General features: G+C 31.7%; 50 protein-coding genes (1 of these 50 running past the window's edge). 6 read left to right on the top strand and 44 right to left on the bottom strand.

Annotated features, from left to right (window positions below; all coding sequences use genetic code 11):
* Positions 1–81 precede the first annotated feature (81 nt).
* The 3 genes from RYO54_RS09925 to RYO54_RS09935 all read right to left on the bottom strand — a co-directional run bounded on the left by RYO54_RS09925 (position 82) and on the right by RYO54_RS09935 (position 3,972).
* Entirely contained in the window at positions 82–1,314 is a 1,233-nt protein-coding gene (locus RYO54_RS09925) for a hypothetical protein (RefSeq protein ID WP_315118187.1), read from the bottom strand.
* An 86-nt stretch (positions 1,315–1,400) separates the two neighbouring features.
* The gene (locus RYO54_RS09930; RefSeq protein WP_315118189.1) at positions 1,401–2,327 is read right to left on the bottom strand and encodes a carbon-nitrogen hydrolase family protein; all 927 of its coding nucleotides are present in this window, start codon (positions 2,325–2,327) and stop codon (positions 1,401–1,403) included.
* Positions 2,328–2,529: 202 nt separating this feature from the next.
* A complete protein-coding gene (locus RYO54_RS09935) occupies positions 2,530–3,972 on the bottom strand; it encodes a multicopper oxidase domain-containing protein (RefSeq protein WP_315118191.1) in 1,443 nt (480 codons plus the stop codon).
* 241 nt (positions 3,973–4,213) lie between these two features.
* On the opposite strand from RYO54_RS09935, the gene RYO54_RS09940 reads away from it, so the two are divergent.
* Positions 4,214–5,221 carry an alpha/beta hydrolase gene (locus RYO54_RS09940; protein ID WP_315118193.1) on the top strand — a complete coding sequence of 336 codons (1,008 nt, stop codon included), beginning with the start codon at positions 4,214–4,216 and terminating at the stop codon, positions 5,219–5,221.
* Between the two features lie 145 nt (positions 5,222–5,366).
* Here RYO54_RS09940 and RYO54_RS09945 read toward each other — a convergent pair whose 3' ends face one another.
* The 5 genes from RYO54_RS09945 to fdrA all read right to left on the bottom strand — a co-directional run bounded on the left by RYO54_RS09945 (position 5,367) and on the right by fdrA (position 12,749).
* The gene (locus tag RYO54_RS09945) at positions 5,367–6,587 is read right to left on the bottom strand and encodes a dicarboxylate/amino acid:cation symporter (RefSeq protein ID WP_315118194.1); all 1,221 of its coding nucleotides are present in this window, start codon (positions 6,585–6,587) and stop codon (positions 5,367–5,369) included.
* Positions 6,588–6,657: 70 nt separating this feature from the next.
* Positions 6,658–7,599 (bottom strand): carbamate kinase, encoded by a 942-nt coding sequence (gene arcC, locus RYO54_RS09950; RefSeq protein ID WP_315118195.1) that lies wholly within the window; start codon positions 7,597–7,599, stop codon positions 6,658–6,660.
* 14 nt (positions 7,600–7,613) lie between these two features.
* Positions 7,614–8,888: an MFS transporter gene (locus RYO54_RS09955; RefSeq protein ID WP_315118197.1), complete on the bottom strand. Its 1,275-nt coding sequence runs from the start codon at positions 8,886–8,888 to the stop codon at positions 7,614–7,616.
* Between the two features lie 10 nt (positions 8,889–8,898).
* Complete coding sequence (locus RYO54_RS09960; protein ID WP_315118199.1) at positions 8,899–9,747, bottom strand: DUF2877 domain-containing protein; 849 nt, start codon at positions 9,745–9,747, stop codon at positions 8,899–8,901.
* Between the two features lie 5 nt (positions 9,748–9,752).
* Positions 9,753–12,749, bottom strand: a complete 2,997-nt coding sequence (gene fdrA / locus RYO54_RS09965; RefSeq protein ID WP_315118201.1) for an acyl-CoA synthetase FdrA — start codon at positions 12,747–12,749, stop codon at positions 9,753–9,755.
* 247 nt (positions 12,750–12,996) lie between these two features.
* Here fdrA and RYO54_RS09970 point away from each other — a divergent pair, with 247 nt between their 5' ends.
* Both RYO54_RS09970 and RYO54_RS09975 read left to right on the top strand, forming a co-directional pair.
* Positions 12,997–14,622, top strand: coding sequence for a PucR family transcriptional regulator (locus RYO54_RS09970; protein WP_315118202.1), 1,626 nt, complete (start codon positions 12,997–12,999; stop codon positions 14,620–14,622).
* Positions 14,619–15,485 carry an alpha/beta hydrolase gene (locus RYO54_RS09975; RefSeq protein ID WP_315118204.1) on the top strand — a complete coding sequence of 289 codons (867 nt, stop codon included), beginning with the start codon at positions 14,619–14,621 and terminating at the stop codon, positions 15,483–15,485. The genes RYO54_RS09970 and RYO54_RS09975 overlap by 4 nt, the downstream gene beginning before the upstream one ends.
* Positions 15,486–15,583: 98 nt before the next feature.
* Here the strand turns inward: RYO54_RS09975 and RYO54_RS09980 are convergent, their stop codons facing one another.
* The 7 genes from RYO54_RS09980 to RYO54_RS10010 form a co-directional block, all read right to left on the bottom strand.
* Positions 15,584–15,826: a hypothetical protein gene (locus RYO54_RS09980; RefSeq protein ID WP_315118206.1), complete on the bottom strand. Its 243-nt coding sequence runs from the start codon at positions 15,824–15,826 to the stop codon at positions 15,584–15,586.
* A 13-nt stretch (positions 15,827–15,839) separates the two neighbouring features.
* Positions 15,840–16,070 carry a hypothetical protein gene (locus RYO54_RS09985; RefSeq protein WP_315118208.1) on the bottom strand — a complete coding sequence of 77 codons (231 nt, stop codon included), beginning with the start codon at positions 16,068–16,070 and terminating at the stop codon, positions 15,840–15,842.
* 35 nt (positions 16,071–16,105) lie between these two features.
* Positions 16,106–16,789, bottom strand: coding sequence for a bacitracin ABC transporter permease (locus RYO54_RS09990; protein ID WP_315118209.1), 684 nt, complete (start codon positions 16,787–16,789; stop codon positions 16,106–16,108).
* Entirely contained in the window at positions 16,789–17,517 is a 729-nt protein-coding gene (locus RYO54_RS09995) for an ATP-binding cassette domain-containing protein (RefSeq protein WP_315118211.1), read from the bottom strand. The genes RYO54_RS09990 and RYO54_RS09995 overlap by 1 nt, the downstream gene beginning before the upstream one ends.
* A 66-nt stretch (positions 17,518–17,583) precedes the next feature.
* Positions 17,584–18,171 (bottom strand): TetR/AcrR family transcriptional regulator, encoded by a 588-nt coding sequence (locus tag RYO54_RS10000; RefSeq protein ID WP_315118212.1) that lies wholly within the window; start codon positions 18,169–18,171, stop codon positions 17,584–17,586.
* Between the two features lie 269 nt (positions 18,172–18,440).
* Positions 18,441–18,968, bottom strand: a complete 528-nt coding sequence (locus tag RYO54_RS10005; protein WP_315118214.1) for an HD family phosphohydrolase — start codon at positions 18,966–18,968, stop codon at positions 18,441–18,443.
* 79 nt (positions 18,969–19,047) lie between these two features.
* A complete protein-coding gene (locus RYO54_RS10010) occupies positions 19,048–20,172 on the bottom strand; it encodes a DUF2974 domain-containing protein (protein WP_315118216.1) in 1,125 nt (374 codons plus the stop codon).
* A gap of 187 nt (positions 20,173–20,359) precedes the next feature.
* On the opposite strand from RYO54_RS10010, the gene RYO54_RS10015 reads away from it, so the two are divergent.
* Positions 20,360–21,331 (top strand): DapH/DapD/GlmU-related protein, encoded by a 972-nt coding sequence (locus RYO54_RS10015; RefSeq protein WP_315118217.1) that lies wholly within the window; start codon positions 20,360–20,362, stop codon positions 21,329–21,331.
* Between the two features lie 150 nt (positions 21,332–21,481).
* Here the strand turns inward: RYO54_RS10015 and RYO54_RS10020 are convergent, their stop codons facing one another.
* From RYO54_RS10020 to serS, 17 genes are all read right to left on the bottom strand, one after another.
* Positions 21,482–22,366, bottom strand: a complete 885-nt coding sequence (locus RYO54_RS10020; RefSeq protein ID WP_315118219.1) for a DegV family protein — start codon at positions 22,364–22,366, stop codon at positions 21,482–21,484.
* A gap of 182 nt (positions 22,367–22,548) precedes the next feature.
* A complete protein-coding gene (locus tag RYO54_RS10025; protein WP_315118220.1) occupies positions 22,549–22,932 on the bottom strand; it encodes a hypothetical protein in 384 nt (127 codons plus the stop codon).
* Between the two features lie 2 nt (positions 22,933–22,934).
* Positions 22,935–23,624 carry an ABC transporter ATP-binding protein gene (locus RYO54_RS10030; protein WP_315118319.1) on the bottom strand — a complete coding sequence of 230 codons (690 nt, stop codon included), beginning with the start codon at positions 23,622–23,624 and terminating at the stop codon, positions 22,935–22,937.
* A 9-nt stretch (positions 23,625–23,633) separates the two neighbouring features.
* Complete coding sequence (locus RYO54_RS10035) at positions 23,634–25,058, bottom strand: ABC transporter permease (protein ID WP_399549328.1); 1,425 nt, start codon at positions 25,056–25,058, stop codon at positions 23,634–23,636.
* A 184-nt stretch (positions 25,059–25,242) separates the two neighbouring features.
* Positions 25,243–26,541 carry a HAMP domain-containing sensor histidine kinase gene (locus tag RYO54_RS10040; RefSeq protein ID WP_315118224.1) on the bottom strand — a complete coding sequence of 433 codons (1,299 nt, stop codon included), beginning with the start codon at positions 26,539–26,541 and terminating at the stop codon, positions 25,243–25,245.
* Positions 26,534–27,229, bottom strand: coding sequence for a response regulator transcription factor (locus tag RYO54_RS10045; protein ID WP_315118321.1), 696 nt, complete (start codon positions 27,227–27,229; stop codon positions 26,534–26,536). The genes RYO54_RS10040 and RYO54_RS10045 overlap by 8 nt, the downstream gene beginning before the upstream one ends.
* Before the next feature lie 354 nt (positions 27,230–27,583).
* Positions 27,584–29,959, bottom strand: coding sequence for a glycogen/starch/alpha-glucan phosphorylase (locus RYO54_RS10050; protein WP_315118323.1), 2,376 nt, complete (start codon positions 29,957–29,959; stop codon positions 27,584–27,586).
* A 7-nt stretch (positions 29,960–29,966) separates the two neighbouring features.
* Positions 29,967–31,445 (bottom strand): 4-alpha-glucanotransferase, encoded by a 1,479-nt coding sequence (gene malQ / locus RYO54_RS10055; protein ID WP_315118225.1) that lies wholly within the window; start codon positions 31,443–31,445, stop codon positions 29,967–29,969.
* Positions 31,446–31,463: 18 nt separating this feature from the next.
* Positions 31,464–33,614 carry a TIM-barrel domain-containing protein gene (locus RYO54_RS10060; RefSeq protein WP_315118227.1) on the bottom strand — a complete coding sequence of 717 codons (2,151 nt, stop codon included), beginning with the start codon at positions 33,612–33,614 and terminating at the stop codon, positions 31,464–31,466.
* An 85-nt stretch (positions 33,615–33,699) separates the two neighbouring features.
* Positions 33,700–34,530 carry a carbohydrate ABC transporter permease gene (locus RYO54_RS10065; RefSeq protein ID WP_315118228.1) on the bottom strand — a complete coding sequence of 277 codons (831 nt, stop codon included), beginning with the start codon at positions 34,528–34,530 and terminating at the stop codon, positions 33,700–33,702.
* Complete coding sequence (locus tag RYO54_RS10070; RefSeq protein WP_315118230.1) at positions 34,527–35,393, bottom strand: sugar ABC transporter permease; 867 nt, start codon at positions 35,391–35,393, stop codon at positions 34,527–34,529. The genes RYO54_RS10065 and RYO54_RS10070 overlap by 4 nt, the downstream gene beginning before the upstream one ends.
* Positions 35,394–35,458: 65 nt before the next feature.
* Positions 35,459–36,820 carry an ABC transporter substrate-binding protein gene (locus RYO54_RS10075; RefSeq protein ID WP_315118232.1) on the bottom strand — a complete coding sequence of 454 codons (1,362 nt, stop codon included), beginning with the start codon at positions 36,818–36,820 and terminating at the stop codon, positions 35,459–35,461.
* A 23-nt stretch (positions 36,821–36,843) separates the two neighbouring features.
* Positions 36,844–37,941: a sn-glycerol-3-phosphate ABC transporter ATP-binding protein UgpC gene (locus RYO54_RS10080; protein ID WP_315118234.1), complete on the bottom strand. Its 1,098-nt coding sequence runs from the start codon at positions 37,939–37,941 to the stop codon at positions 36,844–36,846.
* Between the two features lie 3 nt (positions 37,942–37,944).
* The gene (locus RYO54_RS10085; RefSeq protein WP_315118236.1) at positions 37,945–38,970 is read right to left on the bottom strand and encodes a LacI family DNA-binding transcriptional regulator; all 1,026 of its coding nucleotides are present in this window, start codon (positions 38,968–38,970) and stop codon (positions 37,945–37,947) included.
* Between the two features lie 407 nt (positions 38,971–39,377).
* On the bottom strand, positions 39,378–40,253 hold the full coding sequence (locus RYO54_RS10090) for an AraC family transcriptional regulator (protein ID WP_315118238.1): 876 nt from the start codon (positions 40,251–40,253) through the stop codon (positions 39,378–39,380).
* A 109-nt stretch (positions 40,254–40,362) separates the two neighbouring features.
* Positions 40,363–41,256 (bottom strand): methyltransferase domain-containing protein, encoded by an 894-nt coding sequence (locus RYO54_RS10095; RefSeq protein ID WP_315118241.1) that lies wholly within the window; start codon positions 41,254–41,256, stop codon positions 40,363–40,365.
* 536 nt (positions 41,257–41,792) lie between these two features.
* Positions 41,793–43,070: a serine--tRNA ligase gene (serS, locus tag RYO54_RS10100; protein ID WP_315118325.1), complete on the bottom strand. Its 1,278-nt coding sequence runs from the start codon at positions 43,068–43,070 to the stop codon at positions 41,793–41,795.
* A 550-nt stretch (positions 43,071–43,620) separates the two neighbouring features.
* On the opposite strand from serS, the gene RYO54_RS10105 reads away from it, so the two are divergent.
* A complete protein-coding gene (locus tag RYO54_RS10105) occupies positions 43,621–44,115 on the top strand; it encodes a hypothetical protein (RefSeq protein ID WP_315118243.1) in 495 nt (164 codons plus the stop codon).
* Between the two features lie 67 nt (positions 44,116–44,182).
* Here the strand turns inward: RYO54_RS10105 and RYO54_RS10110 are convergent, their stop codons facing one another.
* The 11 genes from RYO54_RS10110 to RYO54_RS10160 form a co-directional block, all read right to left on the bottom strand.
* Positions 44,183–45,253 (bottom strand): FAD-binding protein, encoded by a 1,071-nt coding sequence (locus tag RYO54_RS10110; protein WP_315118327.1) that lies wholly within the window; start codon positions 45,251–45,253, stop codon positions 44,183–44,185.
* Positions 45,254–45,267: 14 nt separating this feature from the next.
* Positions 45,268–45,492: a helix-turn-helix transcriptional regulator gene (locus RYO54_RS10115; protein WP_315118245.1), complete on the bottom strand. Its 225-nt coding sequence runs from the start codon at positions 45,490–45,492 to the stop codon at positions 45,268–45,270.
* 17 nt (positions 45,493–45,509) lie between these two features.
* Entirely contained in the window at positions 45,510–46,001 is a 492-nt protein-coding gene (locus RYO54_RS10120; RefSeq protein ID WP_315118246.1) for a DUF2975 domain-containing protein, read from the bottom strand.
* 528 nt (positions 46,002–46,529) lie between these two features.
* Positions 46,530–47,927, bottom strand: coding sequence for an alginate O-acetyltransferase AlgX-related protein (locus tag RYO54_RS10125; protein ID WP_315118248.1), 1,398 nt, complete (start codon positions 47,925–47,927; stop codon positions 46,530–46,532).
* 14 nt (positions 47,928–47,941) lie between these two features.
* Entirely contained in the window at positions 47,942–49,357 is a 1,416-nt protein-coding gene (locus tag RYO54_RS10130) for an MBOAT family O-acyltransferase (RefSeq protein ID WP_315118249.1), read from the bottom strand.
* 285 nt (positions 49,358–49,642) lie between these two features.
* Positions 49,643–50,398 carry an ABC transporter permease gene (locus RYO54_RS10135; protein WP_315118251.1) on the bottom strand — a complete coding sequence of 252 codons (756 nt, stop codon included), beginning with the start codon at positions 50,396–50,398 and terminating at the stop codon, positions 49,643–49,645.
* 4 nt (positions 50,399–50,402) lie between these two features.
* Positions 50,403–51,344 (bottom strand): ABC transporter ATP-binding protein, encoded by a 942-nt coding sequence (locus tag RYO54_RS10140; RefSeq protein WP_315118253.1) that lies wholly within the window; start codon positions 51,342–51,344, stop codon positions 50,403–50,405.
* Position 51,345: 1 nt separating this feature from the next.
* Positions 51,346–51,804 (bottom strand): GyrI-like domain-containing protein, encoded by a 459-nt coding sequence (locus RYO54_RS10145; protein ID WP_315118255.1) that lies wholly within the window; start codon positions 51,802–51,804, stop codon positions 51,346–51,348.
* A 2-nt stretch (positions 51,805–51,806) separates the two neighbouring features.
* The gene (locus RYO54_RS10150; protein ID WP_315118257.1) at positions 51,807–52,676 is read right to left on the bottom strand and encodes an AraC family transcriptional regulator; all 870 of its coding nucleotides are present in this window, start codon (positions 52,674–52,676) and stop codon (positions 51,807–51,809) included.
* Between the two features lie 321 nt (positions 52,677–52,997).
* Positions 52,998–54,422, bottom strand: coding sequence for a sodium:alanine symporter family protein (locus RYO54_RS10155; protein ID WP_315118259.1), 1,425 nt, complete (start codon positions 54,420–54,422; stop codon positions 52,998–53,000).
* Positions 54,423–54,492: 70 nt separating this feature from the next.
* On the bottom strand, positions 54,493–55,662 hold the full coding sequence (locus RYO54_RS10160; RefSeq protein WP_315118261.1) for a YgeY family selenium metabolism-linked hydrolase: 1,170 nt from the start codon (positions 55,660–55,662) through the stop codon (positions 54,493–54,495).
* 375 nt (positions 55,663–56,037) lie between these two features.
* Here RYO54_RS10160 and RYO54_RS10165 point away from each other — a divergent pair, with 375 nt between their 5' ends.
* Positions 56,038–56,946: an AraC family transcriptional regulator gene (locus RYO54_RS10165; protein ID WP_315118262.1), complete on the top strand. Its 909-nt coding sequence runs from the start codon at positions 56,038–56,040 to the stop codon at positions 56,944–56,946.
* A gap of 152 nt (positions 56,947–57,098) precedes the next feature.
* Here the strand turns inward: RYO54_RS10165 and RYO54_RS10170 are convergent, their stop codons facing one another.
* A protein-coding gene (locus RYO54_RS10170; RefSeq protein WP_315118263.1) for a PGN_0703 family putative restriction endonuclease crosses the window boundary here: on the bottom strand, positions 57,099–57,671 show its final stretch. It continues 762 nt past the right edge of the window; only the last 573 of its 1,335 coding nucleotides appear in the window; its start codon lies off the right edge, out of view; its stop codon occupies positions 57,099–57,101.

A 57,671-nucleotide genomic window follows, 5' to 3' on the forward strand; every position in this document is an offset into this window, starting at 1 on the left:
TAAGTGCATAATATTTTAATTAAATAATCTGTCTACTTGACAAGGGTCAGTTCAATTTGCGCGGCTCAGTTAATTAATTTATTATGCTGTACATATTTCCCCATTTGACTTCACATAAAATTGCAATGGCAGAGGATGGCTTGCAAACAATACTGGTGTCAATGAATAGGAGTAACTTCCAGCTTTTGATACTACTAATATATCACCAATATCAGCCTTTGGCAGCATTATATCTTTCACCATTATATCAGCTGATGTACACAAATTTCCCACAATGCTTACCTTTTCAAGAAAGGACTTTTCTCTTTTAAGAATAGTAAATTCAAAGGCATCTTTAGTTGTAAATAATGGTTCACACCCCTGCAATTTACTTCCTTCAGGTGTATAAGCAGTTAAAAGTTCTGCAATAGAAGGTCTTAGAAAACCATTAAGTCCATTTTCTACTACTAAGTATTTTGTTCCTCTAGATTCTTTTATATCTACAATATGAGTAACATATTTACCGGCTTCACACACTACAAACCTACCTGTTTCTATAATAAGTCTTGCATCAATTTTATGCCTAAATTTTTGAAATAATTTTTCACATCCATCACTAAGTAACCCAATATCAAGAGGGCTATCATTTAATAATGAATATACTATACCTAGACCTCCCCCAAAATTAATAAATTCCAGTTCCCAGCCCATAGTCTCTTTGCAAAATAAGGATAATTCAAAGATTTTCTCATAATATCCATAGAGTATATTGTGATCAAGAACCTGGGAGCGCAGATGGACGTGAATACCAATGATTCTTATATTAGTCAAACTATCAAAAAAATCTTTTTGCTCAATAAGCGTTTCTTCATCAACACCAAATTTACTGCTTCCTCCCTTTCCACTATCCATAGTATAATCAGGATTTATTCTCAATCCTACCTTAACATGTAGTTTTTTCTGTTTTGCAACCTCATTAATCAAGATTAATTCATTATAACTATCCGCTATTATAATCGACTTATCCAAAGCTTTTTCAATATCTTTGCGTGTTTTTCCTGGACATGAGTATAATATTTTCTCATTGGATAAACCTGCTTTCTGTGCTATAGTTACCTCCTCTTCAGAAGCTGCATCTGCACCAAATCCCTTTGATACAATAAAATCTACCATAGGCTTATATGGATTAGTCTTTATTGAATATAAAAACTCAAACTGTGGAAATTTTTCTAAAAGAATTTCAATTTTATTAGAAATAATACTTTCCTCGTATATATAAAAGGGTCTGTCATATTCCCTCATTAATTTTTCAATGACACTTGAATTACTCTCCATTAAATAACTCCTCCTATATTAATAATTTAAAATTTTTCTATTTTTAATCTTCTTAAATTAATATAGTTTCTTATTTATGCTTTAGTCTACTCTTCTACAGTGAACTTAAATACATCTGGTCTTGAATAATGACCCACTACGTCAAAATCTATTCTACTTTGTATAATTTGGTCTAATTCCAAATCAGCAATTAAAATTTCTTCCTTATTAAAAACTGGTTCAACAACATATTTTCCAAAAGGGTCCACTATGCAACTACCGCCGGGGCACATGATTTCCGGTTGAGATTCCAGTTCATAATAATAATTAAGATCTGCAGGATACATACTTTTTTCAACATATTGATTGCATCCAATCACAAAACATCTTCCTTCTAATGCAATATGTCTCATAGTACATTGCCATTCTTCCCTAGAGTCTGCCGTAGGAGCTATATATATCTTTACTCCTTTTGCATACATAGCCATACGCGCCAATGGCATATAGTTTTCCCAACATATTAGCGAACCCATCTTGCCATAAGGAGTATCTACTACAGTAAGGGTACTTCCATCACCTTCTCCCCAAATGCAACGTTCTGTACCAGTGGGTTTTAACTTTCTATGTTTACCTAATAGTTGTCCATTAGGACCAAAGAATAAATTTGTGCAATAAAGTGTAGTATTTAATTCCCTATCATCTTTTTCTGTAACTCCTATGGACAAGTATATTTGAGCTTCTTCAGCCGCTTTTCCTAAAATATCTGTTATGGTACTTGGTACTGCTACAGAATTTTCGTAGTATCGCTGCCAATCTTTACGCCCTTCCATTGTTCTGCTTCCAACGACAAATCCAAAGGAAAGTCCCCTTGGGTAAGCAGGAATAAAAGATTCAGGAAAAACAACTATATTAGCTCCCATTTTCTTAGCTTTCTTAATTAGAATTAATGTTTTCTCAACAGTAGCATTAAGATCCATAATCACAGGGGATGCTTGAACTACTGCTACCCTTACAGTTTTAATTGTATCAGTCATATTAACAACTCCTCATTTCAAATAAAAATTGATTATACCTTCATAGTATTATAGTATTATTTAGATATCAAGTGAAAAATAGCCATTTAACCTGGTATAAAATTAAAATGATTTATTCATAGATAACAAATTAATATATTAATGAAGAAGCCTGCATCATAAGTAGATACAGGCTCTTTTCTATACAATACTAAATTTCTTATTACATTAGTTTATCTGGTGCGTCTGTTTGAATCATTGTTAACTGACCACCTGGATATATTCCATTGTTGGTAACTTTGTAGTCGTCATGATTGTGCATTGGATAAAATTGTGGGAAGAACTGGTCATTTGGATCACCACAAGGCTGATTACAAATTTCTACATAGTTTACCAGTTGTGGATTAGTACAGTGTACTGGTTCCGTTGGAATATCAAAGATGGCAGTAGGATCAATTTTCTGTATTTCTTTAATTTGCTTACAAAGAGAAGGAAAACCATCCTGCCCCATTACAATATACTTTCTGTACAATCCTCTCTTATCATCTGCAGTAATAATTAAATCGTAGGTTTCTCCAGATCCAATAGTTTCTGTAAATCCCATTTCTGTAAGTTCATGATCAAGGCATCCACAATCTTCAGCAATCTTCAAGAAAGGACTTAGATGACTATCTTTTCCCACCACCATAAAGTGCCAACCGTGAATGTGCCACGGAACTACTTGATAGCCCATATTAATCATTCGAAGTAGGAATCTTTCATTAGTCTTTACATGAACATAGGATTCGTAGTTAATTTGAGTAAGATTTGGATCACTACCCTCTATTGGAGTTAAATGATGTGGAAGAAGGGTATCTGGAAATGCTCTTCCATTCACTAGCCAAAAGTCTGGTTTAAAATTTACTGCGTTAAAAGGAATATTTTCACGAACGCTTTCATGCCACGTTGAATCAATATCGGATAAAAGCATTACATATTCTTTATCAAAATAACTGTGGATATTATTATAAGCAAAATTTCTATTTGTAGCAGTTTTAGGAATATGATGTTGTATTCTATCATTTAACTTCCAACATCCACATTTATTACATTTTGTAATTCCGTTTTCAGCTAAACTTTTCATAGAAGGATATATAACCAATGCTCCATACATGCCCATTTGAACATGTTCAGAAGCTTCTACATGGCAATGGTATATTAGTGTTCCGGGATTTTCCGGATGAAAGAAATAGGTTGCATTAGGTGGTGGAGTAAGTGGATTGGTTTCCTCCCACATTGGAACACCAAAAGAACTTTCAGGGAAGCCATCTAACTGCGTGGCAACGTGAGCACCATGCATGTGCACAGTATGAAAGTCCATCAAATCTGGGCGATACTTCATACCAATATTAATAAGTGTGACATATATATGGTCACCTACTTCTCCCCAAATCATAGGAGAAGGAATAGTAGCTGTACCTTTTTTACTTAAGAGTATCTCCCAATTATTTGGGTTTTTATAATCTAAATATTCATTTCCTTTTATTTTCACTCCATCTACTTCTAAAAGTCCACCTGTAAATCCGAAAATATAAACCTCTTTTCTGTTTTCAGTACATAAATCTCCATCTAAAGGTAATTTAATCAATCCATCTGTAGCTAATAAAACATAATGTCTGTTACTCATTTTATCACCCCCTATTTTGTTTGGTACTTCATTATATGATGCAGAAAATAAAATGCAATATTGCTACATAAATAAATGATAGATTTGTAGTTTATTCATTCCATGTTTTTACATCATTTAAATAATTGTAAATTTTATTATCAATTGATACAATGTGTTTAGTAATTTTATTTAACATGCTGATTCAATGGTGTCATAGCTTTTATATACCATGAAATTTATCTGATTAGGAGGAGCTAATTTGAAAAGAAAATCAAAAAAAATCCTTTCAACAATTGCTATATTTTTATGTATTTTAGTGGTAGTCCCAGTTATAATTGTGAATATAACACCAAATTTTACAGCTCTAATTGTTAGAAAAATGTTCGAAACCCCAATTGCTACAAAACCCGCAAATTATGAGGAATACAAAGGTAAAGTTTCAACAGTTAAAGATTTGACCTATGAATCAGAATATAATCTAAACAAATATGATATTTATATTCCTAATGATGGTAAAAAAGATAAATATCCAACAATCATATGGGTTCATGGCGGTGCATTTGTTGGTGGTGACAAAGATCAGATTGAGATATATTCCACAACACTTGCAAGCAAAGGTTATCTGGTTCTTTCAATAAACTATGGTTTAGCTCCTGAAGCAAAATATCCTGTTCCACTAACTCAATTAGGAGAATTTTGTAAACACCTTTCTACGATTAAGGATAAGTATCCAATTGACGAAACGCAATTATTTTTTGCAGGTGATTCTGCTGGAGCGCAGATAGTTAGTCAATTTGTTATAACTCAAACAAATGAAAATTTTGCGAAGAAAATGAACACACAGCAAATAATTCCTAAAGAGTCCATAAAGGGAGCTTTATTATATTGTGGCCCTTATAATTTTAGTGAAGAAAATTTATCCATTATTAGTTTTCCTATGAGATTTATTCTATCTCAAGTAGCTTGGAGTTATATGGGAAGTAGAGATTTTAAAAACAATGAAGCACTAACCGATATGACTATTATAAATAATTTAACGAAAGATTTTCCACCTTGTTTCATAACAGATGGAAATACCGGTTCTTTTGAAAGTCATGGAAGAGAACTGTCTGAAAAATTAAATGAAAAAAATGTTAAAAACACTACTCTATTTTTCTCTAAAGAAGATTTTATAACAGAACATGAATATCAATTTAAAATGGATACTGAACCAGGTAGACAAGCTTGGAATGAAACAATTAAGTTTTTAAGTGAACATACTGATTAAAAGCTTATATTTTTATAGAAAAAGCAAAAAGACCCCGGACTTAAGAGGTCATTTTGAACTTATAAACTTATGAATTCAAAAGGGGTCTTTTCAACTATTTTAATATATAAACTAAATGATTTAGATATTTTCAAAATTAATACTACTATTTATATATATCATAATCTATTTCATTTTCGCTCTTTGCAACTATTAACGCGGTTAAGGTATCTGAATCAACATTTAAAATTGTTCTTAACATTCCAACAAACCATTCAACGCCTGCAAATAAAGCTATTGACTCTATTGGCAATCCCATTTGCGGAACAATTATTGCAAGTGAAACTAGGCCTGCTCCTGGAACAACTGCGTTTGCTAAAGATACTAAGGTTGCAAGTATTCCTATATAAAGATATTGCCTTGGTGAATACATAACACCATAGATTTGTGATATTGTAATAATAGTAAGTGCCATATGCATTGCTGATCCATTGCTATTTAAAGACATTCCAAGTGGTAAAACTAGCTTATTAATCTTTTCACTAATTCCTAATTTTTCTTTTGCATCCTTCATTTCTACTGGTAAAGTTACTGCCGATGATGTGGTTGCTAGTGCCATTACTGACATGCCAACCATCCCCCTAATAAGTTTAAAAATATTGATTCTACAGTAAGAAGCGCTTATACTTAAAAATATTAATAGATATATTATTGTTGCTAATGCATAAACTCCTATATATTTTGAAAGAGGTAATATTACTTCTATTCCACTTTTCCCAACTGTAGATGCAATTAATGAAAAAATTCCTATTGGAGCAACTTTCATTATAATTGAAATCATTTTTAATATTACTTTATTAAATTCTGATATTACTGCGATTAATTTACTATCTTTATTCTCAGTTCTATAACAGCTTAATGCTAAACCGAATAATAATGAAAACACTATAACTTGCACAATAATCCCATCAGCCATAGATTTTATTATGTTACTTGAAAAAAATCCAAGAAGCACCTCTGAAAGTGTTCCAATGTTAGCTTTTTCTACTATTTCTCCAGCTGTTATTGAACTTAATTGTAACCCTATGCCTGGTTTAAAAATTATTCCAAAGACTATTCCTACCATTGCTGCTAAAAATGAGGTTATAAAAAAAATTCCTATTACCTTTACTCCTTGTTTCCCTAATTCCTTAGGATTTAACTCTCCCACAGCTTCTATTATTTGTCCCATCACTAAGAATATAATTGACATTTGTATCAATCTTAAAAAAACATCACCTATTACTTTTATTCCATCTACATTTTCTTTACCTATTGCTCCAACTATTACTCCTAGTATCATAGCAATCATTACTTGGGTAGTCATATTTACTTTTTTTAATTTCATAATCATTCCTCCTTATGAAATTTAGATATGGGATTATAAAAACCCCATATCATTGTAAATCATGAGATATTTAGTCTCTTGTTATAACAGTTCCTGCCCCTTCATTAATTTCTCCTAATTTATCAAGAGATGTTATTATTGCAACTCCTGATTTAGAGCTTTCTACAAAAGCTATTGCAGCTTCAATCTTAGGAAGCATACTTCCTTTTGGAAATTGCCCTTCTTCTATATATTCTTTTAATTTACTTACAGTAATCTTTGTAAGTTTTTCTTCATTTTCTTTATTATAATTTATATATACATTATCAACGCCTGTTAATATAATTAGTTCATCTGCATCAACTAATTCTGCAAGCTTTTCTGAGGCTAAATCCTTATCTATAACAGCTTCTACACCAGTGTATCCATTCTTATCTAATACAACAGGTACACCACCCCCACCACAGGATATTATAATATTACCATTTTCTATAAGTTTTATAATTGATTCATATTCAACTATTCCAATTGGTTTTGGAGATGGTACTACCTTTCTATATCCACGACCTGAATCTTCCTTGTATATACAAGAATCCTTTTTACTTGCTATTTCTCCTTCTTCCTTAGTTAAAAATGGTCCTATTGGTTTAGTTGGATTTTTAAAAGCTTCATCTTTTTCATCTACATAAACTTGAGTTATAATAGAAACTACTTGTCTTTTTATTCCTTTTTCATATAAAGCATTACTCATTTCATTTTGCATCCAATATCCAATACTTCCTTGAGTCATAGCAACACAAGTATCTAAAGGCATTGCTGGATTTTTCTCATTATTAGCTGCTTCTTGTTGTAAAAGTAAATTTCCAACTTGAGGACCATTTCCATGAGATATAATTAATTCATTCCCTTCTGACGTTAACTTTATAAGTTTTTCACAAGTTGATTTAATTGCCCTTCTTTGCGCTTTTTCTGAAGGGTCATCTGATAAAATTGCATTTCCTCCAAGGGCAACTACTATTCTTTTCTTTTTCATTTCTAACACCCCATCTATACTGTTATTTCTTCTTTATTTTCTTTTGTAAAGCTGAATACTATCATACCAACTAATAGTAAAGCTGCTGCTAGGTAGAATCCTATCTTCATTGATCCTAATGTATCTGCTATCCATCCAGTTATATAAGGCGCAATTATTGAACCTGACATTCCAATAAAGTTATATACACTTAATGTTGTTGATAGAGATGCTTTAGGGGCATTTTTAGTTACAAATGCAACTAATATTGGATCTAAAGCTAATTTTCCTGTTAGTCCATATATTATTAAAAAGGCTATTAGTAATGATTTATTAGTAATAAAAGCTATTCCAAATACAGATATTAATGATACTGGCACAAGGAAAAATACGAATTTTTTTGTAACCTTAAATTTATCAGATAAATTTGCAAATAGTAACGCTCCAGGAATTGATGCCCATGGAACTAAAGATGCAATAAATCCAACACTAGTACCTTCAAACCCTCTTTCTACTTGAAGGAATCTTGGAAGCCAAGTGATAATTACAAAGTTCGCATAAATTGAGAAGAAACATAAAATAAATGTGCATACTAAATTTTTATTTGAGAATATTGATTTTAAAGAAACCTTTTGCTTTTCTTTTGCTTCTTTAGTTACTTCTTTACCTACTACTTGATCTTCTGGTCTAATAACTCTTTCTTTTAATAGAACAAAAATCAAAATCCCTATAACAACAGTTGGAATAGACATTATTAGAAAAGGTTTACTCCAATGCTCACCATTTTCAAGAACTAATTTACTTGATAATAAATATCCGCCTGAAATACCAAATGCCATACCGCTATTTATTATTGCAGTTCCCAAAGTTAATTTTTTTGTTGGTATTGATTCAGTTGCCATAGCATAAGCTGGTCCATAGTAAGCTCCTTCTCCAGCTCCTGTTAAAGCTCTATAAATCATAAATACTCCAAAAGCTGAGGCTACACCACTTAAATAAGTTGTTATACCAAAAATAACGAACCCTACTGCTATAATCATCTTTCTTCCATACTTATCTCCTACAATACCAAATGGTATTTGAGTAATTGCATAAGTTAAAAAGAATATGCTGTTAACTAAACCTAATTGAGAATTACTTAAATTAAATTCTTCTGCTATTTGTCCCATTACAGGGTTTAAAATAGTTCTGTCTGCATACATTAAAATCCATCCAAAGAAGAATAGTGCTACTACCTTCCACCAATATTTTTCAGATACAGGCATCGCTTTATATTTTTCACTTATTGTAGCTCTTTTTTTATTTTCCATTATAACCCTCCTAATTCTTTACTAAAAATTTTAATCCCAAGAAAAATCCAAATAAAGTATCATTTCCGGAAGTATGACCAAAGGTTTGAACCTTTTTCACTGTTTCATAAATAATCTTATTTTCTTTACAGTCCATAGATTTTATTAGTTCTATAAAATGTTCACTTAAATATCCTTTAGTTAAGGCTTTAAGATAAGATACACTTATAATGGTGGTTAAATTTTCATTCATCATGATATTAATATCTTTTATCCAATTATTAAGATCGCCATTATTATCAAAAGTCATTAAGGCCATTGTGAATCCTATTAAAATATCATCCCCACTTGGTGTCAATCCTTTACCTCTTCCAATAAAAAATTTAATTATCTTTTTGTTTATATCTGGATTTGTTTTATCCGAATTTAAAAGCAAATCCACATATTCATAAGTTTTATCATCTAAATCAATTCCGATTAAATTTTCAAATTCATATTCTTCTAAAAAATTGTATAAAGCATTAGTTGTAATTTGTTTTTTATCACACTTTATTCTAGGAAGTTTTAAATTGAGTTTTGTTATATTTTTTAATGAAACAATTGTATTTTCATAAATACTATAAAAAATTAATTTGTTATCTTTGAAGACAACAGTATCATCTATACTTACACTATTAATAATTTTTAATAGCTTTTCTTTTTCAACATTTATTCCAAATGCTGATAATGGAGCTCCTACATAACTTATATAAACTAAAACATCTTCAAATTGAATATTTATTCCACTTTTGAACTTACTATGAACCTTTCCTAATCTTTTGTTTTTTAAGTAGAGAGGTAGTAGATTACTCTCTACCTCTCTACTTTTATTTAAATACATTTTTCTTAAACTTCTATTCCTAATTTTTTTGCATAAGCAATTATTGCTTTTTCAAAGCAAGCAAGTGGAGCTCTTACTGTACCTGCACCAACTTGTCCTACACCAGCTTTTTTATGAGCTATTCCTGTATTAATAAGTGGTGTTATACCAGTAGCTACTACCTTCCTGGCATCTATTCCAAGGCAAGCTCCTTTAAAGTCCCAAGTTGGAATACTCCAATTTGAATTGTTTGAAATTGAAATTTCATTCATTTCATTTGATACTCTAAGAGCATCATCAAACCCACCGGCTCCTACAAATCTTGTAACCCCAGGTGCTGCTACCATTGCCATTCCACCAACACCTACTGTTTCTGTTATTGCACTATCACCAATGTCAGGGTTTGCATCATCTTCAGAGAACCCTGTGAAATATAATCCATTTGGAGTGTTAACTGGAGCTGTAAACCATTCATCTCCCATTCCACTTATTCTAACTCCAAAATCACGGCCATTTCTTGTCATTGTTGTAACTACTGTTCCACTAGTTACTTTTCTTGCACACTCTACTATTGATTTTCCTGTTGCCATCATTATATTTAAGAAGAATTGGTCAGTATCTGCTAAGAATTTAATAACACTATATTTTTCTTTTTCATCTATATCCAGTTCTACTATTAAAGGTGTAATTTCCTTTAAGAAGTTAAGTGAAGCTGCTATATTTCTTTGGTGGAATTCATCACCCATTGTAATAGCTTTTGCAATTATAACATTTAAGTTTAATCCACCATCTTTTAATTTTAATGCTTTAGATAATACTGGACCTAAAACATCTCTCATCCATCTTAATCTATTTACAACCTCTTCAGAGTAAGCTCCAAATCTTAATACCTTACCAATTCCTTCATTCATTATGCAATATGCAACTGACCCATCTAATTTATTTTCAACAACAAGCACTGGCATATTTCCTGATGTAATTCCTCCCATTGGTCCAACTGCATTCACATGATGGCATGGTGAGAATTTTACTTCTCCATTTTCAAGTAAAGCTTTTGCTCCTTCTTCATCCTCTGCCCATCCTTCAAATAATACAGCTCCTATACATGAACCTTGCATTGGGCCTGTCATATTTTTATATTCTATTGGTGGTCCTGCATGAAGTAAAACTTTATCATTTAATATATCTATTACTGATTTTGCAGGTACAACATCCATTAAGAATGGTTGAGAAGATTTCATCTTATCAATTACTTCATTATTAGCTTTTTCAATTTCTTCTATTTTTGATAAAGCATTTAGTATTCTTATAAGCTTTTTATTTCCTCCAGCTACTGGTTTCCAATTATATTGAACTGCTTTTCCACCATATTCAACAATTGATTCAGTAAAGCTTTCAACACCTATATTAATTATGCGTGGCTTTGAATTTAATAGTTCTTTTATACTTTCACTAACCTGTGGTAAAGCTCTTTTAGTAACATTTGTTTCAACTACTTTTTTATCAACCTCTTCAAATTCTATTTCTTTTAATTTAAGAGCAAGTCTTACAGCTTTAGCATTGCTGTCTTCTACTAAAACTCCAGCCTCCTTTAGTGTTCTTACTGATTCATCATAACTTTGAGGATCTTGATCTGTACCACAAACTGTTCCAACAAAATATAAATCCCTTCCATTATCCTTTGCCTTTTCAATTGAATCTTTTATTACATCCTTTAATGCTCCAGCCATATCTTTATGTGATCCATATCCTAAAACACAGTCTAATAGAATAACACCTGTATTTTCATCCTCTGCATATTCTTTTATTTTATTAATTCTAACTTCAGGATCTATCATTGGATGAGGTTTTCCTTGAGTGTACATATCATCCCCTAAATCGATTACTTCATATCCATGTGATTTTAAGATATAACCTTCTTTTTTAATTAATTCACCTAATCCTAAAGCTTCAGAAATTAACATTCCAGCTTCTGCTGCAAGAGTTCCTCCTGAATAAAGTCCTTTTACAGTTTTTTCTTGAGATAAAGGAGTTTTAACATCATAATCTATTTCTTCTAAATAGTTTTCTCTTACAGGTAAGTTATTTGCAAGATCAACTGCTATTCTAGCTGTTTCTTCAAGGGTATGAGCTAAGTAAACATTACCTTCATGATGATCTGGCTTTTCTCCTAAGAAAATTGCAACTACTGGTTTAGATACATTTTGTAATAATTCTACTATTTCATCTCTAACTCTTTTAGCTGGTGGTTTTGAAATTACTACAATGACATCTGTTGGGTCATGGTTTTCGAGACCTAAAATAGCATCTCTTACAGTTATTGCATTAACAGCTTCATTTAAATCTCTTCCACCGGTTCCTATAGCATGTACAACTCCTCCACCAAGTCTATTTATTATAGTTGTTACCTCTTGTATCCCAGTACCTGAAGCTCCTACAATACCGATATTCCCTGGTCTTACTACATTAGTAAATGCTAAAGGAATACTTGATATAATTCCAGTACCACAGTCAGGTCCCATTAATAAAAGTCCTTTTTCATGTGCTTTCTTCTTAAGTCTAACCTCATCTTCAAGAGAGATATTATCGCTAAATGAAAAAACATTTAAATTTTTATCTAAAGCTTTTTCTATTTCATCAGCTGCATACTCTCCTGGTATTGAGAATAAAGCTAAGTTTGCATCAGGCATTTCTTCTAATGCTTCATCTAATGTGTTTACGTTTTCTGTGTTGTTTTTAGTTTTTTTAACAGCTAAATCACTTAAGAATTTATCTGCTTCCACTAAGACTTTTTCTATAATCTTTTCATCTTCTGTTTCAACAACAATTATCATATCACTTGCCGCTGCCGCCTCTGCTTCCTTTGTAAGAAGGCCACTATTTCTAAATATATCCTTATTAGCTTCAGTTCCCATCATTATAGAACACTTTGTAACACCATCTAATGTATTAATTGAATTAGTTAGCAACATAAGATTTATAGAATCTTGATAGCTATTCTTTTTAATTACTGTGTATAACATTTAAATTTCCTCCCTTATCTTCTTAATCTATAAAATATAAATCATCTTGAAATATGAATTAAAACTAGCTAAATATTATTTCTAGTTAAGCAATAAATTTTTCACTTCTTTTATCTAAAGAATGCTTGCTTGAAATATTTATTTCTTATGTTAATATAAATATATCACTGTTTGTTTTCGTTTTCATTTACATAAAGTTCTATATTATAGGGAAATTTTTATCCCTAAAGGATAAAGGAGTGATATTTTGAATATAGAAGAAATGCTTAAGATACCATCACTAAAAAGCTCAATTTTATTAGCAGGTAAAAATGGAATAGATAATCCTATTAATAGCGTAAATGTCTTAGAAGCCCTTGACATTGAAAATTGGGGACGCTTTGGCGAGGTTATATTAACCAGCTTTTTTGCATTACAAAACTTAAAGGATGATGAGCTAGATTTATTTTTTAATAAACTTAAAAACATAGGAATTAGTGCACTTATAATTAAAATTGATAGACTTGTTACAAAAATTCCTGAAAAAATAATTTTACTTTGTGATAAACATTCAATACCATTAGTTAAGATAAGTAAAGATGTAAAATATGAATCAATAATATTAGAAATCTTAGGTCCAATTATAAATAGAAATGTATATTTACTAAACAAATATTATGATGTTCATGGTGAACTTACAAATCTTGCTATGACTGTTCCTTCAATTGAAGGCATACTTCTTAAATTTAAAAATATGATAAATCGTGATGTAAGCCTTATTAATACTGCAAGAAACACTGAAGTTACTACAAATTCTAAGCTTTCAGATATTACTATACTTAATACAAAAGAAGTGTTAAATGAAACTTACATGTATTTTAAATATGAGCGTAAGAAAGTTATATATAATTTAACAAACCCTAAGATTACTGGAAGCCAAATAAGAGTACCTATTCCTCACCTTGGATTTAATGAATATGAATTGATTATTCATGAACTGGAACGAGAAATAAACTCTGAAGATTTTATGGTTTTAGAAAATGCAGTAAAATTTTTACAAATGGAGCTTTTAAAAAAATACTCCATATCTCAAAGCCTTTTTCAACAAAAGAATAATATAATAGGTGATTTGTTGAATAATAGGATATATGAAAGAAAAGATATAGATGAGGTTTTAGAGTCTTTTAACCTAGATAAATATAATAATTATGAAATTGTTCTAATTAAGTTATATCAAAAGGATAAAAGTAATAACTTAAATAAAAATCTTATGCTTCCAATTCTTATGCAAATAAGAAATAGATTCAAATTAGCCTTTGATCCAATAGCTTTTCTTGAAAGATCTGATAGAATTGTTTTTATATTTAACTTTAATAATAATCAAAATGGAATTAATTTAAAACATATAGAAAAGATTATGGATTCTCTTGTAGTTAATAATGTTCTTAAGGATTTTTATTATAGAATAAGCATTAGTTCTAAAGTTGAAAAATATGATATTCCAAAAGCTAATAAAGAAGTTTTAGATGTTCAAAAGGTTTTAAATTTATTCCATAATTCTAACAAAATCTTACCTTATGAAGAGCTTGGAATATATAAGATGTTTTTAGAAACTGATAATTTAGGAAATCTCGAAAAATTTATATCTCCAAGAATTAATAAATTTAGACAGGATTATCCTCAGTTATTTGAAACCCTTGAGGTTTTCTTAAACTCAAATCAAAGCTATATAGCTACATCTGAAAAACTTTTTCTTCATCCTAAAACCGTTAGATATAGAATTGATAAGATAAAAGATATATTAAACACAGAACTAACAGATCAAGAAGAAATCTTACAAATTCAAGTTTCTTCTAGATTATTTAAACTAAAAGATCAGGAGGAAATTAAATGATTGAAGAAAAAATTATATCATTTAAAACAACAAATCAAATAGGTCTTAATATGAACTTATATAAATCAAATATAAACAAAAAAGATATTACAATACTTTACCTCCATGGCGGCGGATTATTATATGGGGTTAGAGATGACCTACCTAGAATTTATATAGATAAATTTTTAGATGCAGGTTATGATATTTTAGCTTTAGATTATCCGCTAGCTCCAGAATCAAAGTTAGACACAATTTTATCTTCAACTTATGAAGGGATTACTTATTACTTAAATAATTATAAACAAGTATTTAACTTAAATAGCAATAAATTTATCTTGTTTGGAAGATCCGCTGGCTCTTACTTAGCATTTATGATGTGCAATATGTTAATTAAAAATAATAACCTATTACCACTTTCAATAATAAGCTTATATGGATATACAAGGCTTGATGAGGTTGAATTTAATACTCCAAGTAAATATTATAATAAGCTACCAAAAGTTACAGATGAAAGTATAAATAGAATTATATCAAATGAACCAGTTACATATGGTCCAATGAATGAAAGATTTTCACTATATATTAAAGCAAGACAAGAAGGAAATTGGATAGAAGCTCTTTGCAACAAGGAAAATATTCTGAATTACTCAATAGATGATGAAGCTTTAAAAAGCTTTCCACCAACAATTTTAGCTGCTGCTACTTCTGACCCTGATGTTCCTTATAGAATCTCAAAAAAGATAAGTAGGATAATTCCCAATTCAACACTTATAACTATTTACGAAGAAGAACATGACTTTGATAGAGATATAAAAAATAACTCTGGTAAAGAAGCATATGATAAAATAATTAGCTGGTTAAACTCAAAAATAATTAAATAAAAATAGTTAAGGAACAGAGCTGTCTGTATTCCATTGATAACAGGCAGCTCTGTTCCTCTTGACAGTATATGTTTTGCTTAATTTCACTAGTATTCTTTCTACTTTTTATTAGATTCTTTTAATGAAGATAAGTGAATCAGATTACCTAAAACTACTGCAGCTCCAAATCCAGTAACCCATTTATACTTTGTTACAACTCCTGTCCCAACAATACCCAATCCTAGCAAACCGCTGATAATTGTGTTAACACGGAGAGCTTCTTTGCTTGGATTTGGGAGTTTAATGGATACCCCCAAACGCTTATTTACTTGTTCACAAACTTTGTTCATTTGTTCTACCATAATTTCTTCCTCCTTATGAAACTATTCTTATTATAATTTGGACAATATGATTGATAATTATTAATGCACCTATACTTATGCAAACCCATGCCACTTTACTTTTTCCTGATGTTTTTCTCCCTTTAATTAAGCCATATATAATAAGACACAATCCAATAACAATAGCAACAATGGATGTGATAAACAATAAGTTAGGATTTAGTATAGGAACGGGTAAAAATTTATTAAATAATGTAATAGACATATTTTCCTCCTTAAAATTAAATTGACAAATATAACTTACAAATCGCTTGTAGTAATATTCTTAATAGCTATTCCTGCAAAGATTAACCCTATTAAACCAAAAACAACTGCCACAATCGGTATGGAAATAAGACCAGCCGTACTTCCTTGTGAATTTGCAGCTATAGTTACAACAGCTAATGAAGATAGTATGGTTGCAATAGTAGATTTGCGTATCATACCGATATACATTGGCAGCAGCCCAAGTAAAATAGCAGATATTACTGTAATTGTCACATTGAATAAATCAGCATAGTAAAAATGGAAAGTGACAATAGAAAAAATTCGACTTAAAATATATATACTAATGTACTGAAAAATCTCGGAAAAAATAATGAATGCCAATGTAACACTACAAATCAAGAATAATTTTGTAGCAATTAATTCTTTCCGATTCACAGGGTAGGTGTAAAGTAAAGAAATTGTTTTGCTGCGAAATTCTTCTATTATAATTATCGCTATCAATACAGCCTCCCAAACAATAAATGTTGCTATTACCAGCATTTTAGCAATGTCGATTGTTTCTAGCCTAAAAGAAGGTAGTCCCGGTACAACAAGCTGGGATGATGAAAAAGAGGTTGTAACACTCAACGCCAGTATAATAAAATTCGCGATAACAACACCCTGTACATGGGACCGCAAAGAAAAACGTTTTAATTCTAGTCGAATTAAATTAGACATTACACTCTCACCCCCTCTAGTAGTTTTAAATAATATGCCTCTAAGTCTATACCTTTTTCTAAAATTTCTGTCATGGATACTTCTGCTAGCAAAACACCTTTATCGATAATTCCGATTGTATCTGCCATTTTGGCAATTTCACTTAAAATATGGCTAGAAATAAAAATTGTTGTACCATTCTCTTGATTTATTTTCAAAAGCATTTCTCGAATTTCCATTATACCTTTTGGATCTAGCCCATTAATTGGTTCATCTAAAATCAAAATTTCTGGTTCAGTAAGAATTGCACGTGCCAATGCAAGACGCTGTTTCATACCAAGTGAGAAGTTTTTTACAGGTTTTTCGCCTGTATCACCTATACCTGTCAATGCCAAAACTTTTTCAATATTTTTCTTGTATTGTGTTCCCATATAGTCACAGTGTAATTCTAGATTTTTATAAGCAGAAAACTTTTCATAAAAAATAGGTGTTTCAATAATACTTCCCATTTTTTTAAAAACACTATACTCATTATTAGATATTTCTTTGCCCAAAATTATAATGGAGCCAGAATCTGGATTAAGCATTCTATACAAGGCTTTCATCAAAGTTGTTTTCCCTGCACCATTTGCCCCTAGAAAACCGTAAATCTCACCTTTTTTTACTCCCAGCGTAACTTTTGAAAGTATGGTGTGTCCATCAATTATTTTAGTCAGATTTTCTACTTCAATTGCATAGTCATTTTTCATTTTTCTCACACCTTTGCAACACATTTTTCTAAACGGCTAATATACTACAGCTATGTAGCTTTCTCCTTATTCAAACAAATCATCCATAATTCCATCTATGATAAAATCAAAGACTTCTGCATGGTCATATCGCAAATTTTCTTTTGCACTTACGGTGTATAATAAGGCGCTGAATACTGCATATGCTTTTTCTTCTTCAACCTTTAAAATGAGTTTAGCGTAACAGATAGCGTCATTAAAAAAACCTAAATTATCAAATTCTAACTTTTCAACTTTATCTCTTGGTAATTTATTAATAAAAGATAAAAAGTCAGGGTTACTCACATCATACAAAAATGGTGTACTATCATACTCCCTAAAAAGGCTTTTTAGCGATAGCGCAAACCCCTCTTTTGTTGGATTTTTCCTAATAATTCCATTCATCATATCCCTTAGTCTACATTGCACTCTTTCTAAAGTTTCGCAAAACAAATCTTCTTTTGATGAATATAAAAGATAAAATGCACCTGTGGATATTCCTATCTTAGATGCCATTTCTCCAACACTGGTTTTTTTGTACCCATGCAATGCCCAGCTTCGCTCACACTCTGTGCAGAGTTTATTTCGTAATTCCTGCTTCTCCTCATTTGAAAAGCCTTTTGGTCCTTTTACCATTCCCGTCGCCTCCATATACTATGAATATTTTTATTATTCTATTCATAGTATAATCATATCTTACTTATATAGTCTTGTCAAGATAACTTGACGTAAATCCATATGCTTATTACTACCAATGGCGAGACTATGTAAAAGGGTGGCTTTTGAAAACAAAGCCACCCTTGATAATTATTTTTATTATTGGTGATTATTCTTAAACCACTCCTCAAAACTTTCCTCATTGGCCCCCTCTTCCAATGTTCTTTGCGAACTATGTTTGAAATTAGTTACGTAATTATTAGTCTCTGCAATCTTTTAATGTTATCTCGCCTTCCTAAATTGCAAGATTCCATCAAAGCACAATATTTATCTATAAACACAATAATATAAGATTCTTTATATAGAGGCAGGCTAAGGGTCAAAGGCCACATATGCTTATAGATAATGTCCTGTTCAATATCATTTATATTAAAATAGCTTTTGGCATTGCATAAAGCTATTTTAGGATGTGTAAAACCATGCCACCTCTTTCTATTTTCTCTGTCTTTTTTATGCCAGTCATATAGAAAAAAGTCATGCAATAGTCCACCTCTAGCTGCAGCCCTCCAGTCAAATCCGAACTTTTTGCAGATAAGGTAACTATAATAAGATACATACAGACAATGTTCTAAACAATCAGTTTGCTTATGCTGTATATAATTTTTCATAGATATAACTTCTTCATTGGCAACAAGGTCACGAATACATTCTAAATACTCTAGTTCTATTTGTGAGTTATGTTTAACTTCTAATTTTTCAATAATCCAATTTATCATTTTTTGCGCCTCCGAATTAAATTTTACACTAATATTAGGTTTACTACGTAATCAACTGAGTATGAATACATTATTTTATCTAAGACCGAAGGTTTCTAACTGCCATTATAATAAGAGAATGTATCGTATGCAAAACAAAACTCCTAGTTTCTTCATCAATACTGCGAATGGCGTGCAATGCCGCGAGAGCTTTATCCCACCAATCCTCTGTAAGATCATAAAAGGTTTTTGCCCCAGTTGCTTTAATGATACTATATAAGGTATCAACGAATAGTTCTCGCTTTTCATCATCCAAAGATTCTAACCATGTTTGAATTGTTTTATTTGCAAATACCGCCATATCATCTATATCTTCTTGATATTGAAAATCATCGCCTTCTACCAGCCATGAAAATGGATCATGCTGCATAACACCTATACGTTTGCTCTTCACTACAACGTACTTCTCATGATGCTCTAGAAGCATTCCAATAAGTGCAGACTGAGGCATGAATTGATGTATACGATCTTTTATACGCTGGTATTCCATACTTGAGAATACTTCTTCTCTAAAGCCCGGACCATCATGGCTAAAAATATCAGTAATCCGATTCTGTATATGTGGCTTACATTTCATTGCAGCGTAAACAGCAAGATTACCTCCTTTAGAATGTCCACCTATCTTTAAATCCCCAGATGCCAATTTACCTACCTCATCAAGATAAATAACACTTTCCTCCTGAGAAGGAATAGTAGTAGAAAATGCCATATTGAAATCCTCTTTCCATCCCACAAAAGTAGAATCAGTGCCCCTAAAAGCAATGTAAGTGGTTGCGTCACTTAAGTGAAAAGTTACAGCAGAAAATTGTTTTTCCTTAGCATAATCCAATTTATTTACATAATAATTTATCCCAATTTCACGAAATCTTGGGCTATCCATAAGACTCATTAGAAGTTTTTTCTTCTTTAGTTTATCTACAGTATAATTATACAATTCTTCAGTATCTACTTTTGATGCCATATCTGCTACGGTAACAGGAGCAGCTCTGTCAGCTATATTCGGGACAAATCCATCAAAATATAGGTAAGAAAGCTGTGACAATACTAAACTATCTATGCCACGAAATGCTTTGTTTGAAAAAGATGCCTTTTCCTCTTTTACATAATCAATAATATTTTTCATGTTGTTTCCTCCAGAATCAACTGAATAGTATTTATTGGTCAATTTATTTTTCTGTCATATTAATTGAATTTATTTTCTCCATATTTTTGCTTGTATATTTTATTCTTTCTTTTAATTTTTCCTTATATTATAATAATATAAAAAACAATATTTGGCAAAAGTATGTACAATTAGTTTAAAATTTATCCATTTTAAATAATTGTAATAAATTAAGATATGGAGGTGTGTTATGCCAAATTTAAGAATTGACGATTCCGTAAGGTTAATAGGTAAATTAAGACTTGGAAACAATGTTTATATTGCACAAGGTTCAGTTCTTCGTTCAATTGATGACTCCATAACTATTGAAAATTCATCTTGGGTTCTTGAAAATTCTGTCCTTATTGGAACGCCTGAACACCCATTAAAAGTTGGTAGCAAAACTATTTTTGGTCACAAATGTATTGCCATTGGAGCAGAAATAGGTGATTTATGCGAAATAGGAAATGGTGTTATTTTTCTTCCAGGCTCAAAAATAGGAAATATGTGCATATTTGGGGAAGGAACAATAATTCCTGAAGGGCGCGTTATTCCTGATGGATCTGTGGTTGTAGGAAGACCAGGTAGAATAATAAGAAAGCTGACCACAGAAGATAAAAATATGATAACAAGAATGAGAGGCAACGATATTTCATTGAGCTCATATGTAGAAAATATAATCGATAATGAACCAAAGGAAGGTGAAAAAATGGGAAAATTATATGAATATGGTGTTAAGTATCCTGTGGTTGCTGAATCTGCTTTTATATACGATTCAGTTGAAATTACAGGTGATGTTACAATAGGAAACAATTCAGTAATCGGTTCAGGTGTAAGAATAGTAGGAAATTCACACGGTCCTGTAAAAATCGGTAACAACGTTCAAATACTAGAAAACTCCGTATTACATTTATTGCCTGACAATGAACTTGTTATTGATGACAATGTAATTATTGGTCCTAGCTGTATAATTCATGGCACAAATATTGGCTCAAACACCATAATAGAATCCGGTTCAATAGTTTGTGATTACAGCAAATTAGGTAAAAATACTTTAGTTAAATCCGGCAGCTTAGTTAAACAAAGAAGTGTTTTTGAGGATAACCAAATCGTAGAAGGCTTCCCTGCTAAGATTGTGGGCGAAAATACAGAAATACAGAAAAAACCTGCCTGGGCATTATAATATATACAGCATTTTATCATTGGTACATAATATTTCTGCACTATATAGTTTATTTTAAAGCAGTAATATGAGCATGTAAATAATTTTATGTAAAGCTATTTATTTATATTTGGGATTGTAGCTAGATAAGTTACAATCCTATTTTATATTTTATTCTCTCTTATCCCCGAAAAAGAAAAGTGCTACCGTTCCAGGTCCCGTATGGGAACCAATTACAGTCCCAATATTATTTATCATCACAGGGCCATTTAGTAAAGTAAATTTTTTCTCGATTAAATCCGCTACCTTACGTGCATCCTCATAGCATGCTGAATTAGATATAAAGCATTTCCCAGAATAATTTACACCAGCCTCCCCATGAGATTCCATCATATGTACAATCTCCTCCATTACACGTTTTTTACCGCGAATCTTTTTACATGGAGTAAGCTTTCCATCATGATTAACATTTAATAACGGACAAATATTAAGGAGACTTCCCACAGTGGCAGATGTAGCTGAAATACGTCCACCTCGTTTATAGTGGGTAAGATCCGTAGAGAAAAACCAATGATGTATATTAAGTTTCTTCTCCTCTATGAAAGTATATACCTCTTCGATGTTATCTCCGTTATCTCGCATATCCGCTGCCATATCTACAAGTAATCCATAGCCTAAAGATGCTCCCAATGAATCTACTATGAAGATTTTTCTATCTGGGTACTTTGATAAAAGTTCCTCTCTTGCAATAGTGGCAGAATTATAAGTTCCTGATAAACCAGAAGAAAAAGAAATATGGAGAATATCTTTTTTCTCTTTTAAAAATGGTTCAAAAAAGTCTATATACTGTCCCACATTCACCTGCGAAGTTGTAGGCATTGCTCCTGCTGCAATTCTACTATAAAATTCTTCAAAAGACATGGTTTGCCCCAGGTCATCCAGGTATTCTTTTCCATCTAAAATATAATGGAAGGAAACAAATGGAATATCCCTTTTACTAAAATAGTCATAGGGCATATCTGCTGTTGAACAACAAGTTAGAACATAATTAAGCATATTCAATCCTCCCTTACACTCTGTTAATTTATTTATATTACTCAAAATTCTATTATATAATATGATTATTGCCAATTATTTAGAAATTACGCACACTTGAAATCCAATAAATAGCTAAAACTTGTATTTTTATTTAAAAAGGCGGCTTTTGAAAACAAAGCCGCCCTTGATAATTATTTTTATTATTGGTTATTATTCTTAAACCACTCCTCAAAACCTTCCTCAAAATTTTCCTCATTTGCCCCCTCTTCCAACGTATGAACAGATGCATGAACAGGTGAAGGTAATTGATTATCCGTCTGCTGCTCTCTTTTAAAACAGAATAGATTTTTTTGTATTATCCACCCTAATGTAAATATTATAATGGCAAACAATACATACTGAGAGCAATTGGACATATAGAAATTTACAATATCATATTCATTTCCAGCAAATGTCAGCTGCTGTGCTGCCATCATTTGAGAAATATACTCATAGCAATTTATGATTACCCAAATGGAATACACTGCAAGCAAACCGGCAAGTGCATATAAAATAATACTAAAAATATGAATTTTTTTCTTCACGCTTAATTTCCCTGCCTTTCTATATTACTATTAACCTGTATCAACTTGCCCTCACTTATACCAAAAACCACATCGGCAACAGAAGTGACCTTTTTGGAGTGGGTAACGATGATAACACATTTATTGGTCTCATGAGCAAGGGATGTAAAAATTTTGAGGATTTCTATTTCCGTATCCTTATCCAAGTTACCAGTGGGTTCGTCCGCAATGATAATATCAGGGTTATGAGACAAAGCTCTTGCTATACCCACACGCTGTTGTTCTCCTCCCGAAAGTCGCAATATTTTTCGGTCTGCAGTATCCCTGTCAATGCCCACCTTTTCTAAAAGCTCATAGGCAAAGGTCTCTTTATTCTTTTCTGTACTGCCGCTGATATTCATGGACAAGACAATATTTTCTACGGCGGTCGCATTTGTTAAAAGGTTGAAACTCTGGAACACTACACCGATATCCTTTGCCCTGTATTTGTCGCGATCAAGGGCTTTAAGGTCCTTTTGTCCATGCAGTATCTCGCCGTCAGTGCAGACGTCAAGCCCTGATATAAGGGATAACATAGTGGATTTACCTGATCCAGATCTTCCTACAATAGTATAAACTTTTCCTGCTTCAAATTCAGCGCTTACACCCTTTAAAACCGTCTTTTTCGCGCCTTCATATTTATAGGTTACATTTTTCAATGTCAATACACTCATATCTTTCACCTAATTCCTTTCCATAAGTATTTTGATAGGTTCGTATTTTGTAATTTTACCGATGGAAACAATACCTGATACGGAAGCAAGAAGTAAGGAAATAGCGATAATTTGCCCTATTGTATCAATTCCAAGAGAAACCTCTATATTATCAAGTGGCTTCACATTTGTAGTTCCCGACGGTTTTCCACCTACTATGACCATTTTAGGTCCTCCTGTGTTTGCATTGGCTTCTGCTTCCTCTGCCGCCACAATTTGATCACTAAGAAGTACGTTGGCTACAGGTTGTGCTACAAGTGTGCCTGAGCCTATTCCAACTACTAAGCAAAGGCAGGTGATAATAAGCATTTCCGCCCAAAGTCCCAAAGCTACTTTTCCTTTTTTCATACCCATAGCTCTTAAAACTCCAATCTCATATTTCCTTTCACGAATGGAAATTGAAGAAAGAAGTGCAAGAATGATACCACCAAGAACCAAAACAATAATCATAAAGGTAAGAGAAATACTCTTTAAGCCTTCAACAGGGCCCACAATTTTATTGTAGCTTGCTTCATCTGTTGTAACATCATATACTTCGTTTAATCCCTTTGCGTATACTTCCTCTCTGAAATCTGCAAGCATATCAGGGTTTTTCAAAGAATAGGTAGCGGTAATCTCAATACCTCTTTGTCCTGACTCCATTGGATCTAAAACCGTATCAAAATCAGCTAAAATTTCATTACGTCTGTTCATATAAGGATTTTTGAACATTGAGTTAGAATATTCTTCTGTTGTATCATAAAAAATACCTACAACAGTCAATTCATATGTAGTATCCTGGGTATTCTCCTCTTCGTCGCTAAGCATACCCTCTAAAGTAATTTTATCTCCCACAGAAATATCATTAAGCTCGGCAAGGTCGGTGCTTATAATACATTCCTCTTTATTTTCTACCATCCTACCCTCTGCAATTTCACGATTTCCATCATTAAAATCATCCCAAAAGTTTCCGTAAAGGCGCATCTCCGGTTGAAAGTTACCTATTCCTCCCTGTTTTATCATAGTAGACCCGCCTGTCTCAGCCCCTTCATCTATAGGGGTAATATTTTCGCTTGTAACACCGGCAGCCGCCGTATAAGCACTGTTTAAAATATATTCTGAATCTCCGAAGTCAAGATATTGCTCCGGTGATATAGGTGGACGCTGCATTCTAATAGCGGTCTTGCCGTCTTCCATCTGGGTTTGCGCCTGCTCCCTCATCTTTTCCATATTCGGAGTAATGGTAACCTCCGAGCCGAAACGAGATTTATAATCGTCAATAATTCCGCTGGCGGTATTGTTAATAATCAATGCAACTACTGTTGTAACAATAATGGCAAAAATAATAATACCCATCAAAATATTTCTGCCACGATTTCTCACTATGTTTTTCAGTGAGTTTTGAAAAATATACATACTGATTTTTCCTCCTTTTAACTCCTTGTATTTGCAAATAACTAATCTACATTTACCATTATAATTACTCAACCTTTAACGAACCTTAAACATAAGTGTAACTTTAAAACATGAAAAAAACCCTCCGATAGTGAAATAACTATCGAAAGGTTATGATCAACTTTAACAGGTTATATTGATTACATTATAATCCAAGTGTGAAAGTAAATGTGGTGCCCTCATTCTCCTGGCTGTGAGCGTAAATTTTACCGTGGAGTCTGTCTATAATAGCTTTGGCTATAGGCAACCCCAAGCCATAGCCACCGTTCTCCTGTGTTCTTGCAGGGTCAGCCCTGTAAAAACGGTCAAACAACTTTGGCAAATTTTCCTTTGGTATACCTTTGCCGCTGTTTTTTATTGAAAAGACAAGCTGGTTCCTTGTTTTTTTCAGTGTAATATCTATACGACCTTTTTCATCCGTATACTTTATCGCATTATCCAACAGGATAGTAATCACTTGTTTGATTTTTTCACAATCGCTTTTTATAATGATATTCGCTTCCACCTCTTGCAAAAGTGTAATGTCCTTTTCAAAGGTCACAGCCTCCATTGATAATATAACGTCACTGACCACCTCGCTGATATCAAAAGGGACATAAAACATTTTACTATTTGTATCCTCTGCCTTAGCCAAATATAGAAGATCGTTTACAAGCTTTCCCATTCTGTCCGTTTGGCTTTTTATATAATCAACCCACTTTTTCTGGCTTTTGATGGTTTCTTCCTGGTTCACAAGAAGAGCGTCAGAATTAGCATTTATAATGGCAAGGGGTGTTTTTAGTTCATGTGAAGCATCAGCAATGAATTGTTTTTGCTTCTCCCAAGCCTCGGCAATAGGCTCAATGGACCGACTAGCAAAGAAAAGACTAATTGCAAATATTACGCAAAGCATAATAATTCCTACAAAAAATAATGTAGTAAAAAGCTCCATCAATGTTTTGTTAGAATCCGTAACATCTAAAAAAGTAATCTGATAATTGTCTCCACTGGAATTTATTATGTTAGGTCTTGGGCCTTCACGAATAACAATAGTGCCATTGACAGGCAAAATTTTGTATTGCCACTGCTTATTTTCAAGGGATATGACGCTATTCTCCTTCTTCCTACTCAAGGCAATCTCCGCTGCTTTAAAATATGTTTCCTCCGGCACATCAATATGTGAGGTTATTTTAAGAACCTTGCCATCTGAATTCACAAGTACATTGAAAGAAAGGGAAGAGTCCGAAGGGGGCATGCTAATGATTATCTTCTCCATCCTTGTATCATATGGTAAGCCAATGGAAGTTACATTTGGTTTTGAAGACAATAACTCCAATTGGTTCTGGTTTTTCGTTTGTATGTTGTTGTATGTTGTAAGATAAATAACGGCAAAGGCAGTAATCATCACCACAGAAATAATTGACATATTCAGTATAAGAAATTGGTTGCGTAGTTGTTTAAACATAGAATTCTCCGTCCTTTGTGGTTTTTAATACATAACCTGCACCTCTCACTGTTTGAATGCTAACTGCGGACTTTATACGACTTAATTTTTTGCGAAGGAAGGATATATATACCTCCACATGATTATCCTCTGCATCGGTTTCGTAGCCCCAAAGCTTTTCAATGATGGAATCCTTGGAAATAATCATACCTTTTCGCTTGATTAAAACTTCTAACAGTTGACATTCCTTTAATGTGAGTTTAAACTCTTTGTTCCTACAGTTGAGATTTAAAGTGAGCTGATTGAGTTCAATGTCTCCGTATTGTAAAATGTTATCGTTTATCAATTCATTTTTTCTACGCCCCAATGCACGCAATCGAGCCATCAATTCCTCTGTGTGAAATGGCTTTGATAAATAATCATCCGCTCCGCTATCAAGACCTTTTACCTTATCTTCAATTTCACCCTTTGCCGTGAGAAGTATCACCGGGGTTTCAATGCCATTTTTGCGCAATTCTTTTAGTACGCTGATGCCGTTCATTTTAGGAAGCATAATGTCGAGAACAATAATGTCATAAATACCAGAAAGTCCACAGTCTAAGCCATATTCACCATCAAAGGCTAAATCAACACTGTAATTATTTTTCTTTAGGACTTGCTCTATGGCTTCTGCCATATATTTTTCATCTTCAACCATTAAAATTCTCATACACCTATACCTCCTTTTTATTATATTATAACAGCATACATTCATTTAATTTTTTGTAGATAGCTCCCTTATGACTCTATTGTAACAATCATACCTTTAATGAATCTTAAATAAATTTTTTTTATGTTGTCATATCATATAAAATTTTCAAAGCGATTAATCGTTCTTTTTTTAATATAAAATTATATCATTATTTAAAAAAGTATTCAATCATGGTGGATAGAGTCCCATATATTTCATCCAAGACCATTTAGCAATGTCCACATGTAAGCCTTCCAGAGAAAAAGAATAGAGGACAGTAAGCATTAACTCACCCTCCCCTATTGAAATTTAATTTTAGTTCCTCTTATTATATCATATATTTTTAGAAGTTATATTCCAAATTTCTTTTGCATATTCCTCTATGGTCCTATCACTGCTAAACTTTCCCGCATTTGCAATATTCATTAGAGCTTTTTTAGCCCAGCCAAATCTATCTCTATAAACTTCATCTACTCTACTTTGTGCTTCTACATAATCTTTAAAGTCTCTAAGTATGAAATAATTATCTGCTTTATGCCAGCTGGCACCTTCAAGTAAAGCTCTGTGTAATTCTTCAAAGCTACCATTTCCTCCATCGTCAAAAGTACCATCAATTAAGCTATCTACAACTTTCTTTAATCCTGGAACAGTTTCATAATATTCCTTAGGATTATAAGTATCCTTAATTTTTTCAATTTCCTCCACTGTAGCTCCAAAAATAAAGTTATTTTCTTCTCCTGCTTCTTGAACTATCTCCACATTAGCACCATCGTAAGTTCCAATGGTTGGAGTGCCATTTAGCATAAATTTCATATTGCCAGTTCCTGAAGCTTCCTTTCCCGCTGTAGATATTTGTTCAGAAATATCAGCTGCTGGAAATAATTTTTCAGCATAAGAAACTCTATAATTCTCAACGAATACAACTTTTATTTTATCGCCTATTTCAGAATCATTATTTACAAGTTTTGCGATTTCATTAATAAATTTTATTATAGCCTTTGCTCTAACATATCCCGGTGCAGCCTTTGCTCCAAATATAAAAGTCCTTGGAATAATGTCTATATTAGGATTTTCTTTTAATTTAAAATATAAATCTAATATACCAAAAGCATTAAGAAGTTGTCTTTTGTATTCGTGTAACCTTTTAATTTGTATATCAAATAATGAGTCTGGATTTATACTAATCCCTTCTTGTTCTTTAATATATTTTGCTAATCGCTCTTTATTAGCCTTTTTTATTTCTAATAATTTATCTAGTACTGATGTATCCTCTATATACTGCTCCAGCTTTTTTAATTCATGAAGGTTAGTAATCCAATCAGTATTTCCTAGGAGCTCTGTTATTAACTTTGATAGCTCCTTATTTGTTAAAAGTAGCCATCTTCTAGGAGTGATGCCATTAGTCTTATTTTGAAATCTATTTGGATAAAGCTCATGCCAATCTTTTAACTCTTGATACTTTAATATATCCGTATGAAGCTTAGCTACACCATTTGTAACATGAGTCCCATGAATTGCAAGATAAGCCATTCTAATCTTGTCCTCATTTATTATCCTCATAGAATCTATTTTTTCCTTTGAATACTTCTTTTCCATAAGTTCTTCATTAAATATTTTATCTATATCCTTAATTATCTCATAAATTCGAGGAAGTAACTTTTCGTAAAGCTCCACATTCCACTCCTCAAGAGCCTCCTTTAATATAGTGTGATTTGTATAGGAGAAAGTATCAACTACAACATTCCAAGCATCTTCCCATAACAAACCTTCTTTATTTATTAATATTCTCATAAGCTCTGGTATGGCTACAACTGGATGGGTATCATTAAGCTGTACTGCATTATATTTAGCAAATTCTTCAAAATTATTTCCATGTACTTTTTTAAACTTTTTAACTATATCATTCAATCCTGCAGAAACAAAGAAATATTGTTGTTTCAATCTAAGAATTTTTCCTTCTTCCGTAGAATCATTTGGATACAATACCCTAGAAATATCTTCAGCCCTATTTTTTCCCTTTACCGCCTCATCATATTTTTGAGAATTAAATAATTTAAAATCAAAATCCGTCAAAGGTTCTGCTTTAAAGAGTCTGAGCTTATTTATATTTTTTGTCCCATAACCTATAATGGGCGTATCATATGGTACAGCCTTAACTTTGCCATCAGCAAACTCTACAATAACAGTATCTTCTTCTCGTCTAATAGACCATGGATCACCATATTTTAACCAATTATCTTCTTCCTCTGCTTGAAAACCATCTATAAAACTTTGCTTAAATAATCCGTAACTATACCTAATTCCATAGCCCGTTAGTGGTAAATTTTTTGTAGCTGCTGACTCCATAAAACAAGCTGCTAGTCTTCCAAGTCCTCCATTTCCAAGCCCTGCATCTTCTTCTACCTCTTCTATTTCATTAATATCTATATCTAATTCTTTTAAAACTTTTTCTACTTCATCATAAATTCCTAAATTCATTAAATTATTTCCTAGAGCTCTCCCCATCAAAAACTCTGCTGATAAATAGTAGGCTTGTTTTCCTTTATCATAAGCATTTTCAGTCTCTTCCCAGTTAACAATTATAGTACCCATAATAGCTTTTGAAAGTGCATTGTACTTTTCATAATTTTTTGCTTTAGCCAAAGATTTGCCATAATCTATTTTAATAATTCTTTCTATAGCTATCTTAAGTTCCTCAGTATTAACCATATTATTCCTACCTTCCATATAGTTTTGTAATATCATAAATATTTTTAACTAATTCCTCTGTCAAATTCTCTTTTTTAACTCTCCACTGCCAATTACCACCTATAGTTGATGGAATATTCATTCTAGCTTCAGTTGAAAGTCCTAAATAATCCTGCATCTGTATTACCGCAAGATCTGCAACCGAACTTAATACTCCTCTTATGAATCCCCAATTACAGCCTTCTTCTTCAGTTAATTTTAGATATTTTATAGCAAACTCCACATCTTTTTCATTTGTATTTTCAAGCCATCCATTAACGGTATCATTATCGTGAGTTCCAGTGTATACCACACAATTTTTATCATAATTATGCGGTAGATAATCGCTTTCTTCTCTAGTATCAAAAGCAAATTCTAAGATTTTCATTCCAGGATATCCAGAGGCAATTCTAAAATCAATAACTTCTTTAGTCAGAAACCCTAAGTCTTCAGCTATTATTTCAATTTCTCCTAATTCTTCTTTTATCTTATTAAATAATTTCATTCCCGGTCCCTTAACCCATTTTCCATTTATTGCAGTGTTTTCTTTTGCTGGTACTTCCCAATAAGATTCAAATCCTCTGAAATGATCTATTCTTGTGATATCATATATTTTGCTACTTGCTTTAATTCTTTCTACCCACCAAGCATATCCTATGCTATCTAGGTAGTCCCATCTATATATAGGATTCCCCCATAATTGTCCTGTAGATGAAAAAGCATCCGGCGGGCATCCTGAGACAACAGTAGGATTTTTATTTTCATCTAAAACAAACACCTCACTGTTTGCCCAAGTATCAGCACTATCTGTTGCTACATAAATTGGTATATCCCCTATAATTTTTATTCCTTTGTGGTTTGCATAGTTTTTTAATTCCATCCATTGCTTGAAAAATATATATTGTAAAAACATCCAGTAATCTATTTCTTCTTTTAATTCTTCTCTATATTTTTTTAAAACTTCTTCATCTCTTAACTTAATCTTTTCATCCCATTCCTGCCAAGGCTTTAAGTTAAATCTTTCTTTTATACTCATATATAAAACATAATCTTCTATCCACAGTTTATTTTCTTCTCTAAATCTTTTTATCTCATTTTCATATTTGCCCTTACTATTTTTGAAAGCTTTTTTCAAAATAGGCATCTTGTTTTTAAATATTTTATTATAATCTACCTTGGTACAATCCTTACTAAAATCTATATTTTCATAATCCCCACTTTTTAATAATCCCATTTCTGTAAGCAATGGCAAATCTATAAGATATGGATTGCCTGCAAAAGCTGAATAGGATTGATAAGGAGAATCACCATAGCCTGTGGGTCCAATAGGTAATATTTGCCAATGCCTTTGTCCTGCTTTATATAAAAAATCTACAAAATCATATGCTTCTTTTCCAAAGGTCCCAATACCATAGGGACTTGGTAGTGATGTAATATGCATTAAAATACCACTGCTTCTTGTAATCATCAACTTTCTCCTTTATCCTTATAAATAGATTATTTTTTTAATAATATTTCCATCTACATCTACTATGTCAAAGCTTATTTTCTTCACTAATTTGTTCCCTTTATTTTCAACTTCTATTTCGTAATCCTCATTATTTTTTCTAATGCATATAATTATTTCTGAATATTTACCCTCTTTAAAGTCGTAGCTATTTCCATCATCATCATAATATATATAATTTGCCTCGCTTTCTACAAAGGCTATTACATTTAATTCCGTGCTATCTAAGCTTTCTACATTGTGAGAAGACTTACCTAAAATTAAAATTTTATTTTTTCTAATAAACAATGGAATTTCATCAAAGTCAACATCCAAATAAGTATGTCCTTTTTTAATAACCTCATATTGCCTATTCCTATAGTTCCTTACTTTCCATAAAAGTATATCCTCTGGAAGATAGACATACCTTCCCACTGCATTTTCTTCATAAATAGGAGCGATCATTAAACTTTCTCCTAGTAAAAGTTGACTCTCTATTCTTCTTGACATTTCATCATTATATTCAAAGGAAATTGGCATGAAATACATATTTCTACTATTAATTGCTTTCATATATTCTGAATAAATATAAGGGATTAATGCATATCTAAATTCTATTGCTTTTTTAATAATTTCTTTAGTATCTTCGCCAAATGAATATGGTTCTTGGTACCTAGTTCCCATTGCTGAATGATTTCTAAATAAAGGTGTAAATATACTAAATTGATTCCACCTTATAACTAATTGCTCATTAGCATCGCCACCAAAACCACCTGTGTCTGCTCCAATATAGAAGAAGCCACACATATTTAAAGAAGGCATCATTTTTATATTTAATAAAATGTGCTCCCACCAAGAGTGGTTATCCCCTGTCCATATGCCGCCATATCTATGCATTCCTATATATGAAGCTCGTGAAAACAGTAAAAATCTTTTATTAGGATTAATTTTTCTAAAAGCTTCTCCAGCACTTCTTGTCATGTTGTAACCATAAAGATTATGGACCTTATAATGATTAACAACATCTCCGTCCATATTATGGTAGAAGCTTTTGTAATCCGTTATATTGTTGGGCATCTTTGAAAATGCATCTTGTAATGCGAAGAAGGAGTGTATATCTAAATTTTCTTTTTCAGAAGTCTTTGCAGCTTCAACAGCTTCTTTTAAACCTCTAGGAGTATAAAATATAGCTGGTTCATTCATGTCATTCCAAAAGCCTTCAATTCCCAAGTCCGTTAGAGATTTATATTTTAGTCCAAACCATTCTCTAGCTTTACTATTTAAAAAATCTGGGAAATGGCATACTCCTGGCCAAACTGCTGCTATAAATGGCTCTCCTTTATCATCAACACAAAAACATTTATTTTCTATGCCTTCTTCATAAATTTCGTATCCCTTTTCTATCTTAACTCCTGCATCAATTATAGGTATAAGCCTAAAACCTTTTTCTTTTATCTCCTTTACAAAACCTTTAAAATTTGGAAAAGCATCCTTGTCTATAGTGAAATCTTTAAATCTCTCCATATAATCTATATCCAGGCAAATTGCATCACAAGGAATTTTATTCTCAATAAATTTGTCTGCAATCTCTGCAATCTCTTTTGAATCCTTATAACCCCATCTTGACTGTTGATATCCAAAAGCCCATTTAGGAGGGACATAGCTCTCTCCTATAATACCTAGAAATTCTCTTACAATATCTTTCGAAGATTTTCCTTTAATTATATAAACATCTACGTTACTTTCTTCTATAGTAATTTTTAACTTATTTTTGTTTGAAAAGCCTATATCAAATGTTACCTTTCCTGGGTAGTCTATAAAAACACCAAACTTATTATCTCCATCTATTACTATAAAATTGTGAGCTCCATATAAAGATTTTTTATCTGGAGTATGCCTTGGATCATCACTACAGAATGCTTCATATATACCACCCTTTTTATTCATTCCCCTTTGGTTTTCTCCAAGACCCCATACCACATCTTGTACATTCATATCATAATCAAGTTCTAGCTCTTGATTATACTTCACTTTTAAAAATTCTAAAGAGTTTTCAACGCATTCTTCTCCACTTAAACCTATAGCTTCTGTATCTATAGGTTTTCCAAAGGTATACCTAGCTACATTCTCAGTTATTTTAAATACTTTCATTTCTTCACCCCATCTATTGTTCAATTAATTAAATATGATTATCAGTATCACCACATTGCTTAACAAATATATATTAAATGTAATTTTACTTAATAGATCCTTGTGTAACACCTTTTACAATGTGTTTTTGAGCAAATAAATAGAATATAATTATAGGAATCATACCTAGCACAAGCCCCGCTAATGCTAAATTCCACTGTTTTGAATATTGACCGAAAAAGTAAAACATTTTTAAGGGAAGGGTATGCCATTTAGGCCTGTTTATAACTAATTGAGGTAATAAAAAGTCGTTCCATATCCACATAGCATTTAAAATACTTATTGTAACAGTTATTGGTTTTAATAATGGAAAAACAATTAGCCAAAATATTTGAAACTTGTTACATCCATCTATTGTAGCTGCCTCTTCTAACTCTACTGGTATATTTTTTATAAATCCATGATACATTATTATAGACAAACTTGATCCAAACCCTAAATACATAAATACTAATCCTACTGGATTTAATAAGTGTAGTTTCCCCATTAAGTTAATGAGAGGTAACATTACTGACTGAAAAGGTATTAGCATAGCTCCTGCAAATAAAAAAAATAAAAATTTACTTATTTTTGTTTTTGACCTAACTAACATCCAAGCTGCCATTGAAGCAAATATAACTATAATTACAGTACTCACTACTGTAATTAGTAAAGAATTCATGAAGGAATGAAGAAAGTCTAGGTCTTTAAAGGCCTGAAGATAATTATTTAAAGTAAAGGTACCTTCCGAAGGTAAACCTATAACATTATCATAAATACCCTTTTGAGTTTTAAAAGAGTTTATAAAGGCAATATATAGTGGTGCTAAAAATATAAGACCTGTAAATATTGCTAATATACTCCACCCTACTTTTTTTGAAGTGGTTTCTCTCGTCACATTTCTACCTCCTTTTTCTTACTGAAATTTAATTGAGTTAAAGATATGGCTGCTACAGTAATTAAGAATATTACTGCCTTAGCCTGAGCTATACCAAACTCGTTATATACAAAGGCTGAATTATAAATATTAAGAGCTAACATTTGTGTAGAATTGTATGGCCCTCCGGCTGTAAGTGATAAGTTTTGATCAAACAATTTAAAAGAATTGGATAATGTTAAAAAGAGTCCAACAGTAAAAGCTGGTGCAACTAAAGGTATGGTTATATTAATAAGTTTTTGAAATCCATTAGCTCCATCTATTTCTGCTGCTTCTTTTAAGCTTTCAGGAATACCTTCTAGAGCTGCTATATAAACTACCATCATGTATCCTGACATTTGCCAAGACATTAATATAACAAGTCCCCAAAAACCAGTTCCTGTAGTAGAAAGCCATCCTCTTAGAAATTCCCATCCAAGCTTAACACCGATAGAATCAAAAGCCTTTGTAAATATAAACTGCCATATAAATCCTAATATAAGTCCCCCCACCATATTAGGCATGAAAAATATGCTTCTTAAAATGTTACTTGTTTTCATCCCTCTAGTAACTAATAGTGCTAATCCAAAACCAATTAGATTAATTGCGATAACAGATACCGCAGCAAAGACTGCTGTAAATACAAAGGCTTGTATAAATCCATTTCCTTTTTTAAATATCTCTATATAATTTGAAAGTCCAACAAAAGTGGCCTTATTCTCTATGCCATTCCAATCTGTAAAAGAATAATATATTCCTGTTATAGCTGGTATGACTACAACCAGTAAAAATGCAATTAGTATAGGTCCAACAAAGAAACTAAACCATAATTTTGATTTTTTCATAGTGACCTCCTCATGTCGATTTCTATATAATTTGAGGAAGGAAATAATCCCTTCCCCTAATTAATTTATTTGCTTTTTTCCATTCTCGCTTTCTCCCACTTAGCTTGAGCTGTCTTTATAGCCTCATCCCATTGAACTTCTCCAGCTAAGTATTTTTGAACTTCTTGTCCAAGAACATCCATTCCCCAGCCAGTTGGATACCCCATGAATACCCATGGTGATGTTTTTCCTTCCTGAGCATATCTATTTACAGCTGCACCTAAAGAATCCTTAGGTTGAAAGTTTTCATAACCTTTAAATGGAGGTATGAAGAAAAATTTGTTAACGACATAATCTTTACCTTTTTCAGAAGTATATAACCAATTTAAAAAGTCTTTAGCAGCAACTTGTTGTTCTGGTGAAACCTTGTTATTAACTGCCCAGTACATAGGAACTCCTACTGGTATTGAATCTTCTTTTGCTCCTTTAACTGGTATTGGTAAAATATCTAATTGTTCTGCAACCTTTTCATCTATCTTTTGAATATCGTTATAAACCCAGTTACCTTGTTGTATGATAGCAACACGTTCTATAGCTAAACCTTGACCAACCTGACTTGCATAGTCTACTGCATTTAATTTTCCTTTAGATTTGGCATTTGGTGAATAATTAGCTTGTAAGTCGTATAATGCTTTTAATGCATCACCATATTTAAAATCTACTTTTTTAGCCGTAAAAGCATCAAGAGCACTATTAAACTCTTGAGATAAAACTGCATTTGATGTATGAAGTCCAGTTACCCAAGTTTCCTTAGCAGGCATTTCAAATACTGCTTCTAATTTAGGATATTTGTCTTTTAATTCCTTAGCTTTTATCTTATCATCAAGTTTTTTAACCGCTGCTTCTAAACTTGCATAATCTTTAATAGCCTTTGTATCAATTCCAGCAGCTTCAAATATGCCTTTATTATATATGAAACCATATCCTTCAACTGAAAATGGCATTCCATAAACTTTGTTGTCTACAGTTACTCCTGGCAATACTCCGTCAACAGCTTGACTTACCCAAGGTTCTCCAGATAAATCTACAAGCCTTGCTTGCCAGTCTTTAACGTCTTGTGGTCCACCTATATTAAATATTGCTGGCTCTTCACCTGATTGCATTTTAGCTCTAAGAGCAGCACCGTAATCATCTCCTCCACCCACAGTTTGAATATTTATTTTAACCTCTGGATGTTCTGTAGAATAAGTTTTTGCAGCTTCTTCAAGTTCTTTGGCCATCTCAACTTTAAATTGGAACATATTTAATGTTACTTCCTTTTTATTGTCTCCTGCTGGTTTTTGTCCAGAATTATCTGCTGGTTTTGATGAGCATCCTCCTAATAATAGGGCCGAAATAACCAATGTTGAAGAAAGAGCTAATGCAACAATTTTCTTAATTTTTTTCATAAATATTCCCCTCCCAAATTATTTTAAACACCTATATTTTCTTCACTGTCAAAATCAAAAATATGACAGTTATCCATGTGAAGCACAAAAGTTTCTTCTTGTCCAATATTTATTAAATTAGCTTTTAAAGAATCTACTTTCCCAATGAATTGAGTTCCAAGGAAATCAAAATATACAAATGCTTCATTCCCCATATTTTCAATGACATCAACTCTCCCCTTAATCTTCACAGTAGATTCTCCTTTTTCTAAGTTAATATGTTCAGGTCTTATGCCAAAGTAAACTTTTTTGCCTACATGATTTTTAAATTTATCAGCCTTGCTTTGCGGTAACTGTAACTCTACACCTCCTATTTTTATAGCTATAAATCCATTATTAATTAACTCTCCTTCTATAATGTTCATAGCAGGAGAACCAATAAACCCAGCTACAAATTTATTTGCAGGATACTTGTACAAGTTAAGTGGTGTATCAACCTGCATGACTCTACCTAAATTCATTACACATATTCTGTCCCCCATAGTCATTGCTTCCACTTGGTCGTGAGTAACATATATCATTGTAGTTTTTAACTTGCTATGAAGTTTCGAAAGTTGAACCCTCATGTGAACTCTTAGTTTTGCATCTAGGTTAGATAAAGGTTCATCAAATAGAAACACATCTGGATCCCTTACTATTGCTCTTCCTACGGCAACCCTTTGTCTTTGTCCTCCTGATAATTCTTTGGGTTTTCTTTTTAAAACTTCTTCTAGGTCTAAAATTCTTGCAGCTTCTTTAACTTTTTTATCTATAACATCTTTTGGAGTCTTCTTTATTTTTAAAGAAAAAGCCATATTATCATAAACAGTCATATGTGGATATAATGCATAGTTCTGAAAAACCATTGCAATTCCCCTATCTTTCGCTGGTATATCGTTTACTAATTTATCCCCAATATAAATTTTTCCTTCTGATATTTCTTCAAGGCCAGCTACCATTCTTAAAGTAGTAGACTTTGCACATCCTGATGGCCCAACAAATACCATAAACTCTCCATCATTTACTTCTAAATCAATTCCGTGTACAGCTTTAAATCCATTAGGATAAACTTTTTCAACTTTTTCTAAAATCACTTTAGCCATGGTTTACCTCCTTAATATTTTTTTGCAAGACTCTCTTTCCAATAGTTTTGTCTCAAATACCACATGATTATATTTTTCTTTTTTATTTATTAAATCAAACAAAATTTCTATGCTCTTTTTTCCCATTTCTTCTACAGGTTGTTCGATGGTAGTTAATGAGGGATGAAAATATTGAGAATAATCTATTCCATCAAATCCCACTATAGAAATATCTTCTGGTATTCTAAGTCCTCTACTTAATATTGCTTTTGAGGCTCCTATAGCCATAATATCAGCGGTAACAAACACAGCTGTTATATCTAAATTTTTGTCCATTAGTCTATTCATGGCGTCAAAACCTGTCTGAAAAGTATATTCCCCTATTTCTACCATCCTTGAATCATAAGCTACATTGTTTTTTAAAAGCGCTTCCTTATAACCTTGAAACCTTAGTTTTCCCACACCTTTATCTTCTTCTCCGGTAGTTATAATTCCAATGTTTTTATGTCCTAGTTTACATATGTAATCTACTGCTTTAAACGCCGCCTTATCATTTTCTATAATTACACTAGAAAAATATTTTTTATTTAAATTTTCTATAATACTTGTAGATGTTAAAACTAGTGGAGTTTTTAAATCCAACAACTTTTGTTCATCTAAATTATCAAAGTAACCTCCAAGACAAATTAATCCTTTTAGTTTTTTTTCCTTTATAAGTTCAATAGCTGCATCAAAATCGTTAGGATTACTTTCATTATAATGAAGAATCATAGCGTATCCATTTTCATCTATTTTTTCTTCTATAGATTTTATCATTTTTGAAAAGAATGGATTGTGAATACCTTTAACCAGAACTCCAATATTGTTTGAAGTATTCCTCTTTAAATTTCTTGCACTATTATTGGGTATATAGTTAAGTTCTTCAATTACCTTTAAAACTTTTGCTCTAGTTTCACCCTTCACATCAGGATGATTATTTAATACTCTAGATACTGTACTTACCCCTACTCCTGCGATTCGAGATATATCCTTAATCGTTAGATTATCCATAGTAAACCCTACCTCCAAAGTATGACAAACATTTTAGTAAACCTTATCATGCAGGTTATAAAATTACATTTTGGTAACGTTATTGGTAACGTTACCAGGATGTAATTCCATTATAACACATTTTTTATATTTAAAAACCATTTTTACGTTTTTTTGATCATTTTTTTAATAAATGCTTTTATTTTACAGTTTGCATTTTCATGATTTATGCATTACTTTTTCGTGCAAATTTATATCATGTTATGTCTCTAATATAGTATATATACGGTTATATCCATATATCTCCATATATCTATTGATAATAGCAAGATTAACTTTTAGTATAAAAACAAGGATACTTGTGATATTATACACAGTACCCTTGTTTTTATTATTATCTTTATTTACTCTTTTAAATCTCTTAACTATTATTTCTTTTTGCAAACCGGAATCCATATCTCGCTTCTAAAAGTTGGTGAAGTTATATCTTTATGCTCATTCCATAAAATTTCAGGTCCTTCTACTTGTTCATAGTTTGATGAGGGAAACCATTCGGAATAGATGCGTCCCCAGATATCTTGAAGGGTATCAGGGAATGGCCCCACTGCTTCAAATACTGCCCATGTTAAAGGCGGAATCTCAAGTTGTGTTAGGTTCTCTGGGCAATCTCTAGTGGTTGCCACACCTATATAATGATCTAACTCCCCTTTTTCCTCCATTCGCTCTTCAGAAAAGTTTATTGATGCGCTAAGTATTCCTAAAGGCTTCACATTAGAAAGTTCTTTAAGCTTATTAATTGTCTCTCCATCTAAACTTTGCCACATGGCTGCAATCTTTGGATTCACTCCATGGAATATTATAGGAACCCTTTCCATAATCCCAATTATACTAAACGCCTCTTTCTCTTCAATTCTATAGTTCATTTCGTCTCCTCCTTTAATTGATAATTGAAAGGTCATTCTTGGATAAGCTTTTAGCGATTGACCATTGTTTCTAGCTTCCGAAGGTGTTACCCCATGCAAACTTTGAAAAGCTCTTGTAAAAGAGTCTGGTGAGCTATATCCATATTTAATGGCAATGTCCATTATCTTCATGTTACTATTAATAATCTCAAAAGCCGCAACAGTAAGCCGTCTGCGACGAATATACTCCCCCAGTGTAACACCTGTAAGAAAAGAAAACATCCTTTGAAAATGGTATTCCGAGCACAAAGCCAATCTAGCAATTTCTTTAAAATTAATGTCATTTGTAAGATTTTCTTCAATATAATCTAATGCTTCATTCATCTTTTTCAGCGAATCCATTTGTATAACCTCCCTTCATTAATAGAATATCAGAAATTCAATGTATTTATCCGACATTTCCTGTACAGGTTATGTGGGGTTAATTTTGCTTTGAAACAAGGCTTTAGTTCTACTTTTTCTTTATACCAATTATTAAGGCTAAATCTAAGGTTATAGAAGAAATATTTTTTTTAAATATATAATTTAATCTTTCAGTACTTTTTCCCCAAGTTAATGGTGTCATTTTAATGAAATGTGGTAAAAGTTCTTCATCAACAGCAAATTGATAGTTGATATCTTGAATATCTATAACATCTAACCTATGGCTAAAATAGTCTATTACTTTATTATTAGAATAATCAATGGTTTTCTTATCATTATAAATTGTTTCACGTAATTCTTTAAGATATTGGGATCCTGGAACCACTTTTATAACAATTCCTTTGTCACTTAATATCCTATCGAACTCACCATAATTAGCTGGAGAAAGCATGTTTAAAACAACATCAAAATTCCTATTTTGAAAAGGTAATCTCGCTAAATCTGCTACGCACCAAATAATATCAGCATGGTTACTTGCAGCCATATTAATGCTATCTTTTGAAATATCTCCCCCCACAAAAGTGTCATTTAGATTTCCTTTACTCTTTTTAAAAATATCGTAGATGTGTGACCCTTCACCACATCCTGCATCTAAAATAGCTATATGTTTTTTAGAAATGGAATTTTTATATTCACCGATTATTTTGGCTAACATATCAATTAATGGATTATAGAATCCAGCTGTACAAACCTTATGCCTGGCTTCAAATAATTCTTTAGAATATACAGGAAGATTACTTGATGTTAATAAATTCAAATAACCTTTCTTAGATAAATCGAAGCTGTGCTTAGAATTACAAGTTAAAATATTAAAGTCATTCATAAACATTTTGCCACTACATACAGGACATTTAAAAAGTCTTTGATTTTTCTTCACTAATTCTCTAGCTCTATCTTTTTTCTTAATACTTTTTATACACATGTTCTCAAATTCACCTCATTTAATAATCTGATGTGAATTCTTGAAAATGACCATTCTCAATTAACAAATAAGGGCTGCAAATGAACATAATTCACCTGCAACCCTTATACACTCTTATAAAATATAGGACATCAAAAACTGCATTAAGGCAGCCTATGCCTAATGTCTATAATAAGGTACTCATTAAAAATGTACGAATGTTCATTGCAAGAATCCTCAAGCAAGGCAGCACAAAAAAGCCTGTACTAATAGGCATTTTAACCTTACTTTTATTTAGTTATTTTTATTAAACTAAATAACGAAGTCTCATCTTCACAATGTACATTCTTACACCCCTTTTCTAAATATTGCTCTTATTTTATCACATATAAAATTCATTATCAATATGTTCTAAAATTTGAACTGATCATCCTTTACATACTAAATATTTTAATCTATATCCATATTATAAATTCTTAAAGAGTCTATATATATTGAAATATAAAAAAACCTTTCATCCTAAAAAATAGGACGAAAGGTTTAATTCCCATGGTAAATTATTTAATAACAGTCATTCCGCCCATGTATGGTTGCAATGCAACTGGAATATTGACAGAACCATCTGCATTTAAGTTGTTTTCTAAAAAAGCAATTAGCATTCTTGGAGGTGCAACTACGGTATTATTTAATGTATGAGCAAAGTATTTGCCGTCCTCACCAGCTACACGAATTTTAAGACGACGTGCTTGTGCGTCACCTAAGTTAGAACAGCTTCCTACTTCGAAGTATTTTTTCTGTCTAGGAGACCACGCTTCCACATCCACTGATTTTACCTTTAAGTCTGCTAGGTCACCAGAACAACATTCCAAAGTTCTTACCGGTATATCCAAAGAACGGAAAAAATCCACTGTGTTCTGCCATAGCTTATCATACCACATCATACTATCTTCTGGCTTACATACAACAACCATTTCTTGTTTCTCAAATTGATGAATTCGGTATACTCCTCTTTCTTCAATACCGTGAGCTCCTTTTTCCTTTCTAAAGCAAGGTGAATAACTAGTTAATGTTTGAGGCAAAGAAGTCTCTGGTAGTATAGTATTAATAAATTTACCGATCATAGAATGTTCGCTGGTTCCGATTAAGTATAAATCTTCACCTTCGATTTTGTACATCATAGCATCCATTTCTGCAAAGCTCATAACACCAGTTACCACTTCACTACGAATCATAAAAGGTGGAATGCAATATGTAAATCCGCGGTTAATCATAAAGTCTCTAGCATAAGAAATTACTGCAGAATGGAGTCTTGCAATATCTCCCATCAAATAATAAAAACCATTACCAGCAACTTTTCTAGCACTATCTAAATCAAGTCCACTAAATTTCTCCATAATTTCAGCATGATATGGAATTTCAAAATCTGGTACAACCGGTTCTCCATAACGTTGAATTTCCACATTTTCACTGTCATCTTTACCAATTGGAACACTTGGGTCAATGATATTTGGAATAGCCATCATAATGCCTTTTATTTTCTCTTCCAGTTCGCCTTCTTTTTTTTCTAACTCAGCTAAATGATCTGAAGCTTCTGTAACCTGTTTCTTCATTTCTTCTGCTTCTTCTTTTTTTCCTTGAGCCATTAATCCACCAATTTGTTTTGAAATCTTATTTCTTTTAGCTCTTAAAGTATCTGCTTCTGGCTTTATATTTCTGAGTTCAATATCCAGAGAGATTACTTCATCTACTAATTCCAGCTTATTATGCTGAAATTTTTTCCTCATGTTTTCCTTAATAACTTCAGGATTTTCTCTTACAAATTTTAAATCTAACATAATTTTTCCTCCTATATAAATATAAATAATATAATAATTTTGAAGCCATAAAATCAAAAAACCTTCCATCTCATATGTAAATATGGGACGGAAGGATCCGCGTTGCCACCCAAATTGCCAGTTCACTATAAGAACCAGCCACTCGATAGTAGTATGATAAAGGATACTAGCCTTTCAGTTTATCACCAACAGCTCCAAAAGTGGAAAGATTTAACCTTTCACCGATTCTCACCAACCATCGGCTCTCTAAAGAAATTTATAAATCGTAGCTTTTATCAACACTGGTTTTTCCAATCTTTATAAATTATATCTCCTTCTGTATTAATTTGCAAGTGAAAACTTATTTTGAATTATACTTTTTTTCTTATAATAGTATTATTTATTATTCCTTCACCAATATACCCATCATTTTTCTATTTTCTAAATCTTTCAATGAATTATCTTTATTAGATAATATTAATAAAATTTTTATTCTAAATAATAACACAAATTCTTAGTAATTCATAATATGTATAGATATAGAAGTTAAAATAGGAGTGGAAGATTAAAAATGGCAAATTTCAAATCCTTTCATGGTACTATTACCATGATTAATGATTTTCAGACAACTGTAACTGGAGAAGGATTAGGCTGTTATAAATTAATGTCTGTAGAAAACGAAAATGGAAATTTAGTAAATTTCGTTGTGGAACCATCTACTTACTTTGTGAATCATGTAATGGTGGCAGTAGGAGATAGGGTAACTGGATTTTATGATGCAAATGCACCTGCTCCCCTAATTTTTCCACCGCAATTTCGAGCAATTGTTATGGCAAGAGATACACAAAACCGAAACGTGAAAGTTGATCATTTTAATAGTGAGTTGGTAAGTAGTGACAACTATTTAAAATTAAATATTGGGCCATATACTAGGATAGTATTAGAAAACGGACAACTATTTACTAGAAACCCTGCAAATCGAGACCTAATTGTTGTCTATGGCGCTACCACAAGGAGTATACCAGCTCAAACCACACCATATGAAATTATTGTCATGTGCCGATAGTTCGAAAGAAGAAGTTTACTTTTGCGCGAAATACTCAATTATTTCGCGCATTTGTTAATTGAATGCTTTACCGTTTTGCCGAAACAATATTAATACTTTGCAATCTGCTCTTTAATACCAGCTTACGTAAAAAAGTATTATACATAAACGGACATTTCAGTAGTTTTAAAGAGATTTTTAAACGAATATTAAAAGTTTTTAATCTGTATTTTTTGTTCGCATTTTTACTATGAGCATTTAGTACTTCACTCAAAATTCGTGCGCTGTTGATAGCTGAACTGATTCCCTCCAGTGAACTGGGGCTGATAAATCCCGCAGCTTCCCCAATCAAAAAAGCGTTGTCCTTACCGCAGCAAAAATCATGGAATGTGGATGGTCGCAGTACAATGCAGGCCTCGGTTTTCATAGGCTCTCCGAACTGAAATCCAATTTTCTCTAGATTTTTTTTCTGATTTTCAAATCGTTTCCGGGAATTATCCATTGGAAATGCGCCACCAAAAATAAACTGATTGTCCTTAGAGATGGACCAAGAACAGCAGTCGGTATTTTCCGGGTCGAAAATACAGGAATAAAACGGATTGGGGTGTGTTTCAGGAAACCATTGCTGTATTGACATATAAGTCCGTATTTTCTTTTTTGGGTAAAGGGTGCGGCGTACCAAGGAATTAGCACCGTCTGCCCCTACCAGATATTTGGCAATGATGACATGCTCTGTACCATTTTCATGAAAAGTTACCCGATAACCTTCTGGTATTTTTTCAATAGCAGAACAACGAGAATTGCTGTGGACCTCCACATGATCCCGAATAAGTGATTTCATCCATAAATCAAATTTATGGCGATTAAGATTAATGTAAAACCGTTGATAATGGCGGATGAGATTATTTTTCAAATCTATGGTTTTAACAGCAAAAATCTGAGGGTCTACCATTACATCCTTTGGAATGGTCATATCTAACTTTGCCAATGCTTTCTGTGCGTCGGAAGAGAGCAATCCGCCGCAAGGTTTGTGAAATCCATTTTCGCTAGAATCTTTTTTATCGATGGCGATAATTTTATATTCTTTAGAAAGCAGTCGTGCCAGTGTAGATCCAGAAGGCCCCAACCCGATAATTGCAATATCATATGTCATAATCATTATCTTTTTCATCTTTATTTTCCATTCTCTAAATCATTGTCTTCTCTGTACTCTAAAATATCTCCCGGTTGACATTGGAGTATTCTGCACAAAGCATCAAGAGTAGTGAATCGAAAAGCCTTTGCCCTCTGATTTTTAAAATTTGATACATTTGCCATTGTCATTCCTAATTGTTCTGATAACTCCGTCAAAGATATTTTACGTTTTGCCATCATAACATCCAAGTTAACTATAATCATATTTGATTTCCCCCTTTTTAGAATGTCAAATCATTTTCTTCTTTAATTTCAGCAGCTCTTTTAAATATGCCAGACATTACTAAGCACAAGAATCCAGCTGTTACACCAATAAAAGGTATAATTATTAAAGGTATTACAGTCATCGCATATAGATAAAAATCAAATACTACGTATAAAAATAGGTTGCTTAGAATATAAATAACCACTTCTGCAAATGCACAAATGGCAATCACTTGAAACTCTTTTGATATAATTGATGAAAAGGAATTTTCATCTGTAAGCAATTTACAAATTCTTTTAAATTTAAATAATGCTATCAAGTAAGGAACTGCGCACACATAAATACATGCTGTCAATATCCAATTCATATTTGGAACTGATATTTCCATCCTTGAGATTTTTAAAAGTGCTGTCAACGTAAGTGGAGTGCCTATAAGTGCAAGAATTGTTAAAATGATTCCTGCAATAACTAATCCATTTAATACTTTTGAACTTGTTCTCTCTTTCATAAAATTACCTCTCTTTAAAATAGTTTTTATTCATTATTTACATCCTTATTATATATCAACATTTTAACAATTACAATAATTATTTATCGTTATTCTTTATATTTTTATCGTTTTAGTTAATGCAAGCAAATTTTTAAACTCAATCGTAACACAAGAACTCAATAGTAACACAAGATGCCACTTTGTAAATTGAAAAGCAATCTTTGTAATTGACAACTGAATATTTGTAAACGCAACGCCACTTTTGTATCCGAAATGCATGTTTTGTAAATGAGATGCAGTTTTTGTAACCAAAATTCAGTTTGATTTTTCACATTTATTAGAGCAAATTTTTAATGCTAGAAACAATATTTAAAAATTAGAAAAGACCATGAAGTTACTTAAGCGTAAAAGCTTTCTTCATAGCCTTTTTCAACTTTATATTAAATTTATAATCGCATCTCTACCCATACCATATCAAATTGCTACTCTTACCTTATATAAAATTATTGTTATGCATTAATATTGTTTAAACTAAGAACTAGGTGATTAATTTAATTCACAAGAAACTTTTGTAAATTTACTTTCATCTTCAGAAATTAAGTATAAACTAAACTCATTTAAATTTTCTATTTCTGAAGTTGGTATAGAAAATTCAATGTTTTGCTTTCCATCCACTTCTCTTATTCTACAATCTAATATTCTATTTGAAATATCAGTATAAGCATAGGACGCCTTTTCCCCTTCTATAGGAATGGAGAAGTTGGTCAAATTAGTATCTGATTTTTCAAAAGTATCATCTTTTGTATATGCAAACTTGCTTTCTACAAGATTAGAATAATCTTTAAAATTCTTATTATAAGTGGAATTTTTCATTTTATCTACAGGAAAATAGTTATTTGAATGAGTATATTCTGTAGACTCAAACAAAACTATATCTGGATTAAAAATATTTATATAATAATCATAGTCGACTACATTATGATAATTGTGTATTCTAATTAACTCTGAAAAATTCTCCGTAAGAAATTTATCTCTCCCTTGAAAGTAACTTCCAGCAAAAATAAGTATCTTAGGTGCATCTTTATTATTAGGGTTTTTATAATGAGCAAAGTTTGTAAACTGCTCAGATATCTTAATCTCATTATCAAAATCAGTGACGGATACAGAATTATCTTTTTTTAAATTATAATGTGTAGTTTTTTCATTTATAGAAAAATATGAAGCTGGAAGAGTTGTATTAGTATACTCTACCTCTTCAAATTTACTGATATCAAATTTATCCACTCTTGAATCTAAATCATGTAATTCATCTAATATAGATGAAATTCCAACAATAGCTCCAGTTTCATTCCAATGATTAGCATCATATTCTTTATCAAAAACTTGTTTGGAATCTTTAGCATCTATCAACGCTTGTCCAGTATATAAATAATTAATATTTTTGTCTTTAAGAAGACTTAAAAAATAATTAAGATTTTCATTGTCATAATTATACCCCTCTGGCAAAAATTCAGAGTATACAGTTGCTTTACCAGGTTCAACAGCATATAAAAATTTTATATCTCTATCTGTGCAGTAATTTTGAAAATTTAAGATAAAATCAGAATAAATTTCTTGAAACTCTTTATCTAGTTTATTTTCTTTTAATTTCGGAAAAATATAGCCATCTTTTCCGTACTGATAACTTGGATGTATCATTTCATCAAATAGCAAATCCATGCCTTTAGTATATGTGTTAACAATTTCAGTTCTAAATCCTATACGATCCTCTAGGTAACTTTCTACATTTTCAGTAATATTGCCTTGTGCAAATACCTCTGTAGAATCCATAAGCTTTCTATTATCTATATTGGAAACTTGATTAGGTTTTAAATTTATGGTAAATATCGGTAATGAAATAATAAAAAGAAATAAACCTATTCTAAAAAAATGTATTTTTTTCATGCACAACACCTCCTTTAAAATTGAAAGTAAATAAATGGACTATATGTGGAATTAACTATAAATATTATTGCAATAATTAATAACATTCCAATAAATATCGTTTTTACTACTTGAAATATTTCCTTATCTTGATGTGATTTTAATATATTACCGATAATAGGAGTGCACCCTATAATTGACATAAGTATCCAAAAAACTAATTCCTTATTAATAAAGTAACTAAATTGATATGTGACTGTTGTAGCTTTATTTACTCCAAACATTATTGATAAATAACTTATTGCATCTCTTAAACCATTGGCTCTAAATAACACCCATCCTAATATAACAATAAACATAGTAATTGTTGTTTTTATAAAAGAGGGAATTTTTACATACCATCTTTTTTTATTTATAAGTTTTTCAATAATTATAAATACACCATGCCATATCCCCCATATAATAAAGTTCCATGAAGCTCCATGCCATACACCTGTAACTAAAAAAACAATAAAAAGATTTAAATAAGTATTGCCTGTCCTATTTCCGCCCAATGGTATATAAAGATATTCTCTAAACCAAGTAGATAAAGATATATGCCATCTTCTCCAAAATTCAGTTATAGATTTTGATATATATGGATAATTAAAGTTTTCCATAAATTTAAAGCCAAATAAATAGCCTAACCCAATAGCCATATCGGAATATCCTGAAAAATCAAAGTATATTTGAAAAGTATAGCAGATGGCTCCTAACCATGCTGTAGGAAGATCAATTCCCTTACCTGAAAGTGCAAATATTGTATCAGCTATCCCAGCTAAAACATCAGCAATAATTACTTTTTTTGATAATCCTATAACAAATCTTTCAATACCATAACTAAAATATTCAATAGTTTCTTTTCTTTCTCTTATTTGATTATCTATATCTTTATATTTTACAATAGGACCTGCTATTAGTTGAGGGAAAAATGATATATATAATGCAACAGAAAAAATATTTTTATTAACTTTTGCATCATTTCTATATATGTCAATTATGTATGACATACCCTGAAATGTAAAAAACGAAATACCTATAGGCAATATAATTTCCTTATATTGAAAACTAGTATTAAAAATGCTATTAATATTTACTATTGCAAATCCATAATATTTATAATAAAAAAGCAAACTTAAATTTAGTATTATTCCTACTAATAGAACAATGTTTTTTAATCTTTTTTGTTCTTTTAACTTGTCAATAAGTAGACCAAATGTATAATTTATCAAAATACAAGTACCTAATAATGGTAAGTTTTTTATTCCTCCCCAGACATAAAATAATAAACTTGCAAAAAGAGCTATATAATTTTTAAAAACATTCCCGGGAAAAAGATTCCCTAAGGTATAATAAATCAACAAAGTTACTGGCAAAAATATAAAAATGAATATTTGAGAACTAAATACCATATTTCTTCCTCCTTATACTAAAATAATATAGTTTATTAATATAACTCTAAATGCTTATTATATCATAACTTTAAGAAATTTTTTTCATTTTTGGGCCTGTAAACAGATATTTAACAGAAAATTTATAAAAATTTCTTTAATAAAATTATATAAAAAATGAAATTTCAAAAGCACCGAAAACCTGCTATCTATACAATAAGGAATGGAAAATCGCCTGCCGTAACTGTGGTTTTTTTACCATAGGCAGTCGATTTTGATATTTAGCTTATATACATAATGTGAAAATTATTGTATCATTTCTCTTTTAAGTCTTCGAATTGCCAAGGTAAAGCTGCCACAGCAAAGTAACAGGAACAATCCTATTACAAATAATAAGTAATGCCATTCAATTGTACTTCCTAAAACTAAACTTCGTATACAATTTATAACCTGCGTAAACGGATTTATAATTACTGCTATTTTTAAACCACCTGACATATTATCCACTGAAAATAATGCCGTACTGGTAAAGAAAATAGAAAGTACGATGAGATTCATAATGGTTTCATAAATAACTTCATTTGGCAAGCGCAAGCTAATAGCATAGGATAGTCCAGACATAAAAAATGCCGATATGAAAATAAGAACTATAATTAGAAGAACTCCTGTAAATCCTGTACCTATACGAACAGATAGAAACATAGACACTACAAGAAGAATGCTCACCTCAACTAATGAAAGTAAAACAGCTTCTAACATTTGCCCCAGCACAATAGAACTTCTGCTAACTGGTGCTATTAACATCCTGTAGAAACTTCCTTTTGATTTCATAATAAAGTTAAGATAGCCGCCACTACTACAGCAAGCAAGTGTAACAAGCATCATAATACCCGGAAGGATAAAGGCAGTATAATTACCTCCAGATAAATTTTGCATAGACTGTTCTGCAATGGCACCATATAATAAAAGCCATATGAGAGGCTGTATTATAGTAAGCATAATAGAAATAGGATTTTCAAATCGCCACTTAATATTACGCCATAAAATATTAATCGTTTCCACCTATTTATCTCCTTTCCGTTTCTGTTAACTTCAAGAATATATCTTCAAGACTTGGCTGTACAATCTCAATGGCCTCAAAAGGAATATTGTTTTCCAGAAGCCACTTATTAGTATTCTCAAAAATAGTTCTATCATCATCCACATTAATAAAAACTGAATTTTCACGAATGCTTATGGAAGAAAACATATTTGCTTTTGTAAGTAATGTAGCACATTTTTTTGTTTTATCTATATTAGAAAAGCCAATTCGTAAGATATTTTGACGTGTATATTGACGTAAATCACTGGGCTTTCCCTGTACCAGCTCACGACCTTCTTTCATAATGCAAATTGTGTCACTAAGTTGATCAGCTTCTTCAAGATAGTGCGTAGTCAAAAAAATAGTTGTGTTAAAATCATCTCGTATTTTCCCAATAATTTCCCACATAGCTTTTCGGGAACCAATATCCATACCAACTGTTGGCTCGTCTAAAAATAGTATTTGAGGATAAGAAACCATATTCATCGCAATATCCAAGCGTCGTTTCACGCCTCCAGAATAGGAGGCAACGGGATATTTTAAATACTGTGACAATCCAAAACTATCAATTAAATCACTGATTCTACTTTTGGCAGTAGTATTATCAACTTTGTATAATCGACTTTGAAATATCATATTTTCCATGAGCGACAGATGTTCATCAATAGAAATTCGTTGTGCAACACAAGCAATCTGTGTACGAACCCATGCAGGATTTTTACATAAATCTTTTCCTAACATGGTCACATTTCCAGAAGTAGGTTTATAAAATGTTGTAAGAATGTTGATAAGTGAAGATTTACCTGCACCATTCGGACCAAGCAAAGAGAAAATTTCACCACAGTTTACTTTTAAATTTAATTCATCCAAGGCTTTTACGCCATTCTTATATTCTTTAACCAATTTATTAACTTCCATTGCCAGCATTTTATTCCCCCTCTTTTATTGGAAACAGAATTTCTGTAATATACTTGTTGGGATTGCCTTTTAAAAACATTCCCGGGCCTTTAATAAACACTTCCCTGAATGGCGGTTGTAATATCAAATTATGTTCTTCTGCATATTGATCAATGGCTATATATGCGTTCTGCATCGTTTCATAAGAGCCTATATGGGTAGCACAAACTACTTTGATACGGGAAATTTCCTTTACTTCAACACCACTTACTGTCGGTATTTCAGCAGTAGGAACACACAGTTCCAATTCACCAATTTTGGTTTGAGGATCTATAGCATAATAGTTGAAAAAAGGTGACCCGTTTGCTTTGCCTTGAATGGACTTAAATACATTTGGAAATACTTTATTTGCCTCAGTGACAATACCTTTATATCGCATAAATGCCACCCTTATAGGCTCAATATCTCTAATTTCAATTTGATAATTCACTTCTATTCCTCCTCGTTTTCTTTTTTTACTGCAATCCAAACTTCCGCATGACCACTCTTAGATTGCTGATTGTTAATCGGGTAAACCTCTATATCTGGTAGTTCAGCATATTTATACCCTGAGAAAGGAAGCCATTCCATAATAAATCGATTGAAGATAGTCTGAACAGATTCCTTAAAGTATCCGTTACACTCAAATATTACCCATGTGGCTTGCGGTATTTCAAGTTCATACATTCCATCAGGTACAGGTCTATCTGTTTCCGTTGCAATGTAGTAATAGATGTTTTGTGGATTTGTATAGGCAGTAATACCGAAAATACTATTTTTAGATGGATTTCCCAGTTTACAAATTTCAGAAAGCATTGTGCTTCCTAGCATCTTATTCCAGAACTTCGGCACAGTTTTCTGGTTTTTTTCCATATCTTCTTGCAATATAGTCTTTGCACCAACTACTCTAAAAGCTTCTTTTTTTTCAATTCTATATTTCATACTTTCACCTCCTGTAACAGTAATCTTAAAACTGATTGGTGGATAAGACTGCAATAAAGTCCCCTCTGTACGTGCTGCTGTTGGAGAGATACCATGAACACTTTGAAAAGCACGATTAAATGATGTTGGTGAAACATAGCCATATTTCATGCCAATATCAATTATTTTTGTCTCGCTTGATTGTATCTCGAAAGCTGCCTGTGTCATCCTCCTGCGGCGAATATAATCCGATAGAGTTACACCCGATATATATGAAAACATCCGCTGAAAATAATAGGTTGAGCAACAAGCAATTTTTGCAGCTTCATCGTAGGAAATTTCACTGGTTAAATTGCTTTCTATATAATCAATAGCTTTGCTTATTTGTCTGAGCCATTCCATATTCCTCACCTCCTAATGAAAGAATATCATAATAAAAATTTTAATTCTTCTCTTTTACTGTCCAATTTTGTAAAGTTTAAAATCAGAAAATACAAAAGAGGCTATGTTTTTCAGTAACGAAGAACATAGCCTCTTAAATTTCGCCTAATGGCAGATTTATTAAATTGTATTTTAGGTTTATATAAAAACAAAGGCATCAAGATTTTCATCTCAGTGCCTTTAGATTTTCTAATTCAATTTATTGCATATTCTTTATAAAAACCTTCATGTTTTTTCATTTTCAGTTTCCATAATATTCTGAATATTATTATGTTCAACTTCTTAAAAATCTACATATGCCTCTCCATCTTTTTTTTGATTATTTGTAATCTTGCCTTCACTTTCTTTTATAAACCCATCGTAGTCCCAAACGGGTTCTTTAATTCCAGCATTCTTCTGCTTTCTATAATCTAGGTAAACTCTTTTTACATGCTTTGCTAATCCAATCATTGCAATTGAATTAAAAAATACCATAAATGCTCCGAAAAAATCAGCCATCTCCCAGAGAAATGTAACAGGTGCTACAGCTCCCACAATAATAATACCCATGCAGAGTATTTTATAAATCATTATCACCCTATCATTATTAGGTAAGAAGTACTTTATATTTACTTCACCATAATAGATATCTGCTAACAGTGTAGTAAACCCAAATAATAACATAGCAGCAACTACAACCCAATTTCCAAATGAAATCCCTTTTTGGAATGCGACTTGCGTTAGAGCAATTCCAGTCTCACCAGAATCCAATGCTCCAGTAAATAAAATAATGAATGCTGTACAACTGCAAACAATCATTGTTGTAATAAATACTCCTAGCATAGCAGCAAATCCTTGATTTACAGGATGTTTTACATTAGCTGATGCATGCATGCTTGGTGTTGTACCATTTCCAGCATCATTTGAAAATAGTCCCCTTGCTACTCCAAATCGAAAGGCCTCTTTTATGGTATACCCGGTAACTCCACCAACTGCAGCATTAAAGTTAAAAGCTGATTTAAAGATTAGAGAAAAAACCGCTGGAAGAATACTGATATTGCTTAGAATAACGTATAAAGCAATTAAAATATAAGCTGCGGCCATAAATGGAACAATAACACTTGAAAAATCGGCAAGTCGTTTAATACCCCCAAATACCACTAATGCAACAAGGATTAGCAATCCTATTCCGGCATATAGAGGTTTTATGTCTATAACTCCTGTTACTGCATTAGAAATTGAATTGCTTTGTATCATTGCATAATTAAATCCAATTCCAACGATAACTGTAATTGAAAATAAACTTGCTAATAATTTGCTATTTAACCCCTTTTCCATGTAATAGGCTGGACCGCCATAAAAAGTTCCATCTTTATTTTTACGACGATATATTTGTCCTAAAACAGCCTCACCAAAGTTTATTGGCATTCCTAAAATCGCAGTCACCCACATCCAGAATATGGCTCCAGGTCCCCCTGATGCCAGTGCCGTTGCAACACCTACCAAACTCCCCGTTCCAACTTGTCCACCTACCGCTGCACATAGAGCACCGAACCCAGAGACTCCATCTTTCTTTTTCATTCCAGCAATAATGTTTGTAAAAAGTTGCTTAAAGTGTCTTACTTGAGGAAATTTAAGTAAAATTGTATAAAAGACACCTATACTTAACAATAACCCAGCAATTAACCAACCCCAAAATATACCGTTTAAGGTTTTAATAATCCCCATGTTTTAACCTCCCATTGGTTTTTAGTAAATGCTAGCCAAAAGTTAAATAAAAATACCAGTATATTTTAACTTATAATTTTTGAATTAATCTTACATAAAAACTACATGCATCAGCATATTTGCTTATTTGGCAGTTTTCGTTTCTCATATGGGCCAACTTATATTCTCCGGGACCAAAACCAATTGTAGGTATTCCCATACTAACAGGTGTTACTGCATTAGTACTAAAATCCCAATAATCGTACTCTGGAGCACTTCTAAAATTCTCATTGTATGATTCAATACATGCTTTTGCAAGTTCATGGTTCAAGTCAATTTCCCATGCTAAGTGAAAAGGTTCATACTTAATATCCATTCCAGTCCAACTCTTCCTATGGACTGTTCCTAATTTCCATTCTGCATTTTTGCCCTGTATTATTTTATTCATTTCTTTTTTAATGGTTTCTTCTGTTTCTCCAACTACTATTCTTCTATCCAAATATACTTCGCATTCAGATGGAACAGCATTTAAAGATGCACTTACGCATGAAATATCAGACATAACAAGAGTTCCTCTTGGAGCATCTTTTTCCATAAGTTCTTCATTAGCCTTTTCAACGCGCTTTATTATATCAGCCATTTCATAAATTGCATTAACACCTTTTTCCGGTGCTGACCCATGGGCTGAAACACCATTTGTTTTAATTATAATTTGTGCTTTACCCTTATGACCAGTAACAATTTTATTATCAGATGGTTCGCAAGTAATAAAGTAGTCTGGCTTAATCTTGCATTCTTTAAATAAATGTTTCAGATTTTCCCCATCACAATCTTCCTCAAATACAGTGCAAGAAACGTAAATAGTCTTTTCAGAATCTAATCCTAATCTCTTTGCAATAGCGCCTGCATATATTGAAGCAGCAGCTCCACCTTTCATATCTACAGAACCTCTACCATAAAGTCTTCCATTTACAATTTCGCCGCTAAAAGGTGCAACCTCCCACTTATCTTCATCAGTTACCTTAACAGTATCTATATGTGAATCAAACATAACTATTTTTTCACCATTTCCAATTCTTCCAAGAACGTTTCCCATTGAATCAATAATTACTTCATCATATTCAAGAAACTTCATTTTTCTTTCTATAAAGTTAATAAGCTTCTCTTCCTGTCCAGAATAACTTTTTATTCTTACCAAGTCCTGCGTGAATTCAATAAGATCCTTTTTTACCTCTTCCATAATCACATCTAAATTTTTCATTATAAAAAACCTCCCCATATTTTATTATTTTTATATTTAAATGAATATGATTTTCATTTCATCTAAATTTTAACTAACTTACATTGAAGTATTGTCTCCATCCCATACTATATCTCTATATTTCTTCGAGTCTGTATCTCCTTCTGTGCTTATTAAAAGTATATTTGAATCTTCATTTAGCCCTATCTTTGCCATAACGTTTTCAAAAGATTGCTTTGCTTGTCCTTATATATCACTTAGCTTTTCTCCAGTGCTCTTTCTAATAAATATTTAATGCACTATAATTATATTATTATTATAGTGTTCATTAATTGAATTTTCTATCAACTTATTACCAGTTAATATCGTAATATTGATTTAAAGGAGGAAAATCCATTGCAGATATTTGACATCCCAATTACCAGTGACTTACAGGAAATGACTATGCACGGAAATGCATTATTTCCAATAGGAGTGTACAAAACTCTGATAAGTAGAAACATACGTGGATATATACCCTTTCATTGGCATGATGAAATACAATTCGTTCTTGTAGTAAGAGGCTGTGTAAGTTTTACTATTAATCAATCAACATATAATATTGAAGAGAACAATGGTATTTTTATTAATTCCAGTTGCCTTCACTCTGCAAAATCATACAATTCTAAAGATAGCGAATATATTTGCTTCGATATAGCCCCAAGTTTTCTTGCTCCTTCTTCAGAAAGCATTATTTATCAAAAATATGTAGAACCTTTTTTAAAATCAAAATTAAATTCAGCTATTACACTAAATACTTCGATTCCTTGGCAAAAAGAAATTTTAGATGCTCTAACTAACTTATTTGAACTTTATATAAAAAATGAATTTGGATTTGAATTAAATATGTACTCTATATTATTAAGTGTGTGGCATTTAATAATTATCAATACACCTGACTATATAAATGAAGTTAACACGAATGCTTTTGCTGAAGACCAAAGAATTAAAGAAATGTTATCTTATATTCATGAAAACTATAAAGAAAAGATTACACTAGAGGATATGGCAAAAGCTGTAAATATCAGCCGCTCTGAATGTTGTAGATTTTTTAAACGAATGATCAAATTAACGCCATTCGAATATCTAATTTCTTACCGTATCAGTCAAAGTATACTACTATTAAAAAAGAGTAATTTATCTATTACAGAAATTGCCTATGAAGTTGGATTTGGGAGTGTGAGTTATTATATTGAAAAATTTCGAAAACATACAGATTATACCCCAAAAGAATTTCGAAGTTATTGTATTACATTACCTGAATAGATCCATTAGAAGCTGTCTCAAATAATTAAAAAATCATTAATCATGGCACTATTACCATGATTAATGATTTTTGGATAATTGAAAATTCTAGTCCATAAAAGTGGTAAATTTTAAACTCAAAATGGTACAATCTAATTAATACGAGTGATAAATCACTTAATTAGATATTTATAAGTAAACTCTTTATTGTAATAATCCTTTAAATCGCCAGATGGCAATCTTTGGGTCAATTCGTCAACAATATCTTCCCAAGTATATAAAATAAAATGATCTGTAAATTTGTGTTCCAATATATATTCCCCTGCTTTTAAAGCTTGTTTTCTTATACCATAATTTTCTTTAGGATATAAGAATACAACATAACTATCTTTGCTAATGTGAACTATGTTTCTCATAATTTGATAATTATTTAAAAAGTATTCTTCAGTTTTAAAAATTTCCTTTATAGCTTCGTTATTATATAACAATGGCTTATATACTTCTCTAAATTTATCTTTATGTGCCTCATCATTTTGAGCTTTTCCAAACTCATTTTCAGTATACTTAATCTCAAAATATATTTTTATACCAGATTTTAATTTAATATAAAAATCAAAATTAGTTTTCCTCCCTTGTCCTTCTTCTAATTCTGATTTTTTCTCAAAGCTTATATCCTGGATTTCATAATTACCCTCTCTTTTTATTCCTATAATATCTAATATTAATTCTATATATTTTTCTTTAAT

This window comes from uncultured Clostridium sp. (assembly GCF_963515715.1).
Classification (GTDB): Bacteria; Bacillota; Clostridia; order Clostridiales; family Clostridiaceae; genus Clostridium_AW.

Excerpts from the sequence above, each read along its gene's own strand:
- RYO54_RS10070 (WP_315118230.1), bottom strand. The coding sequence starts at position 35,393 with ATGAAAAAATCAAAATTATGGTTTAGTTTCTTTGTTGGACCTATACTA.
- RYO54_RS10040 (WP_315118224.1), bottom strand. The coding sequence starts at position 26,541 with ATGTTTAAACAACTACGCAACCAATTTCTTATACTGAATATGTCAATT.
- RYO54_RS10060 (WP_315118227.1), bottom strand. The coding sequence starts at position 33,614 with ATGAAAGTATTTAAAATAACTGAGAATGTAGCTAGGTATACCTTTGGA.
- RYO54_RS10095 (WP_315118241.1), bottom strand. The coding sequence starts at position 41,256 with ATGTGTATAAAAAGTATTAAGAAAAAAGATAGAGCTAGAGAATTAGTG.
- RYO54_RS10160 (WP_315118261.1), bottom strand. The coding sequence starts at position 55,662 with ATGAAAAATTTAGATGTGATTATGGAAGAGGTAAAAAAGGATCTTATT.
- RYO54_RS10105 (WP_315118243.1), top strand. The coding sequence starts at position 43,621 with ATGGCAAATTTCAAATCCTTTCATGGTACTATTACCATGATTAATGAT.
- RYO54_RS10090 (WP_315118238.1), bottom strand. The coding sequence starts at position 40,253 with ATGGATTCGCTGAAAAAGATGAATGAAGCATTAGATTATATTGAAGAA.
- RYO54_RS10110 (WP_315118327.1), bottom strand. The coding sequence starts at position 45,253 with ATGATTATGACATATGATATTGCAATTATCGGGTTGGGGCCTTCTGGA.
- RYO54_RS09985 (WP_315118208.1), bottom strand. The coding sequence starts at position 16,070 with ATGTCTATTACATTATTTAATAAATTTTTACCCGTTCCTATACTAAAT.
- RYO54_RS10045 (WP_315118321.1), bottom strand. The coding sequence starts at position 27,229 with ATGAGAATTTTAATGGTTGAAGATGAAAAATATATGGCAGAAGCCATA.
- arcC (WP_315118195.1), bottom strand. The coding sequence starts at position 7,599 with ATGAAAAAGAAAAGAATAGTAGTTGCCCTTGGAGGAAATGCAATTTTA.
- RYO54_RS09960 (WP_315118199.1), bottom strand. The coding sequence starts at position 9,747 with ATGTATTTAAATAAAAGTAGAGAGGTAGAGAGTAATCTACTACCTCTC.
- RYO54_RS09945 (WP_315118194.1), bottom strand. The coding sequence starts at position 6,587 with ATGAAATTAAAAAAAGTAAATATGACTACCCAAGTAATGATTGCTATG.
- RYO54_RS09995 (WP_315118211.1), bottom strand. The coding sequence starts at position 17,517 with ATGAAAAATGACTATGCAATTGAAGTAGAAAATCTGACTAAAATAATT.
- RYO54_RS10035 (WP_399549328.1), bottom strand. The coding sequence starts at position 25,058 with ATGTATATTTTTCAAAACTCACTGAAAAACATAGTGAGAAATCGTGGC.
- RYO54_RS10050 (WP_315118323.1), bottom strand. The coding sequence starts at position 29,959 with ATGGTTAATACTGAGGAACTTAAGATAGCTATAGAAAGAATTATTAAA.
- RYO54_RS10085 (WP_315118236.1), bottom strand. The coding sequence starts at position 38,970 with ATGGATAATCTAACGATTAAGGATATATCTCGAATCGCAGGAGTAGGG.
- RYO54_RS10150 (WP_315118257.1), bottom strand. The coding sequence starts at position 52,676 with ATGGAATGGCTCAGACAAATAAGCAAAGCTATTGATTATATAGAAAGC.
- RYO54_RS09990 (WP_315118209.1), bottom strand. The coding sequence starts at position 16,789 with ATGTCTAATTTAATTCGACTAGAATTAAAACGTTTTTCTTTGCGGTCC.
- RYO54_RS10075 (WP_315118232.1), bottom strand. The coding sequence starts at position 36,820 with ATGAAAAAAATTAAGAAAATTGTTGCATTAGCTCTTTCTTCAACATTG.
- fdrA (WP_315118201.1), bottom strand. The coding sequence starts at position 12,749 with ATGTTATACACAGTAATTAAAAAGAATAGCTATCAAGATTCTATAAAT.
- RYO54_RS09930 (WP_315118189.1), bottom strand. The coding sequence starts at position 2,327 with ATGACTGATACAATTAAAACTGTAAGGGTAGCAGTAGTTCAAGCATCC.
- RYO54_RS09935 (WP_315118191.1), bottom strand. The coding sequence starts at position 3,972 with ATGAGTAACAGACATTATGTTTTATTAGCTACAGATGGATTGATTAAA.
- RYO54_RS09980 (WP_315118206.1), bottom strand. The coding sequence starts at position 15,826 with ATGGTAGAACAAATGAACAAAGTTTGTGAACAAGTAAATAAGCGTTTG.
- RYO54_RS09925 (WP_315118187.1), bottom strand. The coding sequence starts at position 1,314 with ATGGAGAGTAATTCAAGTGTCATTGAAAAATTAATGAGGGAATATGAC.
- RYO54_RS10005 (WP_315118214.1), bottom strand. The coding sequence starts at position 18,968 with ATGATAAATTGGATTATTGAAAAATTAGAAGTTAAACATAACTCACAA.
- RYO54_RS10125 (WP_315118248.1), bottom strand. The coding sequence starts at position 47,927 with ATGAAAAAAATACATTTTTTTAGAATAGGTTTATTTCTTTTTATTATT.
- RYO54_RS09955 (WP_315118197.1), bottom strand. The coding sequence starts at position 8,888 with ATGGAAAATAAAAAAAGAGCTACAATAAGTGAAAAATATAAAGCGATG.
- RYO54_RS10000 (WP_315118212.1), bottom strand. The coding sequence starts at position 18,171 with ATGGTAAAAGGACCAAAAGGCTTTTCAAATGAGGAGAAGCAGGAATTA.
- RYO54_RS10115 (WP_315118245.1), bottom strand. The coding sequence starts at position 45,492 with ATGATTATAGTTAACTTGGATGTTATGATGGCAAAACGTAAAATATCT.
- serS (WP_315118325.1), bottom strand. The coding sequence starts at position 43,070 with ATGTTAGATTTAAAATTTGTAAGAGAAAATCCTGAAGTTATTAAGGAA.
- RYO54_RS09975 (WP_315118204.1), top strand. The coding sequence starts at position 14,619 with ATGATTGAAGAAAAAATTATATCATTTAAAACAACAAATCAAATAGGT.
- RYO54_RS10030 (WP_315118319.1), bottom strand. The coding sequence starts at position 23,624 with ATGAGTGTATTGACATTGAAAAATGTAACCTATAAATATGAAGGCGCG.
- RYO54_RS10080 (WP_315118234.1), bottom strand. The coding sequence starts at position 37,941 with ATGGCTAAAGTGATTTTAGAAAAAGTTGAAAAAGTTTATCCTAATGGA.
- RYO54_RS10155 (WP_315118259.1), bottom strand. The coding sequence starts at position 54,422 with ATGGGGATTATTAAAACCTTAAACGGTATATTTTGGGGTTGGTTAATT.
- malQ (WP_315118225.1), bottom strand. The coding sequence starts at position 31,445 with ATGATTACAAGAAGCAGTGGTATTTTAATGCATATTACATCACTACCA.
- RYO54_RS10120 (WP_315118246.1), bottom strand. The coding sequence starts at position 46,001 with ATGAAAGAGAGAACAAGTTCAAAAGTATTAAATGGATTAGTTATTGCA.
- RYO54_RS10020 (WP_315118219.1), bottom strand. The coding sequence starts at position 22,366 with ATGCTTAATTATGTTCTAACTTGTTGTTCAACAGCAGATATGCCCTAT.
- RYO54_RS10130 (WP_315118249.1), bottom strand. The coding sequence starts at position 49,357 with ATGGTATTTAGTTCTCAAATATTCATTTTTATATTTTTGCCAGTAACT.
- RYO54_RS10140 (WP_315118253.1), bottom strand. The coding sequence starts at position 51,344 with ATGCTGGCAATGGAAGTTAATAAATTGGTTAAAGAATATAAGAATGGC.
- RYO54_RS10015 (WP_315118217.1), top strand. The coding sequence starts at position 20,360 with ATGCCAAATTTAAGAATTGACGATTCCGTAAGGTTAATAGGTAAATTA.